This is a genomic window from Pseudomonas sp. Con_6 (assembly GCF_059379395.1).
Map to the genome: position 1 here is coordinate 952,676 of NZ_CM182011.1, position 57,467 is coordinate 1,010,142.

51 protein-coding genes, 2 tRNA genes and 1 other RNA gene (1 of these 54 cut by a window edge) are annotated in these 57,467 nt (G+C 62.4%); 37 read left to right on the forward strand and 17 right to left on the reverse strand.

All coding sequences use genetic code 11. From position 1 onward, the window contains the following. Positions 1-21: 21 nt before the first annotated feature. The 4 genes from AC5QPF_RS04420 to AC5QPF_RS04435 form a co-directional block, all read right to left on the reverse strand. The gene (locus tag AC5QPF_RS04420) at positions 22-1,122 is read right to left on the reverse strand and encodes an ABC transporter permease subunit (RefSeq protein ID WP_494962174.1); all 1,101 of its coding nucleotides are present in this window, start codon (positions 1,120-1,122) and stop codon (positions 22-24) included. 12 nt (positions 1,123-1,134) lie between these two features. After that, positions 1,135-2,670 (reverse strand): ATP-binding cassette domain-containing protein, encoded by a 1,536-nt coding sequence (locus AC5QPF_RS04425; RefSeq protein ID WP_494962175.1) that lies wholly within the window; start codon positions 2,668-2,670, stop codon positions 1,135-1,137. A gap of 224 nt (positions 2,671-2,894) precedes the next feature. Beyond that, positions 2,895-3,221 carry an AzlD domain-containing protein gene (locus AC5QPF_RS04430; protein ID WP_494962176.1) on the reverse strand — a complete coding sequence of 109 codons (327 nt, stop codon included), beginning with the start codon at positions 3,219-3,221 and terminating at the stop codon, positions 2,895-2,897. Further along, entirely contained in the window at positions 3,218-3,952 is a 735-nt protein-coding gene (locus AC5QPF_RS04435) for an AzlC family ABC transporter permease (protein ID WP_494962177.1), read from the reverse strand. The genes AC5QPF_RS04430 and AC5QPF_RS04435 overlap by 4 nt, the downstream gene beginning before the upstream one ends. Before the next feature lie 135 nt (positions 3,953-4,087). On the opposite strand from AC5QPF_RS04435, the gene AC5QPF_RS04440 reads away from it, so the two are divergent. Both AC5QPF_RS04440 and AC5QPF_RS04445 read left to right on the forward strand, forming a co-directional pair. After that, positions 4,088-5,041, forward strand: coding sequence for a LysR substrate-binding domain-containing protein (locus AC5QPF_RS04440; protein WP_494962178.1), 954 nt, complete (start codon positions 4,088-4,090; stop codon positions 5,039-5,041). A gap of 133 nt (positions 5,042-5,174) precedes the next feature. Then, a complete protein-coding gene (locus AC5QPF_RS04445) occupies positions 5,175-7,094 on the forward strand; it encodes a tyrosine-protein phosphatase (protein WP_494962179.1) in 1,920 nt (639 codons plus the stop codon). A 9-nt stretch (positions 7,095-7,103) separates the two neighbouring features. Here the strand turns inward: AC5QPF_RS04445 and AC5QPF_RS04450 are convergent, their stop codons facing one another. Next, positions 7,104-8,081 (reverse strand): helix-turn-helix domain-containing protein, encoded by a 978-nt coding sequence (locus AC5QPF_RS04450; protein ID WP_494962180.1) that lies wholly within the window; start codon positions 8,079-8,081, stop codon positions 7,104-7,106. A 665-nt stretch (positions 8,082-8,746) separates the two neighbouring features. Here AC5QPF_RS04450 and AC5QPF_RS04455 point away from each other — a divergent pair. The 9 genes from AC5QPF_RS04455 (at position 8,747) to AC5QPF_RS04495 (ending at position 17,442) form a co-directional block, all read left to right on the forward strand. After that, positions 8,747-9,082 (forward strand): hypothetical protein, encoded by a 336-nt coding sequence (locus AC5QPF_RS04455; RefSeq protein WP_494962181.1) that lies wholly within the window; start codon positions 8,747-8,749, stop codon positions 9,080-9,082. Positions 9,083-9,589: 507 nt separating this feature from the next. Continuing rightward, entirely contained in the window at positions 9,590-10,828 is a 1,239-nt protein-coding gene (locus AC5QPF_RS04460) for an OprD family outer membrane porin (RefSeq protein WP_494962182.1), read from the forward strand. Between the two features lie 136 nt (positions 10,829-10,964). Beyond that, a complete protein-coding gene (locus AC5QPF_RS04465) occupies positions 10,965-11,771 on the forward strand; it encodes an NAD-dependent epimerase/dehydratase family protein (protein ID WP_494962183.1) in 807 nt (268 codons plus the stop codon). Between the two features lie 24 nt (positions 11,772-11,795). After that, positions 11,796-12,674, forward strand: coding sequence for a glucurono-1,5-lactonase (locus tag AC5QPF_RS04470; RefSeq protein WP_494962184.1), 879 nt, complete (start codon positions 11,796-11,798; stop codon positions 12,672-12,674). 68 nt (positions 12,675-12,742) lie between these two features. Beyond that, on the forward strand, positions 12,743-13,708 hold the full coding sequence (locus tag AC5QPF_RS04475) for a TRAP transporter substrate-binding protein DctP (protein WP_494962185.1): 966 nt from the start codon (positions 12,743-12,745) through the stop codon (positions 13,706-13,708). Between the two features lie 60 nt (positions 13,709-13,768). After that, positions 13,769-14,296 carry a TRAP transporter small permease subunit gene (locus AC5QPF_RS04480; protein WP_494962186.1) on the forward strand — a complete coding sequence of 176 codons (528 nt, stop codon included), beginning with the start codon at positions 13,769-13,771 and terminating at the stop codon, positions 14,294-14,296. Further along, complete coding sequence (locus tag AC5QPF_RS04485; protein ID WP_494962187.1) at positions 14,297-15,577, forward strand: TRAP transporter large permease subunit; 1,281 nt, start codon at positions 14,297-14,299, stop codon at positions 15,575-15,577. Between the two features lie 53 nt (positions 15,578-15,630). Next, positions 15,631-16,554: an EamA family transporter gene (locus AC5QPF_RS04490; protein ID WP_494962188.1), complete on the forward strand. Its 924-nt coding sequence runs from the start codon at positions 15,631-15,633 to the stop codon at positions 16,552-16,554. 24 nt (positions 16,555-16,578) lie between these two features. After that, on the forward strand, positions 16,579-17,442 hold the full coding sequence (locus AC5QPF_RS04495; RefSeq protein WP_494962189.1) for an aldose epimerase family protein: 864 nt from the start codon (positions 16,579-16,581) through the stop codon (positions 17,440-17,442). Positions 17,443-17,615: 173 nt separating this feature from the next. Here the strand turns inward: AC5QPF_RS04495 and AC5QPF_RS04500 are convergent, their stop codons facing one another. The 8 genes from AC5QPF_RS04500 to AC5QPF_RS04535 form a co-directional block, all read right to left on the reverse strand. Further along, positions 17,616-18,917 carry an MFS transporter gene (locus AC5QPF_RS04500; protein ID WP_494962190.1) on the reverse strand — a complete coding sequence of 434 codons (1,302 nt, stop codon included), beginning with the start codon at positions 18,915-18,917 and terminating at the stop codon, positions 17,616-17,618. A 211-nt stretch (positions 18,918-19,128) separates the two neighbouring features. Further along, entirely contained in the window at positions 19,129-19,554 is a 426-nt protein-coding gene (locus AC5QPF_RS04505; protein WP_494962191.1) for a type II toxin-antitoxin system YhaV family toxin, read from the reverse strand. Continuing rightward, entirely contained in the window at positions 19,551-19,877 is a 327-nt protein-coding gene (locus AC5QPF_RS04510; RefSeq protein WP_494962192.1) for a type II toxin-antitoxin system PrlF family antitoxin, read from the reverse strand. Before AC5QPF_RS04510 ends, AC5QPF_RS04505 begins: the two co-directional genes overlap by 4 nt. Positions 19,878-20,003: 126 nt before the next feature. Further along, positions 20,004-20,395, reverse strand: a transfer-messenger RNA (tmRNA) gene (gene ssrA, locus AC5QPF_RS04515). Positions 20,396-20,488: 93 nt separating this feature from the next. After that, the gene (locus AC5QPF_RS04520; protein WP_494962193.1) at positions 20,489-20,767 is read right to left on the reverse strand and encodes a PA2433 domain-containing protein; all 279 of its coding nucleotides are present in this window, start codon (positions 20,765-20,767) and stop codon (positions 20,489-20,491) included. Positions 20,768-20,899: 132 nt separating this feature from the next. Continuing rightward, positions 20,900-23,710: an FAD-linked oxidase C-terminal domain-containing protein gene (locus AC5QPF_RS04525; protein ID WP_494962194.1), complete on the reverse strand. Its 2,811-nt coding sequence runs from the start codon at positions 23,708-23,710 to the stop codon at positions 20,900-20,902. 78 nt (positions 23,711-23,788) lie between these two features. Next, on the reverse strand, positions 23,789-24,934 hold the full coding sequence (gene lldD, locus AC5QPF_RS04530; protein WP_494962195.1) for an FMN-dependent L-lactate dehydrogenase LldD: 1,146 nt from the start codon (positions 24,932-24,934) through the stop codon (positions 23,789-23,791). A gap of 71 nt (positions 24,935-25,005) precedes the next feature. After that, positions 25,006-26,670, reverse strand: coding sequence for a lactate permease LctP family transporter (locus tag AC5QPF_RS04535; RefSeq protein ID WP_494962196.1), 1,665 nt, complete (start codon positions 26,668-26,670; stop codon positions 25,006-25,008). 254 nt (positions 26,671-26,924) lie between these two features. Between AC5QPF_RS04535 and AC5QPF_RS04540 the strand changes: the two genes are divergently transcribed. Beyond that, complete coding sequence (locus tag AC5QPF_RS04540) at positions 26,925-27,692, forward strand: GntR family transcriptional regulator (RefSeq protein ID WP_494962197.1); 768 nt, start codon at positions 26,925-26,927, stop codon at positions 27,690-27,692. A gap of 129 nt (positions 27,693-27,821) precedes the next feature. Here AC5QPF_RS04540 and smpB read toward each other — a convergent pair whose 3' ends face one another. Beyond that, positions 27,822-28,304, reverse strand: coding sequence for an SsrA-binding protein SmpB (gene smpB / locus AC5QPF_RS04545; RefSeq protein ID WP_476744423.1), 483 nt, complete (start codon positions 28,302-28,304; stop codon positions 27,822-27,824). 219 nt (positions 28,305-28,523) lie between these two features. On the opposite strand from smpB, the gene AC5QPF_RS04550 reads away from it, so the two are divergent. Next, a complete protein-coding gene (locus AC5QPF_RS04550) occupies positions 28,524-28,958 on the forward strand; it encodes an SRPBCC family protein (RefSeq protein ID WP_494962198.1) in 435 nt (144 codons plus the stop codon). A gap of 59 nt (positions 28,959-29,017) precedes the next feature. Here AC5QPF_RS04550 and AC5QPF_RS04555 read toward each other — a convergent pair whose 3' ends face one another. Beyond that, positions 29,018-29,542, reverse strand: a complete 525-nt coding sequence (locus AC5QPF_RS04555) for an outer membrane protein assembly factor BamE domain-containing protein (protein ID WP_494962199.1) — start codon at positions 29,540-29,542, stop codon at positions 29,018-29,020. Between the two features lie 97 nt (positions 29,543-29,639). Here AC5QPF_RS04555 and fur point away from each other — a divergent pair, with 97 nt between their 5' ends. Then, positions 29,640-30,044 carry a ferric iron uptake transcriptional regulator gene (fur, locus tag AC5QPF_RS04560; protein ID WP_042125706.1) on the forward strand — a complete coding sequence of 135 codons (405 nt, stop codon included), beginning with the start codon at positions 29,640-29,642 and terminating at the stop codon, positions 30,042-30,044. A gap of 59 nt (positions 30,045-30,103) precedes the next feature. Here fur and recN read toward each other — a convergent pair whose 3' ends face one another. After that, positions 30,104-31,777: a DNA repair protein RecN gene (recN, locus tag AC5QPF_RS04565; RefSeq protein WP_494962200.1), complete on the reverse strand. Its 1,674-nt coding sequence runs from the start codon at positions 31,775-31,777 to the stop codon at positions 30,104-30,106. A 227-nt stretch (positions 31,778-32,004) separates the two neighbouring features. Here recN and grpE point away from each other — a divergent pair, with 227 nt between their 5' ends. The 8 genes from grpE (at position 32,005) to AC5QPF_RS04605 (ending at position 42,357) form a co-directional block, all read left to right on the forward strand. Then, positions 32,005-32,571, forward strand: a complete 567-nt coding sequence (grpE, locus tag AC5QPF_RS04570; protein WP_458975171.1) for a nucleotide exchange factor GrpE — start codon at positions 32,005-32,007, stop codon at positions 32,569-32,571. A gap of 102 nt (positions 32,572-32,673) precedes the next feature. Then, the gene (dnaK, locus tag AC5QPF_RS04575; protein ID WP_494962201.1) at positions 32,674-34,593 is read left to right on the forward strand and encodes a molecular chaperone DnaK; all 1,920 of its coding nucleotides are present in this window, start codon (positions 32,674-32,676) and stop codon (positions 34,591-34,593) included. A 192-nt stretch (positions 34,594-34,785) separates the two neighbouring features. Then, complete coding sequence (gene dnaJ / locus AC5QPF_RS04580; protein ID WP_494962202.1) at positions 34,786-35,910, forward strand: molecular chaperone DnaJ; 1,125 nt, start codon at positions 34,786-34,788, stop codon at positions 35,908-35,910. A gap of 12 nt (positions 35,911-35,922) precedes the next feature. Beyond that, a complete protein-coding gene (gene dapB / locus AC5QPF_RS04585) occupies positions 35,923-36,726 on the forward strand; it encodes a 4-hydroxy-tetrahydrodipicolinate reductase (protein WP_494962203.1) in 804 nt (267 codons plus the stop codon). A 260-nt stretch (positions 36,727-36,986) separates the two neighbouring features. Next, the gene (carA, locus tag AC5QPF_RS04590; protein WP_494962204.1) at positions 36,987-38,123 is read left to right on the forward strand and encodes a glutamine-hydrolyzing carbamoyl-phosphate synthase small subunit; all 1,137 of its coding nucleotides are present in this window, start codon (positions 36,987-36,989) and stop codon (positions 38,121-38,123) included. A gap of 106 nt (positions 38,124-38,229) precedes the next feature. Then, on the forward strand, positions 38,230-41,451 hold the full coding sequence (carB, locus tag AC5QPF_RS04595) for a carbamoyl-phosphate synthase large subunit (protein WP_494962205.1): 3,222 nt from the start codon (positions 38,230-38,232) through the stop codon (positions 41,449-41,451). Then, on the forward strand, positions 41,448-41,930 hold the full coding sequence (gene greA / locus AC5QPF_RS04600; RefSeq protein WP_330073063.1) for a transcription elongation factor GreA: 483 nt from the start codon (positions 41,448-41,450) through the stop codon (positions 41,928-41,930). Before carB ends, greA begins: the two co-directional genes overlap by 4 nt. Next, positions 41,908-42,357, forward strand: coding sequence for an MFS transporter (locus tag AC5QPF_RS04605; RefSeq protein ID WP_494962206.1), 450 nt, complete (start codon positions 41,908-41,910; stop codon positions 42,355-42,357). Before greA ends, AC5QPF_RS04605 begins: the two co-directional genes overlap by 23 nt. A gap of 12 nt (positions 42,358-42,369) precedes the next feature. Here AC5QPF_RS04605 and yhbY read toward each other — a convergent pair whose 3' ends face one another. Further along, positions 42,370-42,678, reverse strand: a complete 309-nt coding sequence (gene yhbY / locus AC5QPF_RS04610) for a ribosome assembly RNA-binding protein YhbY (protein WP_494962207.1) — start codon at positions 42,676-42,678, stop codon at positions 42,370-42,372. Between the two features lie 103 nt (positions 42,679-42,781). Between yhbY and rlmE the strand changes: the two genes are divergently transcribed. From rlmE to pnp, 15 genes are all read left to right on the forward strand, one after another. Continuing rightward, complete coding sequence (gene rlmE / locus AC5QPF_RS04615) at positions 42,782-43,408, forward strand: 23S rRNA (uridine(2552)-2'-O)-methyltransferase RlmE (RefSeq protein WP_494962208.1); 627 nt, start codon at positions 42,782-42,784, stop codon at positions 43,406-43,408. A gap of 212 nt (positions 43,409-43,620) precedes the next feature. After that, positions 43,621-45,528 carry an ATP-dependent zinc metalloprotease FtsH gene (gene ftsH / locus AC5QPF_RS04620; RefSeq protein WP_494962209.1) on the forward strand — a complete coding sequence of 636 codons (1,908 nt, stop codon included), beginning with the start codon at positions 43,621-43,623 and terminating at the stop codon, positions 45,526-45,528. A gap of 8 nt (positions 45,529-45,536) precedes the next feature. Continuing rightward, positions 45,537-46,388 carry a dihydropteroate synthase gene (gene folP / locus AC5QPF_RS04625; RefSeq protein ID WP_494962210.1) on the forward strand — a complete coding sequence of 284 codons (852 nt, stop codon included), beginning with the start codon at positions 45,537-45,539 and terminating at the stop codon, positions 46,386-46,388. Positions 46,389-46,405: 17 nt separating this feature from the next. Next, on the forward strand, positions 46,406-47,746 hold the full coding sequence (gene glmM, locus AC5QPF_RS04630; RefSeq protein ID WP_494962211.1) for a phosphoglucosamine mutase: 1,341 nt from the start codon (positions 46,406-46,408) through the stop codon (positions 47,744-47,746). Positions 47,747-47,812: 66 nt separating this feature from the next. Continuing rightward, positions 47,813-48,568, forward strand: a complete 756-nt coding sequence (gene tpiA, locus AC5QPF_RS04635) for a triose-phosphate isomerase (RefSeq protein ID WP_494962212.1) — start codon at positions 47,813-47,815, stop codon at positions 48,566-48,568. A gap of 3 nt (positions 48,569-48,571) precedes the next feature. Next, positions 48,572-48,958, forward strand: a complete 387-nt coding sequence (secG, locus tag AC5QPF_RS04640) for a preprotein translocase subunit SecG (protein WP_494962213.1) — start codon at positions 48,572-48,574, stop codon at positions 48,956-48,958. A gap of 19 nt (positions 48,959-48,977) precedes the next feature. After that, positions 48,978-49,063 (forward strand) — tRNA-Leu (locus tag AC5QPF_RS04645). A 101-nt stretch (positions 49,064-49,164) separates the two neighbouring features. Further along, a tRNA-Met gene (locus AC5QPF_RS04650) sits at positions 49,165-49,241 on the forward strand. A 131-nt stretch (positions 49,242-49,372) separates the two neighbouring features. After that, entirely contained in the window at positions 49,373-49,831 is a 459-nt protein-coding gene (gene rimP / locus AC5QPF_RS04655) for a ribosome maturation factor RimP (RefSeq protein WP_494964126.1), read from the forward strand. Positions 49,832-49,889: 58 nt separating this feature from the next. After that, a complete protein-coding gene (gene nusA / locus AC5QPF_RS04660; protein WP_330073054.1) occupies positions 49,890-51,371 on the forward strand; it encodes a transcription termination factor NusA in 1,482 nt (493 codons plus the stop codon). A gap of 26 nt (positions 51,372-51,397) precedes the next feature. After that, positions 51,398-53,917 carry a translation initiation factor IF-2 gene (gene infB, locus AC5QPF_RS04665; RefSeq protein WP_494962214.1) on the forward strand — a complete coding sequence of 840 codons (2,520 nt, stop codon included), beginning with the start codon at positions 51,398-51,400 and terminating at the stop codon, positions 53,915-53,917. Between the two features lie 122 nt (positions 53,918-54,039). Then, a complete protein-coding gene (gene rbfA, locus AC5QPF_RS04670) occupies positions 54,040-54,441 on the forward strand; it encodes a 30S ribosome-binding factor RbfA (protein WP_494962215.1) in 402 nt (133 codons plus the stop codon). 3 nt (positions 54,442-54,444) lie between these two features. Beyond that, on the forward strand, positions 54,445-55,362 hold the full coding sequence (truB, locus tag AC5QPF_RS04675) for a tRNA pseudouridine(55) synthase TruB (RefSeq protein ID WP_494962216.1): 918 nt from the start codon (positions 54,445-54,447) through the stop codon (positions 55,360-55,362). Positions 55,363-55,510: 148 nt separating this feature from the next. Further along, on the forward strand, positions 55,511-55,780 hold the full coding sequence (rpsO, locus tag AC5QPF_RS04680; RefSeq protein WP_009404303.1) for a 30S ribosomal protein S15: 270 nt from the start codon (positions 55,511-55,513) through the stop codon (positions 55,778-55,780). Between the two features lie 253 nt (positions 55,781-56,033). Further along, positions 56,034-57,467: the 5' portion of a polyribonucleotide nucleotidyltransferase gene (pnp, locus tag AC5QPF_RS04685; RefSeq protein WP_494962217.1), read on the forward strand. The gene runs 672 nt beyond the window's last position; only the first 1,434 of its 2,106 coding nucleotides appear in the window; the start codon lies at positions 56,034-56,036; the stop codon falls past the right edge of the window.

Genomic DNA, 57,467 nt, shown 5'->3' on the forward strand with positions numbered 1-57,467 from the left:
AAGGGAAGGTCAGTCGCCGCATCAGGCGCTGGCTGTTTCAGGCAGCGCTGCGCGGCGCCGCCAGTTGAGGTTCAGGCGCGGCCGGTAGAGGATCAGCACGTCGCAGGCGAGCAGGTAGAACAGCATCATTCCCTGGAACAGCTGGGTCAGCGACTGCGGCAGGTTGAGGCTCATCTGCGCGTTCTCGCCGCCCAGGTAGAGCAGCGACATCAACAGCCCGGCGGCGAGGATGCCGAACGGGTTCAGGCGGCCGAGAAAGGCCACGGTGATCGCCGCGTAGCCGTAGCCCGGCGACACCTGCGGCACCAACTGGCCGATCGGCCCACTGACCTCGCTGACCCCGGCCAGTCCCGCCAGGCCTCCGCTCAGCAGCAGGGCCAGCCAGACCAGGCGCTTCTCGCGAAAGCCGACAAAGCCGGCAGCGCGCGAGTCGAGGCCAAGCACCTTGATCTGGAAACCGAGGAAGCTCTTGTGCAGCAGCACCCAGACCGTCGCCAGGGCGAGCAGCACGAAGGCCAGGCCAACATGCACGCGGCCGTCCTCGAACAGCGCCGGCAGGCGGCTGGCGTCTCCGAACATCGCCGACTGCGGGAAGCTGAAACCCTCCGGGTCCTTGAGCGGACCGTGGACGAAGTACAGCAGCAGGTTCAGGGCGATGTAGTTGAGCATGATGGTGGTGAGGATCTCGTTGGCGTTGAAGCGCGTGCGCAGCCACGCCGCCAAACCACCCCACAAGGCACCGGCGAGGCTACCGGCAAGCAGCACCCAGACCAGCGCCCAGCGGCTTTCCCAGTCGATGACGGCGAGTGCCACGGCGCTGCCAGCCAGCGCGCCCATCAACAACTGTCCCTCGGCGCCAATGTTCCAGATGCGCGCCTGGTAGGCCACCGCCAGGCCGAGGGCACAGAGCAGGATCGGCAGGGCCTTGAGCAGCAACTCGGAGACGCCATAGAAATCGCTCACTGGCTCGATCAGCAGGGTGTGGAAGGTCTGTAGAGGGTCGTGACCGAGGGCGGCGAACAACAGCGCGCCACTGATCAGCGTCAGCAGGCCGGCGAGCAGCGGCGACAGCAGGAGCATGGCGCGGGACTGCTGGGTACGGGGTTCGAGGGATAACAGCATGATGGCTTCTCGTCAGGCGGCGTCTTGCGCGGTATCGAACTGGCCGGCCATCCAGCGGCCGACCTCCACGGTCTGGGTCTGGGCGGTGGCTTTGAGCGCAGACAGGCGGCCGCTGCACAGGGCGCCGATGCGGTCGCTGATCTGGAAGAGTTCGTCGAGGTCTTCGGAGATCACCAGGATCGCCGCGCCCGCGTCGCGCAGGGCGATCAGCGCGCGGTGGATCGCTGCGGCCGCACCGACGTCGACGCCCCAGGTCGGGTGGGCGGCCACCAGCAGCTTCGGGTTCTGCAGGATCTCGCGGCCGAGGATGAATTTCTGCAGGTTGCCCCCCGACAGACTGCGGGCCCTGGCCTGGGCGTCCGGGGTTTTCACCGCGAAGCGCTGGATGATCCGCTCGGCCAGTGCCAGCACCTCGCCGGAGCGGATCAGGCCACGGCTGACCAGGCCCTGCTGGAAGGCGGTGAGCAGGGCGTTGTCGGCCAGGCTCATGTCCGGTACCGCGCCGTGGCCGAGGCGTTCGGCCGGTACGAAGGCCAGGCCGAGGGCGCGGCGGGCGTCGGGGTAGAGGTGGGCCATGGGCTGGCTGTCGAGGGTGATGCGTTCGCGCTCGCTGGCGGGCAGGCGCGTCTCGCCGCTGAGCAGGGCCAGCAGTTCGTCCTGGCCATTGCCAGCGACTCCGGCGATGCCGACGATCTCGCCGCTGCGCACCTCAAGGCGCAGGTGTTCGAAGGACGTGCCGAACGGGTCCTTGTTACGCCAGCTGAGGTCGTCGACGCGCAGCCGCGGCAGGCCACCGGTGCTCTTCGGGTAGCTGGCCTCCAGCCCCTCGGCGTCGCCGACCATCAGTTGCGCCAGTTGCAGGTCGCTGCACTCGGCAGGCACACAGGCGCCGGAGACCCGGCCGCCGCGCAGCACAGTGGCGCCGTGGCACAGGGCGCGGACTTCGTTGAGCTTGTGGCTGATGAACAGGATCGAGCAGCCCTCGGCGGCCAGGGCGCGGAGGGTGATGAAGAGTTCGTCGACTTCTTGCGGGGTGAGCACCGAGGTCGGCTCGTCGAGGATCAGCAGACGAATGTCCTGCATCAGGCAGCGCACGATCTCCACACGCTGGCGCTCGCCGATGGACAGGCTATGCACCAGGCGCTCTGGTTCCAGGCCCATGCCGTAGCGTTGCGATACCTCACGGATGCGCGGGGCCAGTTGCTTCGGCGTGCCGGCGTCGCGGCCCAGGGCCAGGGCGATGTTCTCGGCCACGGTCAGGGTTTCGAACAGCGAGAAATGCTGGAACACCATGCCGATGCCCAGGGCGCGGGCCTGGGCCGGGTCCGCGACCTGCACCGCGCGGCCTTCCCACAGCACCTGGCCGGAGTCGGGCGCGGTGACGCCGTAGATGATCTTCATCAGGGTGCTCTTGCCGGCGCCGTTCTCGCCGAGCAAGGCATGAATTTCACCGGCGGCGATGCGCAGGTCGACGCGGTCGTTGGCCAGGGTGCCGGGGTAGCGCTTGGTGATGGCGCGTAGCTCCAGGCGCAAAGGGGATTCGGACATGAGGCTGCTCGGGGAGGAATGTGTTGAGCAGCTTGCAAAGCAAAAACATGGCCAAGTGGTCAGATTATTGCGCGAGGGGCCCTGGGAAAGGGGTTGCGGGGTGGTGAGGATTTTTCGCGGAGGGTGGGTTGAGTGATTTTGGGGCGGATGCCGGCGCCAAACTGGTGCGACCTGAAAACGTCGAGGGCCTCATCGCTGGCAAGCCAGCGATGAGGCCAGTGCAGTCAGCTCATGGTCATCTTCAACCCCCACAACGCCCCCATCCCCACCACCAGCGTCAGCACGGTATTGCGGGTCTTCCACGCCACCACCGCAGCGAGGAGGGCCGCCGGGATCTGCGGGTTGCCGATCACGAAATCACCATGTCCCTCCGGATACACCACCGCCGGCAGCACCAGCGCGGCCAGCACGCTGGCCGGCACGTAGGCCAGCGCCCGGCTCACCGCCGGCGGTACCCGCAGGTTGCCGTAAAGCTCGATGAAGGACAGGCGGATGGCGAACGTGCCGAGGCCGATCACCAGGAACAGGCACCACAAGGCCAGGTCGCTCATGGGCGTTCTCCTTCAGCCTGGAAGGCCGTTTCCGAGGGTTTTTTCCGCAGGCTCTCCGCGCTCACCCCGGCAATGACCCCACCGATGGACGCCGTCACCAGACCAAGGTTGTAGGGCAGGTCCACCGCCAGCACGGCAATGCTGCCGCCGACGATGGCCGCGACCAGTGCCGGCATGCTGCGAATGCCCGGTACCAGCAGGGCCAGGAACGACAATGGAATGGCAAAGCCCAGCGACCAGCTCTCCGGAATGCTCCCACCGAGGTAAACACCGGCCGCCACCGAGAGATTCCACGCCAGCCACATCAGCACCGCCGTGCCGGCGTAGTACTGGTAGCCGAAACGCCCCAGCTCCCCGGCGGAAAACTTCAGGGTGCACAGCGCGTAGGACTGGTCAGAAAGCATGTAGGACATCGGCCAGGTCCAGCGTCGCGGCAATTGATGCAGGTGCGGCGCCAGCGAGGCGCTGTACATGACGAAGCGCAGGTTGATGATCAGTGCCGTGGCCACGATCGCCACCGGCAGCACGCCGCTGTGGATAAGTTGCAGGGCCACCATCTGCGCCGAGCCGGAGTAGAACAGCAGGGTCATGCCGATGGCCATGGTCGGGGTCATGCCCATCTTGATCGCCATGACCCCGGTGACCAGGCCGAACGGAACCACCCCCGGGATCAGCGGCAGCAGCGCGCGAGCGCCGTGGATGAACGCTTCCCGCCCCGTTTGAAAGGCCATGTCGACTCCTTCTTGTTGTGTTGTCGCGCAGTGCTGGATGACAGGCGCATCCGTCTTTATCGTGCGATAGAGTGTAGGGCCCGCCCAGAACCCGCAGAATCGACTTTTTTTTCGAGAAACCAGGCAGTTTTTGTTATGGCTAGAAACGCACCGCCCGACCAGTCGCTGATCGCCATGCCGTCGTTCAAGGCCATGCGCTCCTTCGTCGCGGCGGCCAAGTACCGCAATTTCACCCGTGCTGCTGAAGCACTGTGCGTGACCCAGGCGGCCATCAGCCGGCAGATTCGCGACCTGGAGTTGTACCTGGGGACCGAACTGTTCACCCGCACGGGGCGCGAAGTCACCCTGACGGCGGCCGGGGCGACGCTGTTCGATGCGGCGCAGCTGTCCTTGCTGAACATCTCCCAGGCTACCCAGCGGATTCGCCGCGAACAGAGCGACAAGCGCAGCCTGACCCTGTGCTGCTCACCGGCGTTTTCCGGGTTGTGGCTGGCACGGCGGATGAAGGACTTCTTCAGCGCCAACCCCGACATCGATGTGAGCGTCATCACCACCCAGCATTTCCTCGCGATGGAGCCGGGTAGCGAACCGGACATCTACATCACCAAGATCTTCGACCTGCGCCCCGGCTACCGGCGCATCCCGCTGTTCCATGAAGTGGTCTACCCAGTGTGCTCGCCGCGCTACCTGCAGGCCCACCCCGAACTGAATACCCTGGAAGGCGTGCGCAACGGCGCGCTGCTCGATCTCAATCCCTATGGCCGCTCGCAGTTGTCCGAGCAGGTGGACTGGGATGTGTGGTTCGCCATGCAGTCCCATGGCACGCAGGTCCCGTTGGGCGAGCCGGCACAGCGCTTCAGCAGCAACGATTTCGTCCTGCTCATGCAGATGGCCCTTGATGACCAGGGGGTGGCGTTGGGCTGGGAGCATCTGGTCGGCGAGTTGCTGCGGGAAGGGCGTTTGGTGCGGCCGGTGAGCGAGGAACTGGTGTTCGCCGACACGGTGCATTACCTGATCTTCAAGGAAGAAAAGGCCGACGACCCGGCGTTTCGTCGTCTTAAGGACTGGCTGATCGCCCAGTTCAGCTAGTAGCCGCTACGGACAGAAAACGCACACTGTGGACAGATCGCGCCGGGATTTTTCCGTGGTGACTTTTTGTAATATTCGCTAACGCAATCCTGACGATAGTGGCCGCCTCATCCCGCTCAAAGAGGCTTGTGCCGTGCTGCTTCGTGTTCTGTTCTCCCTGTCCGCCCTCAGCCTGTCCATCGCCGCCCATGCCGCCGAGACCTACAGCCTCGACACCCCGCGGTTGACAGGCATCGACAACTTCCGCGATATCGCCGGGACCTCCACCGCCTACACCACGGCCAATGATGGAACGATGCGCTCCGGGGTGTTCTACCGCTCCAATGCGCTGACGCCCAAAGGCACCGACCTGGCGGTGTTGAACAGTCTCGGCATCAGCAACGTCTACGACCTGCGTACCCCGAGCGAGATCGCCGCGACCCCGGACACCCTGCCCACCGGCGCCGAATACCAGAACATCGACATCATCGGCAGCACTACTTCAGGCTCCAACGTCACCAACATCTCTTTCACCAGCGCCGCCCAAGCCGTGGCCATGATGGAAGAGACCAACCGCGCCTTCGTCAGCGACGCCGGCATGCGCAGCCAATTCAGCGTGCTGTTCAACGAGCTGGCCGCCGCCGATGGCGCCGCGCTGTTCCACTGCACCGCGGGCAAGGACCGCACCGGCTGGACTGCCGCCGTGCTGCTGAGCATCGCCGGCGTGGACAGCGCCACCATCATGCAGAACTACCTGGCCACCAACGACTACACAGTTGCACGCGTCGCCGCGACCCTGGCGGCGATGCCGGCGAGCATGGCGGCGATCTACGCGCCGTTGCTCGGGGTACAGGCCAGCTATCTGCAGGCAGGCCTCGACGAAGTCACCGCCGAATACGGCAGCATGGACAACTACCTCAAGGAAGGCCTCGGCCTGTCCCAGGAAACCCTCTACGTGCTGCGCGGCAAGATGGTCTTCTACAACAGCCTGCCGGGCACCGCCGGCCTCGTGGGCAACTCGGCGGCGGGCGCGCAGTTGCTGTCCGAGCTGCAGAACAGCAGCCTGTCCGGCGACTACACCGGCTACAACTACTATCTGCAATCGGCCATCGACGCTGGCAGCCTGGGCGGCGTCGAGGCTACCGTCGGCGGCCAGGTGCATGCCGATGCCGCGAGCTACCTGCTGCGCCAGGGCGCGTTGCTGGACAAGGCCGCCGCGCCGTTCGCCAGCGGCACCGACCTGAAGATCGGCCAGTACCGCCTGTGGACCACTGCGCTGGCCGGCTACCAGGGCAACGACGGCTCGTCCCGCGCCGAGAGCAGCAACGAGCACACCCAGGGCATGATGGTCGGCCTGACCCAGCGCTTCAGCGAACAGCTCAGCGCCCATGCCGGCATCGGCTACAGCCGTGGCAGCATCGGCGCGGCCAGCGGTGACGTGGATATCGACCTGACCTTCATCAAGGTCGGCGCGCGTTTCGCTGTCGACAGCCTCGACCGTGGCCTGTTTGTCGATGCCGGCGTGAGTGGCGGTCGCCTCGACTACGACAGCAAGCGCGAACTTGGCGGCGGCCTGGGCGCGGCCAAGGGCGACACCGACGGCACCCTGACCGGCGCCAGCCTGGCTTTGGGCTATCGTCTGCCGATGTCTGGCCTGATCCTGGAACCGAGCCTGGGCCTGCGGGTCAGCCATATCGACCTCGATGACTTCCAGGAAAAAGGCAGCGAGCTGGCCCTCGATGTGGACGGCATCAAGCAGACCCGTCGCAGCGCGGTCGCCAACCTCAAGGCGTCCTTCGCCTCGATGGGGCTGGGTGCGGGCTGGCAACTGACGCCGGCGCTCGAAGTGGGTTACGAGCATGCGCTGGGTGACAACAAGGTCGACAGCCAGGGGCATCTGCTGGGGCTGGATATCGAACAGCGTGCCGCGTTCGATGGCCGCGACCAGTTCAGTGGGGCGTTCAGCCTGAACGCCGGCCTGGGCGATTTCAGCGTGGGTGCGGAAGTCGGCGTGATTGGCGGGGGCGACAGCCATGGCGTCAGCGGCAACCTGAAGGCCAGCTACGCATTCTGATCGCGTTGTTCAGCCCTGCCGGCGCAGATCGGCAGGGCTGATGCCATAGGCGTTCTGGAAGTACTGACAGAACCGTCCGACATTGCTGAAGCCCAGGGCCAGGGCAATTTCGCTGATGGATTGCGACGTGCCCTGCTTGAGCACGTCGTAGGCCCGTTGCAGGCGCACCTGGCGCTGATAGGCGATGATGGAGGTTCCCACGAAGCGGCGGAAGCCATCCTGCAAGGCGCGCAGGCTGATATGGGTCAGCTCGGCCAGTTCGCTGCCGCTGACCAGGGCATCAGGGTGCTCATGCAGGTATTCCACGGCCAGCTTCACATGGCGCGGCGCGATGAGTTTTTCCGGGCGTTTGAGTTCGTCGCTGTAGGTGTGCGGCCAGATATCCAGCACCGAATCCACGAGCATTTCCTGGACACGGCTGGGCATCAGCGAGCTGGTGTTCATCAACTGGTCGAATTCGCTGCCGGTGGCCATGCCGACAATGGCCTTGATGCCCTGGAAGGCGTCGGTACCCAGGTCCACCACCGGGCGGAAGCGCACCGGGTGGACGATCGGCTTGCCCAGCAGGGTCGACAGGCGCCGGGTGAACAGCGAGCGGCGGATCGACATGCCGTACTGGGAATGGCCGTTCATGAAGCCCACGGATTTCACCGAAGTCTTTTCCACGGCCAGGGCGATCCGTGGCGTTCCCACGGTTTCGCTGGCCTGGTTGAACACGATGTGGCCGGCGGTGGGGAAGACGAAGGTGATCTCGTCGTCGGCGTCGGGCAGGCCGGTGAGGAAGTCGCCGCGAAAGCTCAGGTTGCGAAAGCTCACGCCATCGTAGCGGCCGTAGACGCCGGCGATGGCGACCTGGCGATCCGGGCGGGGCATACCGGCGTAGAGGTCGCCGAACATCCGCGTGAACAGGGTGCCGAATTCGTCGGTGCTCATGTTCTCGGAGCGGATCATGAAGGAATGGCGGGCGCTGTCGGGGGCCAGATTCATTGTTGGTCTTCGGGGGATTCTGGGGGATGAACAGGGTAGGGCAGGGTGGTTACAGGCTGATGATGGGCTTCGCTGTCGCAGACCGTAAGTGCGCCGCTGTCGGCGTGGGAGCGGATTCATCCGCGATCGGCGGCGAAGCCGCCGTAAAACCTGAGTCCCAAGTTTTCCTGACACACCGCGGACTCAGGTTTTATGGCCGCTTCGTGCCCAATCGCGGATGAATCCGCTCCCACGCCGTCCCCTGCTAATCAGTGCCTTGTGTGGGGTCCATGAGCGCTGGCGATGAGGCCAGCAGCCGCACCATCAATTCGATGCCTGTCCTGCCATAAACAGCTACGAAACTTCATCCATTTCCGGCTTCTATGTAGGCAATTTCCCAAGCATACTCCCGCGGCCTTTCAGTCGTTGCGTGCTGGGGAATCGCTGCCTAGTCTTGCCTCCGTCGTCGAGGTTTGACGACCGGCTTTGACAGGCCGTGCAAGGTTCCCATCAGCATCCAATTTCACCAGCCACAGCTCTTTGCTGCGGTTCCGTGTTATGGCGGCTGTACGTGGGGCGCATTCGTGCGCGCCGGGATACCTTGCCTCGGTCTGTCAACCCATGTACAGCTGCCACCCGTTCGTTTGACAGCGACTCGTGACAGCCCCAACGGCAAGGTTAACGTCATGAAGAAGATCGTTCCCGATCCACCCGTTCCAACCCATCGCGCTCTGACCGTCCACACCCCGTTCGCCGCATGCGACGGCCACCATCCTCCACTCTTCGCCGTCTGCGCTGGTGCCGACGTGGAAGAAGCCATGGCCCATCTCGTGGTCCTCCTGCGTTCCGCTTTCGAACTCAATCTCCAGGCTTGCGACGTCGTCAAGGACAAGCACCTGGCCGGCATGCTCTGGGCTACCCAGCACACCCTGGAAGCAGGGCAGGCACTGGCCGAGTCGATGCTTAGGGGAATTGCCGAGAAGCTGGCCGACGGCGGAACAACACAAGACTCATTGAGCTAGCAGGGACCTGTGGGAGCGGGTTCACCCGCGATTATGGTAGTGAGTTCAGCACCGCAATCGCGGGTAAACCCGCTCCCACAGGGTCCGTGTCCCGCTTTCGACCGCTTGTCGTAGTACCTCCCAGCTCAACTCATCCAGCCTTCGAACTAGAGCCCTTCCTGACCGAATCCCGCAAATTGCGGCCAATTCATTGGTCATCCCACGACTCACCCCGTTGACAGCCCAACCTCCCCTTGCTAATAATTCGCCATGTTGTACGACAACACACAACAAAAACTACAAATAGTGAATCTGCCCATGTCGACATCACCCGCACTCCGCTCGCGCCTGTTCATTTCTCCCGCCAGCCCCTTCGGCTCGCCGGCTATGTCTTCGGGCGCCTGACGCCCCGACCCCAAGCATTCATTCCTGGCCCTCAACGGGCCTGATGACAGACCTCCGTTCCTGTCGCGGCGCGCCTGCGCCTGCCAACGGGCGGATTGCCACACCCTCGGGAGCACAACAACAATGAAAATCCGCCACACCCTTCCGTTCGCCCTGGTCGGCACCGGCCTGCTCGCCAGCCTGCCTGGCACCGGCTCCGCCGCCGGTTTCATCGAGGATTCGAAGGCCACCCTCGGCCTGCGCAACTTCTATATCAACCGCAACTTCACCAACCCCGCCAACCCGCAGAGCAAGGCCGAGGAGTGGACCCAGAGCTTCATCCTCGATGCCCGCTCCGGCTTTACCGAAGGCACGGTCGGGTTTGGTGCCGATGTGCTGGGCCTGTGGTCGGTGAAGCTGGATGGCGGTGGCGGCACCTACGGTACGGCGCTGTTGCCACGCCATGACGACGGTCGTCCTGCCGATGAGTACGGGCGCCTGGCGGTGGCGGGGAAGATGCGCATTTCCAAGACCGAACTGAAGGTCGGTGAGTGGATGCCGGTGTTGCCGATCCTGCGCTCGGACGATGGTCGCTCGCTGCCGCAGACCTTCCGCGGCGGCCAGGTCACCTCCAACGAGATTGCCGGGCTGACCCTCTACGGCGGCCAGTTCCGCGGCAACAGCCCGCGCAACGACGCGAGCATGGACGACATGACCTACGGTGGCGGGGTCTCGGATCGCTTCAATTTCGTCGGCGGTGAATACAAGTTCAACCAGGACCGCACGCTGTTCGGCCTGTGGAACGCGGTGCTCAAGGACGTCTACGAACAGCAATACCTGCAGGTCAGCCACCTGCAGCCGCTGGGCGACTGGACCTTCGGCGCCAACCTCGGCTACTTCCATGGCGACGACGATGGCGCCGCCCGCGCCGGCAAGCTCGACAACAAGACCTACTCAGGCATGTTCTCCGCCAAGTACGGCAGCAGCACCTTCTACCTGGGCCTGCAGCGTGTCGACGGCAACACTTGGATGCGGGTCAACGGCACCAGCGGCGGCACCCTGGCCAACGACAGCTACAACTCCAGCTTCGATCTCTCCGAGGAGCGCTCCTGGCAGGTGCGTCATGACTTCAACTTCGCTGGCGTCGGCATTCCCGGGCTGACCCTGATGAACCGCTACATCAGCGGCAAGGACGTGCACACCGGGGCCATCACCGACGGCAAGGAATGGGCACGCGAGTCCGAGCTGGCCTACGTGATCCAGAGCGGTACATTCAAGAACCTGAGTATCCGCTGGCGCAATTCCAGCATCCGTCGCGACTACAGCAACAACGAGTTCGACGAGAACCGCCTGATCTTCAACTACCCGCTGTCGCTGCTGTAACACCGCGCCGACGGCGGGGTCGCGCATCGGCCTTGCCGTCGGGTGGGTTTTACGTTGACAAGCGCGGGAAACGCTGTCGATAATCGGTCTAGTCGTACGACAACCTACAACAACCAATAACAAGACAGAGCCGGCCATGACCACCACTCCGTTCAATCGCCTGCTGCTCACCGGAGCCGCAGGCGGCCTGGGCAAGATCCTCCGCGAACGCCTGCAAGGCTTCACCGAGGTTCTGCGCCTGTCCGATATCAGTCCCATGGCCCCAGCAGCCGGCCCTCACGAAGAAGTCGTGACCTGCGACCTTGCCGACAAGGCGGCGGTGCATGCCCTGGTGGAAGGCGTCGACGCGATCCTCCACTTCGGCGGCGTGTCCACCGAGCATTCCTTCGAGGACATCCTCGGCCCCAACATCTGCGGCGTGTTCCATATCTACGAGGCCGCACGCAAGCACGGGGTCAAGCGCATCATCTTCGCCAGCTCCAACCACACCATCGGTTTCTACCGCCAGGACGAGCGCATCGACGCCCGTTCGCCGCGCCGTCCCGACAGCTACTACGGCCTGTCCAAGTGCTACGGCGAGGACGTGGCCAGCTTCTACTTCGACCGCTACGGCATCGAGACCGTCAGCATCCGCATCGGCTCGTCCTTCGACCAGCCACAGAACCCGCGGATGCTCTGCACCTGGCTGAGCTACGACGACCTGACCCAACTGATCCAGCGCGGCCTGACCACGTCGGACGTCGGGCACACCATCGTCTACGGCGCCTCCGACAACCGCACCGTGTGGTGGGACAACCGCTACGCCGAGCACCTGGGCTACGTGCCCAAGGACACCTCCGAGGTCTTCCGCGCCCAGGTGGAGGCCCAGCCGGCACCGGCCGCCGATGATCCTTCCATGGTCTACCAGGGCGGCGCCTTCGTCGCGGCTGGTCCCTTCAACTGATCCCGCGCGCCAGGAGGCAAGCCCATGAATTGCGAACTGATCGTCGACGCCCGCAACGGTACCGGCGAAAGCCCGGTGTGGCACGCCGGCGAGCAGGCCCTGTACTGGGCTGACATCCCGGCGCGCCAACTGCATCGCTGGCGTGCGGCCGATGGCAGGCATCAGGTCTGGCAGGGCGACGAGATGCTTGCCTGCATCGCCCGCTCCGGCGACGGCTGGGTAGCCGGCATGGAGAGCGGGATCTTCCAGGTAACCGCCACGGCCGATGGACGTCTCGACAGCCGCCTGCTCAGCCCGGTGACCCATGCCCGTGACGGCATGCGCTTCAACGATGGCCGCTGCGACCGCCAGGGACGCTTCTGGGCCGGCACCATGCTGATGGACATGCAGCAGGGCGTCCCGGTCGGCGCGCTGTACCGGCACGACGGCGAAGGCTGCCTGCACCGGCAGCTCGACGGCATGCTGGTGCCCAACGGCCTGGCCTTCAGCCCGGACGGCAGGCGCATGTACCTCTCCGACTCGCACCCGAGCGTGCAGACCATCTGGGTCTTCGACTACGACATCGACACCGCCACGCCCCACAACCAGCGGGTGTTCGTCGATATGCACGGGCATCCCGGTCGTCCTGACGGCGCCGCCATCGACGAGGACGGTTGCTACTGGATCTGCGGCAACGATGCCGGGTTGATCCACCGTTTCACCCCTGACGGGCGCCTCGACCGCTCGCTGGAAGTGCCAGTGAAGAAGCCGGCGATGTGCGCCTTCGGTGGCGCCGGCCTCGACACCCTGTTCGTCACCTCGATCCGCCCGGCAGGTGATCTTTCCGATCAGCCTCTGGCCGGCGGCGTGTTCGCCCTGAACCCCGGCGTCAAAGGCCTGGAGGAACCCGCTTCGCGCACCTGAACGCCTCACCGCTGGACAACGCAGTCATACGAGCCAAACCGAATAACAACAAAACACGGAGCTTCATCATGACCTTCAAACGCAAGCTGCTTCTCGCTGCGCTTCCTTTCGTCTTCTCCGCATCCGCTTTCGCTGTGGATATCAAGTTCGCCGACGTCCACCCGGCCGGTTACCCGACAGTGGTCGCCGAGCAGAACATGGGCAAGAAGCTGGAACAGGCCAGTAATGGCGAAATCACCTTCAAGATGTTCGCCGGCGGCGTGCTGGGGTCCGAGAAGGAAGTCATCGAACAGGCGCAGATCGGTGCCGTGCAGATGGCCCGGGTCAGCCTGGGCATCGTCGGGCCGGTGGTGCCGGATGTGAACGTGTTCAACATGCCGTTCGTGTTCCGCGACCATGAACACATGCGCAAGGTCATCGACGGCGAGATCGGTCAGGAGATCCTCGACAAGATCACCAATTCAGAATTCAACCTGGTCGCCCTGGCCTGGATGGATGGCGGCACCCGCAGCCTCTACACCAAGAAGCCGGTGCGCTCGCTGGAAGACCTCAAGGGCATGAAGATCCGCGTGCAGGGCAACCCGCTGTTCATCGACATGATGAACGCCATGGGTGGCAACGGCATCGCCATGGACACCGGCGAGATCTTCAGTGCCCTGCAGACCGGGGTAATCGACGGTGCCGAAAACAACCCGCCGACCCTGCTGGAACACAACCACTTCCAGAACGCCAAGTACTTCACCCTCACCAGTCACCTGATCCTGCCGGAGCCGGTGGTGATGTCGAAGACCACCTGGAACAAGCTGACCCCTGACCAGCAGGCGCTGGTGAAGAAGGTCGCCCGCGAGGCGCAGTTCGAAGAGCGTGCACTGTGGGACGCCAAGTCCGCCGCCAGCGAGGAAAAGCTCAAGGCAGCCGGTGTCGAGTTCATCGTGGTCGACAAGAAGCCGTTCTATGACGCCACTGCCTCGGTACGCGAAAAATACGGCGCGCAATACGCCGATCTGATGAAGCGCATCGACGCCGTTCAGTAACCCCTTCCACATCGACCCTGGTCGCGCAGCCCGTGTTGCGCGACCGCTTTGGTGATGCCTATGAAATCGTTCTTTCTGCGCCTGAACGACACGCTGTACCGCAGTTGCATCTGGGTGGCGGGCCTGTCGGTCCTGGCCATGACCCTGATCATCCCTTGGGGCATCTTCGCCCGTTACATCCTCGGCACCGGCTCCAGCTGGCCGGAGCCGGTGGCGATCCTGCTGATGGTGGTGTTCACCTTCGTCGGTGCCGCCGCCAGCTATCGCGCCGGCGCGCACATGGCGGTGTCGATGGCCACCGATCGCCTGCCACCGGCCTTGCGTGGCGTGGTCGCCATGCTGGTGCAGGTGCTGATGGTCCTCGTGTCGCTGTTCATGATCTGGTACGGCGCCAAGCTGTGCATCACCACATGGAACCAGTTTCTTGCCTCGCTGCCGGGCGTGCGCGTGGGCATGACCTACGCACCGATCCCCGTCGGCGGCCTGCTGACCCTGAGCTTCGTGCTGGAAAAACTCATGCTGGGCGACCAGAGCCACCGCAAGGTGGTGCGTTTCGACCTGGTGGAAGAAAACGAAGGAGCTGCATAAATGGATGCCTTCATTCTCCTGGGCAGCTTCATCCTGCTCATCGTCATCGGCATGCCGGTGGCCTACGCCTTGGGCCTGGCCGCGCTGATCGGCGCCTGGTGGATCGACATCCCGCTGCAGGCGATGATGATCCAGGTCGCCAGCGGGGTGAACAAGTTCTCCCTGCTGGCCATTCCGTTCTTCGTCCTGGCCGGCGCGATCATGGCCGAGGGCGGCATGTCCCGGCGCCTGGTGGCGTTCGCCGGGGTGCTGGTGGGCTTCGTGCGGGGCGGGCTGTCGCTGGTCAACATCATGGCCTCGACCTTCTTCGGTGCGATCTCCGGGTCGTCGGTGGCGGATACCGCGTCGGTGGGTTCGGTGCTGATTCCCGAGATGGAGCGCAAGGGCTATCCGCGGGAGTTCTCCACGGCGGTGACCGTCAGTGGCTCGGTGCAGGCGCTGCTGACCCCGCCCAGCCATAACTCGGTGCTCTACTCGCTGGCGGCGGGCGGTACGGTTTCCATCGCCTCGCTATTCATGGCCGGGGTCATGCCCGGGTTGCTGCTCAGCGCGGTGATGATGGGCCTGTGCCTGCTCTTCGCCAAGAAGCGCAACTACCCCAAGGGCGAAGTGATCCCGCTGCGCCAGGCACTGAAGATCGCCGGTGAGGCGCTCTGGGGCCTGATGGCCATGGTCATCATCCTTGGCGGCATCCTCTCGGGCGTGTTCACCGCGACCGAATCGGCAGCGGTGGCGGTGGTCTGGTCGTTCTTCGTGACCATGTTCATCTACCGCGACTACAAGTGGCGCGACCTGCCCAAGCTGATGCACCGCACGGTGCGGACCATCTCCATCGTGATGATCCTGATCGGCTTTGCGGCGAGCTTCGGCTATGTCATGACCCTGATGCAGATCCCGTCGAAGATCACCACGGCGTTCCTGACCCTGTCGGATAACCGCTATGTGATCCTGATGTGCATCAACTTCATGCTGTTGCTGCTGGGCACGGTGATGGACATGGCGCCGCTGATCCTGATCCTGACGCCGATCCTGCTGCCGGTGATCAACGGCATCGGCGTCGACCCGGTGCACTTCGGCATGATCATGCTGGTGAACCTGGGTATCGGTCTGATCACGCCACCGGTGGGGGCGGTGCTGTTCGTGGGATCGGCCATCGGCAAGGTGTCCATCGAGTCCACGGTGAAGGCGCTGCTGCCGTTCTACCTGGCGCTGTTCCTGGTGCTGATGGCGGTGACCTACATTCCTGCAATTTCTCTCTGGCTGCCTAGCGTGGTTCTGTAAGAACCAGGGGGCCGCAACGCGGCCCCAAAACGCTAACCGAACGGACTCTGCAAATGGCTGTTCCCTCCGCTGCACCCGCGCTGTTCCCGCGCAAACTGGCGATCGCGCTTCTCGCGCTGCTGGCCTGTTCCTTCGCCGGCAACCATATCGCCGCGCGCTTCGCTTTCGATGACGGCACCGGCGTATTGCTCGCGATCCTGTGTCGTTCCGGAATCACCTTGCTGGTACTCGCCGGCTTGCTGGCCTGGCAGCGCCAACCGCTGGCCGTTCCGGCCGGTGCTCTGCGCTGGCAACTGTTGCTCGGCCTGCTGATCGCCACCCAGAGCCTGTGCCTGTATTCGGCCGTGGCACGGATTCCGGTGGCGCTCGCCTTGCTGGTGGGCAACACCTTTCCGATGTTGCTGGCGCTGCTGAGCTGGGCCCTGGGCGGACCCCGTCCCACTGGCCGCACCGTACTGTTCATGGGCCTGATTCTCTGCGGACTGGTGCTGGCCCTGGACGTCCCGGCACGCCTGGCCGACAGCGGCGCGGCCAACCCGCACTGGACCCTCGGCGTCAGCCTGGCCTTCTGCGCCGCCTGCGCCTTCGCCTGCGCGCTGTGGATCACCGATCACAAGCTGGCCGCCCTGCGCGGGCCGGTGCGCAGCCTGCTGACCCTGGTCATCGTCTTCTCCAGCATGCTGGTCGCCGGCATGAGCGGGGTGATGCCGGCCGGCTTGTCGGCGCCCGGCAGTGGCACCGGCTGGCTGGCGCTGGCGAGCCTGGTTGTGCTCTACGGCGTGGCCTTCACCTTGCTGTTCGTCTGTGTGCCAAGGCTGAACATGGCGCAGAACGCACCGGTGATGAATATCGAACCCATCGCCACCCTGCTGCTGGGCTGGGCCTTGCTCGACCAGCAACTGAGTGGCCTGCAACTGCTTGGCGGCGCGGTGGTGGTGGCGGGCATCGTCCTGCTCACCTGGCGCAAGAGCGGCTGAGACCTTTATCCACAGGAGCCTTCGATGGCCTTATCCGAGTTGTATCTGCAGGATCGCCTGACCCGACTGAGCATCGCCCCCGAACTGGGCGGCAGCCTGGTCAACTGGGAGGTGCGGGCGACCGGGGAGGCGCTGCTGCGCCCTGCCGACGAAGAGGCCAAGGCGGCGGGGACGCCGCGGCGGCTGGGCTGCTACCCGCTGCTGCCCTGGTCCAACCGCATCGCCGGGGGCGGCTTCGAGCGTCCCGATGGCTGGCAGGCGCTTGCACCGAATACCGATCATGATCCCTATCCGATTCACGGCAGTGCCTGGCAACAGGCCTGGCAGGTCGATCATCACAGCGAGCGGCGGGTGCGCCTGACCCTCGACAGCGAATGGCCGTTCGCCTACCAGGCGACTCTGGATGTGCATCTGCACGAAGGCTGCCTGAACCTGGACCTGCATGTGACTCATCTGGACGAGAAGGCCAACTGGTACGGGTTGGGGCTGCATCCGTATTTTCCGCGTCATCCGCAGACCCGTTTGCGGGCGGCGGCGCGTCGGGTGTGGTTGGCAGAGGAGGGCGGCTTGCCGTCGTACGAGGCAGAAATTCCCGAGGACTGGGCGTTCCCGGCGCTTGCGGCGTTGCCGGAGCGGCAGGTGGATCATGCGTTCAGTGGCTGGACGGGTGATTGCGTGATCGAGCAGCCGGGTTATCGGCTGGAGTGCCAGGCCACCGGGGCCGACTACATGCTGTTGTTCTGCCCGCAGGACAAGCCGTTCTTCTGCGTGGAGCCGGTGAGCCATCCGGTCAATGCCCATCATCTGCCGGGACGGCCGGGCTTGCGCCTGTTGCAGCAGGGAGAGGAGGCGAGCCTCGGGTTCAGGCTGCAATACCAGCCAGCCTGACGCTTCTGCAGAACAAAACATAACTCATTGGATTAGCGAGGACTGTGTGGGAGCTGGCTTGCCAGCGATTACGGTAGTGGACTCACCATCGCAATCGCTGGCAAGCCAGCTCCCACAGGGGCCGCGTTGAGCAATAAAAAGGGCCGCGATTGCGGCCCTTGTCTTTTGTGGGATCAGGCGATGGCCTGGTTGCTTCCGGCGGTAGTCGTCGGGAGGGGGGCAGGTGCCGCAGTCACTTCCTTCGCCACCTTCCACACCAGCACCGCAGCCACCACGTCGAACGCCGCCAGCACCACGAACAGCGGGCTGTAGCCGATCTGCGTGACGAGGATACCGAAGGCCAGGGTGAACACGGTCGCCCCGAGATACCCGCACATGCCGCCCATGCCGGTGGCGGTGGCGACCTGGTCGCGGGTGAACGAGTCGGAGGTGATCGAATACAGCGCGCCGGACAGGGTCTGGTGGGCGAAGCCGCCGATGCACAGAAGCAGGATCGCGGTGTACGGGCTTTCTACCAGGCCGATGCAGGCCGGGCCGATCATGCAGCTGGCGCCGAACAGCAGGACCAGCTTGCGCGAGGTGAACAGCGACACCTTGAAGTGACGATGGAAGAACGGGCTCAGGTAGCCGCCGAGCACGCAGCCGATGTCGGCGGCCAGGAACGGCAGCCAGGCGAACATCGCCACTTCCTTGATGTTCATGTGCCGTTCGGTCATCAGGTACAGCGGGATCCAGGCGTTGAAGGTCTGCCAGGCCGGCTCGGAAAGGATGCGCGCCGAGGCGATCGCGTAGAAGTTGCGGGTCTTGAAGATCTTCTTCCAGGCGCCTTTCTCGCGTTTTTCCTGTTTGAAGTGGGCTTCCTGGCCGGACAGGATGTGCTCGCGTTCCTCGTCGCTCAGGCGTTTCTGGTCGCGCGGTTGCTTGTACAGCCACATCCACAGCAAGGTCCAGACGATACCCGCAACCCCGACCAGGACAAACGCCAGTTGCCAGCCGCTGTGCAGGATCGCCCACACCACCAGGGGCGGAGCGAGCAGGGCGCCGAACGACGAACCGATGTTGAACCAGCCGATCGCGACCGAGCGTTCCTTGGCCGGGAACCATTCGGTGGTGGCCTTGACCCCGGCAGGCAGGCCGGCGGCTTCGGTCATCCCCAACAGCCCGCGCATGAACGCCAGGCTTTGCCAACCCGTCGCCATGGCGGCGCCCGCGCAGGCGGCCGACCAGGCCAGGGCGAACACGGCGAAGCCCATCTTGGTGCCGATGAAGTCGATCAGCCAGCCGGCGATGGGCTGCATCAGCGCATAGCAGAACTGCCAGGCGGCGACGATCTTGGCGTATTGCTCGGTGGTGATGGAAAGGTCGGTCATCAGGGTGGGGGCAGCCACCGAGAGGGTGTTGCGGGCGAGGTAGTTGACGACAAGCCCAGCCGTGACAAGGCTGACCATCCACCAACGGATGCCTTTTATTTTCATGGATCACCTGGAGTTATTTTTAGAGGTGCGAATGCTTGTCCCGGCGCTGGCAGAGCGATTTGAGACAAATTGTTTCAAGGCAAGGATGGCATGTTGTGTGTCGTCGTACAACATTATTTCGGTATGAGCGTGCTGGGGTTATTACCGAAACGGCATGTCTTGAGGGTTTTAGCTGGATTTGAGGTACGTCGGATGGCGGCGGGAATGGGTTTTATGCTTTGTTGTACGATCTCGTTCGGCGTTTGCCGCTGTTCGGCGCGCCGGTTTCCGCAAAGGCTGCGGGGTAGGCGTCGTCGCTGCTCTCGTCTTTCACCCAGGCCAAAACAATTACCTTGCTCGGCCCGTGATACCGGAAAAACAACCGATGCTGCTGGAAGAGATTGGCTCGAAACCAGTGCTTGTGGTCTTCGCCTTGGCGGTACTCAGGCTTTCCCGGGTCTTGGGGAATGATGTCGAACGCCAGTCGGGTGATGGCAGCAAGGCGCTTGGTGGCGTTCTTCTGAAGGTAGGTTGTGGGGTTTTTCTGCCTCAGCGACTCGACCTGTCGCATCAGGCTTTCAAGCTGATCGAGGAAGAGCGGGTGGGCGAAAACAGTCCATCCATGAGCAACGAGTCGAGGTGAGGGCTCCGCCGTCATTCGTCTTCCTCGGCCAAGGGGGAATCGAGGTCGATCTCCACGTCACTCACCAAGGCCTGAAGACGTGCCACGAATTCAGTGTCGAGGGCTTTGAGGTTCTGAGGGTGACGTGCGATATCGCTCGCCAGGAAATTCAGGAACTCGCCGATCACGGGATCATCCTCCTGGGGCTCGACCCGGGTGAGCATCACCTCACCGTTCGGGCGGATGGTGTAGTGAATCTTGTCCCGCTTGTTCAGGCGCAACGCACGACGCACGGTTTCCGGAACAGTCGTTTGATAACGGTCCGTGAGGGTGGATTCGACTTCGAGTGTGCTGATCATGCCCTGCTCCGGCTGATGCTGAGGATGGGCGGATGGTAATGCGACTGCATTGTCTGAGCAACAAGAGGCTGACGTATGGCAGGCAGGCACAAAAAAGCCCGCACAAGGCGGGCTTCTCTGAGTATTTGGTGGAACCGGGGGGATTTGAACCCCCGTCCGCCAGTACTCCGCTGTCGGTACTACATGCTTAGCCGTGTCTATTGAGTTAATCCGCAGCCGCCCGACGGGCAGGGTGCTTTGGACGAGTTGTGTAAGTTTTAGCCGCTTCGTCCACAACGTACTGCACGGCGATCCTGTTCTGTATGACAATCATTTCGGGTTTACAGGCATCCCCTGATGATTGCTGGAGCCGAAGCTACCAGAAGGGCGGGCTCGGCTGCTTACGCAGCGAGAGCGTAACCCTCGAAGGTTTCGTCATTGGCAACTATAGAAAGTTGCAACAGTGGATTTACGAGTTCTGTTACCAACTCGGCATGCACCTAGAGTTTCGTGACCGGCGTCGAATCCTAATCGGCCCCATTTTCAACGCTAAGCTGGCGCTTTCTCAAGCGCGTAGGGCGGAGTATACGCCATCATCCGGGCGACGTATACCATCGCCCGGACGCTCTGGCTCACTCGCTGCCACCACCCTTGGTGGTGTTCTGCAGGTCTTGCAGGGCCTTGGTGGTGAGGGCAATGCAGTCCTTGTCGTTGCCGGCGGTTTTCGCGGCCCGCGCATCGTCGGCCTGCTCCTTGACCGATTTGACCAGGTCTTCGGAAGTGGCGCCGAGGCTGGCCAGCTGATCGTCGATCTTCTGCAGGTTGGCGGTGCACAGGTCATCCGCCGCGAACACAGGGGAGGCAAGCAATGTGGCGGCCATGAACAGTCCGGTAATCGCAGTACGCTTCATGTGAATCTCCTTGGCTGAAAGAGTGGCCCGGGGAAACGTCGGGCCTGATGGGTGGACTGCGCCATTCGCCAGGGAGTTCAGAGGAATATCGTGACCGGTTGGCTTGTTTCCCAACCGGTCGTCGGACGCGTCTCAGATCGCCCGCGCACGGGTTACCCGGTCCACCAGGTAGACCAGCCCGTGGTAGTCGATCCCTGCATGGGTCGACAGGCCGATCTCGCAGGTACGACTGGTGGAAATCCCTTCCTCGCAATACTGCACCGCGTCCTTCAGGCTACGCAGCGAGTGGGCGTTGAGTTCCGGCGTGGTGAAGCCCTTGTCGCCTGCGAAGCCGCAGCAATGGATGCCCTCCGGGATCACCACCTGCTTGCTGCACAGGCGCGCCAGGTCGATCAGCGCCTGGCTTTCGCCCAGGTGCTGGGTGCTGCAGGTCACGTGCACGGCAATCGGCGCTTCCTGCGGGGTGAACTCCAGCTTGTCCAGCAGATGGGTGCGGATGAAGCGCACCGGGTCGTAGAGGTCGAGCCGGGTTTCCGCCAGGTCCTGGACCAGGCGCAGGGTGCACGGACTGGTGTCGCAGTAGATCGGATCGAGGCCGCCGCGGCTGGCGTGAAGCAGGGCGCCGATCAGTTCCTGGCGCTTGTGCTCGGCCTGCTCGGCGTAGCCCTTGGAGGCGAATGGCTGGCCGCAGCAGAGGCTGTCCTGGTTCTCCGGGAAGACCACCTGGTAGCCGGCCTTCTCCAGCAGCCCACGGGTCTTGTCCAGCAGCGAGGTCTGCTCGCGGTCACCCGCCGCAGGGCCCATGACCCGCGACACGCAGGCGGCCAGGTAGACCACCCGTGGCCGGGCGTCGTTGGCGGCGATGCTGGCGACCGGGTTCTTCAGCGGTTGCGGCATGGCGGGCGTCCACTGCGGCAAGCGACCGTTGCTGACCTTGCTCAGCGACCGGCTGATCTGTCCCAGGCGCGGCGCGCCAAGCAGCCGGCGCGCACCGTTGGCGACGCGCAGGGTCAGGCGTGCACCACTCAGCGCGGTATGGAAATTCTCTGCCAGCCAGTCTGCGGTCTTGCCGTGGTGGGCAGCCCGGCCGCGCAGCTTCTTCACCAGCTCGCCGGTGTTGATGCCCACCGGGCAGCGTTGCGCGCACAGCCCGGTGGCGGCGCAGGTGTCGATGCCCTGGTATTGATAGTCGCGTTCCAGGGCCGAGGTGTCTTCGCCGGCGCGTTTCCTCGCCTGGATATCGCGCCACATGACGATGCGCTGGCGCGGGCTCAGGGTCAGTCCCTTGGACGGGCACACCGGCTCGCAGAAACCGCACTCGATGCACTTGTCGACGATCTCGTCGGCGGCCGGCAGCGGTTTCAGGTTTTTCAGATGGATATCCGGGTCTTCGCTGAGCACCACGTCCGGGTTGAGGATGCCGTTGGGGTCGAGCAGGCGCTTGAGTTTCCACATCAGCTCGTAGGCATCCCGGCCCCATTCCAGCTCGACGAAGGGCGCCATGTTGCGCCCGGTGCCGTGCTCGGCCTTCAGCGAGCCGCCGAACTCCACCGCCACCAGTTGCGCCACGTCGTCCATGAAGGCCTGGTAGCGAGCGACTTCCGCGGCGCTGTTGAAGCCCTGGGTGAAGACGAAGTGCAGGTTGCCTTCCAGCGCATGGCCGAAAATGATCGCCTCGTCATAGCGGTGTTTGTCGAACAGCTGGATCAGGCGATTGACGCCCTCGGCCAGTTGCTCGACCGGGAAGGTGACGTCTTCGATGATCACCGTGGTCCCGGTCTGACGCACTGCGCCGACGGCGGGGAAGGTGTCCTTGCGAATTTTCCACAGCAGGTTGTAGACCGCCGGGTCCTCGCTGAAATCGACCTTCTGCTCCAGCGGAAACTCGGCGATGGACGCCATGATCTGCGCCAGCTGTTCGTGCAGCAGCGTCTGGCTGGCGGCGCGGGATTCGATAAGCAGGGCGCAGGCATTGGCCGACAGGCCTTTCACCCATTCCGGCATGCCCGGCTTGTCCTGCACCGAGCGCAGGCTGCGGCGGTCCAGCAGCTCGACGGCGGACACCGGTTGCTGCTTGAGCACGGTCACCGCGCGGCAGCAGCTTTCCACCGTGGTGAAGACGATCAGCGCCGAGGCCTTGTGCGGGTGGTCGGGAACGGTGTCGTAGGTCACTGCGCTGATAAAGCCGAGGGTGCCTTCGGAGCCGACCAGCAGGTGCTGCAGGATATCGAGCGGTTGGTCGTAGTCCACCAGTGCATTCAGCGACAGGCCGGTGGTGTTCTTCAGCCGGTACTTGTGCCGGATGCGCTCGGCCAGCGCGGTGTTGGCGCGGGTTTCGCGGCCGAGGCGGGCGAGCTCCTGCAGCAGGTCGGCGTGGCTGCTTTGGAAGGCGGCCACGCTGGCCGGATCCTCGCTGTCCAGGCGCGTGCCATCGGCCAGTACCAGGCGCAGACCGGCGAGGGTGTGATAGGTGTTCTGCGCGGTGCCGCAGCACATGCCGCTGGCGTTGTTGGCGACGATGCCGCCGATCTTGCAGGCGTTGATCGAGGCCGGGTCGGGCCCGATCTTGCGTCCGAACGGCGCCAGCCAGGCGTTGGCCTGGGCACCGATGACGCCGGGCTGCAGGCGGATCTGCTCGCCCTGGCCGCGGATTTCGCGGCCGTTCCAGTTGTCGCCGAGGACGATCAGCACCGAGTCGCTGATGGCCTGGCCGGACAGGCTGGTGCCGGCGGCGCGGAAGGTCACCGGGACGCGCTCGCGCTGGGCGAGCTGGATCAGGCCGACCACTTCGTCTTCGGATTCGACCCGCACCACCAGCTTGGGAATCAGCCGGTAGAAGCTGGCGTCGGTGCCGAAGGCGAGGGTCGAGGTGGCGTCGTCGAAGCGGCGGTCGGCGGGGATCAGGCGCTCGGCATCGCGCAGGAACGCGGCGGGCAGGCTCATGCAGTCTCCTCGCGGGGCCACGGCGTCTGGCGCGCCGCGTGCCCCGGTCAATCAGGCGGTAGGGTGAGGCGGGCGCGCTCAGGCGCCCAGTTCGCGGACCAGCGAGTCGCGGGTGATCTCGCTGATCGACTTGGCGCCGGTGAGCACCATGGCCACGCGCATTTCCTTCTCGAACAGCTCCAGCAGGTTCTTCACCCCGGCTTCGCCGTGGGTGGCCAGGGCGTAGAGGAAGGCGCGGCCGATCAGCACGGTGTCGGCGCCGAGGGCGATCATGCGCACCACGTCGAGGCCGCTGCGGATACCGGAGTCGGCGAGGATCTTCAGGTCGCCCTTCACCGCGTCGGCGATGGCGGGCAAGGCGCGAGCGCTGGAGAGCACGCCGTCGAGCTGGCGGCCGCCGTGGTTGGAGACGACGATGCCGTCGGCGCCGAATTTCACGGCGTCCTTCGCATCTTCGGGGTCGAGGATGCCCTTGATGACCATCGGGCCATCCCAGAAATCACGAATCCATTCCAGGTCTTTCCAGGAAATGGATGGGTCGAAGTTGGCCCCCAGCCAGCCGATGTAGTCGGCCAGGCCCGTAGGGTTGCCACGGTATTTGGAAATGTTGCCGAGGTCGTGGGGGCGGCCCAGCAGGCCGACATCCAGTGCCCATTGGGGGTGGGTCATGGCTTGCCAGACACGACGCAGCGGCGCGTTCGGGCCGCTCATGCCGGAGTGGGCATCGCGGTAGCGGGCACCCGGGACGGGCATGTCGACGGTGAACACCAGTGTGGTGACGCCGGCGGCCTTGGCCCGTTCCAGGGCGTTGCGCATGAAGCCGCGGTCCTTCAGGACGTAGAGCTGGAACCACATCGGCCGGTCGATGGCCGGCGCGACTTCCTCGATCGGGCACACCGACACCGTGGACATGGTGAAGGGGATGCCTTTCGCCGCCGCCGCACGTGCGGCCTGCACTTCGCCGCGCCGGGCGTACATGCCGGTGAGGCCGACCGGGGCCAGGGCCACGGGCATGCTCAGCTTCTCGTTGAACAACTGCGTTTCGAGACTCAGCTCGGACATGTTCTTCAGCACGCGCTGGCGCAGGGCGATGCCGGCCAGGTCTTCGACGTTGTGACGAAGGGTGTGCTCGGCGTAGGCGCCACCGTCGGCGTAGTGGAACAGGAACGGCGGCAGCTTGCGTTGGGCCGCGGCGCGATAGTCGGTGGAGGCAGAAATGATCATGAGATCTCGCAACTATTTGTGTGAGAAGGCAACTGCCGGGCGCTTGGGAAAAGCGCCCGGCCCCTGTCACTTTAGTGAACCAGCATGCCGGTCAGCCAATACGCCTGGATCAGGGTGATCAGGCCGACGATGGTGGCGAAGAACAGGCTGTGCTTGAGGGTGAAGCGGAACAGGTCCGATTCCTTGCCCACCAGGCCGGTGGCGGCGCAGGCCACGGCGATGGATTGTGGCGAGATCATCTTGCCGGTCACGCCGCCGCTGGTGTTGGCCGCGACCAGCAGGGTGTCGTTGACCCCGATCTGGTGTGCGGTGGTGGCCTGCAGCGAGCTGAACAGGGCGTTGGACGAGGTGTCCGAACCGGTCAGGAACACGCCCAGCCAGCCGAGGAACGGCGAGAAGAACGGGAACGCGGCGCCGGTGCCGGCCAGGACCAGGGCCATGGTCGAGGACATGCCCGAGTAGTTGGTGACGAAGGCGAAGGCCAGGACCATGCCGATGGACAGGATCGGCCAGCGCAGCTCGTAGAAGGTCTCCTTCAAAGTGGTCAGACCAGTTTTGAAGTTGATCTTCAGGACCACCATCGAGATCAGCGCGGACAGGAAGATCGCGGTGCCGGTGGCGGAAATCGGGTCGAGCTTGAACACCGCCGGGATCGGCGTCGGGTTGGCGACGATCGGTGCGGTCTTGATCACCAGTTGGTCCAGGTGCGGGATGGCGAAGTTGAACACCCAGTTGTACATGGCGCCGCCGCTGGCGAAGGCAGCCTTGAACGGTTTCAGGGTCCAGATGGTGACCAGCACGGTGAGGATCAGGAACGGCGACCAGGCCTTGAAGATCTCACCCAGGCTGTACGGGGTCGGCTGGCTGCCGCCCTTGACCACGGCTGCGCCGACGCTGGCGGTGGCGGTGGTGAAGGAGTTCTTCGGCTGCCAGACCTTGAGGAACAGGGTCAGGGCGATCAGCGCGGCCAGGGCCGAGGTGATGTCCGGAAGTTCAGGACCGATGAAATTCGAGGTGAAGTACTGGGTGACGGCGAAGCTCAGGCCGGCGACCAGAGCGGCAGGCCAGGTCTCCTTCACGCCTTTCAGGCCGTCCATCATGAACACCAGCCAGAACGGCACGAACAGCGACAGCAGCGGCAGTTGGCGGCCGGTCATGGCGCCGATGTGGAAGGCGTCGATACCGGTGACCTGGCCGGCCACGATGATCGGGATGCCCAGGGCGCCGAAGGCCACCGGCGCGGTGTTGGCGATCAGGCACAGGCCGGCGGCGTACAGCGGATTGAAGCCGAGGCCGACGAGCAGGGCTGCGGTAATGGCAACCGGCGCACCGAAACCGGCCGCGCCTTCCAGGAAGGCGCCGAAGCAGAAGCCGATCAGCAGGACCTGCAGACGCTGGTCGTCAGTGATCGACAGCACCGAGCTGCGGATCACTTCGAACTGGCCGCTCTTGACCGTCAGTTTGTAGAGGAACACCGCAGCGACGATGATCCAGGCGATGGGCCACAGACCATAGGCAAAACCGTAGCCGGCAGCGGCGAACGCCATGTCGGCAGGCATCTGGAAAGCGAAGATCGCCACCAGGATCGACAGGGCCAGGGTGATGCTGCCCGCGATGTGTCCCTTGAGTCGGAACACGGCCAGCGCCAGGAAGAAGAAGACGATTGGAATGACCGCCGCCAGGGCGGACAGGCCAAGACTACCAAGCGGACTATAGAGTTGTTGCCAGGTTTGCATGTGGGATGGCCCCTAATTGTTGTTGGTCAGGCACTGGCATTGGTTAATTGGTAATACCAATTTACAATGTCGAGGCGCTAGGTTAAAAGCCTCCCTGTGGGTGTGTCAATTTGTCCCCGCAAAACTTTCGTCGAAGGGCGTGGGAAGGTGCTGACTGAGTGGTAAGGAAACTTGCCAACTGATGGGTGTAGCGAAGGGCTGGATGCGCCAGAATAGGCGCCCCCGAACTGACTCGGGATTGTGGAGAGCACGTGATGGTTTTCGATCAGGTCCGCCAGCGCCGTTTGTCCGACGATATCGTCGAGCGGCTGGAAGGGATGATTCTTGAGGGCACCTTGACCGCCGGCGAGCGGTTGCCGGCGGAGAGGGCGCTGGCTGAGCAGTTCGGGGTTTCCCGGCCGTCACTGCGCGAGGCGATACAGAAACTGGTGGCCAAGGGCATGCTGGTCAGTCGCCAGGGTGGAGGCAACTATGTGGCCGAGGCGTTGGGCACGACCTTCAGCGATCCTTTGCTGCACCTGCTCGAAAGCAATCCGGAAGCTCAGCGCGACCTGTTGGAGTTTCGCCATACCCTGGAGGCGTCATGCGCCTATTACGCGGCGATGCGCGCAACCGATGTCGATCGGGAGCGGCTCAAGGCGGCGTTCGATACCTTGCAGGACTGCTATACCCGCAATGACGAAGTGAGCCGGGCCGAGGAGGGCGCGGCTGATGCGCGGTTCCACCTGGCGATTGCCGAGGCCAGTCATAACGCGGTGTTGCTGCATACCATCCGTGGGCTGTTCGATCTGCTCAAGCGCAATGTGGTGACCAATATCGGCGGCATGTACAAGCAGCGTTCGGAGACGCGCGACATGCTGATCAGTCAGCACCGCGATCTTTATCTGGCGATCGTCGAAGGACGTGCGCAGGATGCGCGTGAGGTGTCGAGCCGGCACATTCTGTATGTGCAGGAGGTGCTGGAAGAGGTGCGGCAGGAAGTGCAGCGGGTGGCGCGGGCGGAGCGGCGCAAGGGGCGTTGATTCTGCTTCGTCAGTGACGGCCCCATCGCTGGCAAGCCAGCTCCCACAGGGACCACAGTGCTCTTGAAAGCAATGGAGATCCTTGTGGAAGCTGGCTTGCCAGCGATTAGGCCCTGGGGGGCAGGAGAACTAGTCTTCCCGCCCTTTGTTACGCACCGCGCGCTGCAGTTCGCGATCGGAATCACGCTCGCGCTGGGTATCGCGCTTGTCGTATTCCTTTTTGCCCTTGCCCAAAGCAATCTCGCACTTGATCAAGTGCTTGCTCCAGTACATGGACAGCGCGACGCAGGTGTAGCCCTTCTGCTGCACGCCAACGAACAGACGCTCCAGCTCGCGACGGTTCAGCAGCAGCTTGCGGGTGCGGGTCGGGTCGGCGATGACGTGGGTACTGGCGGTCGTCAGCGGAGTGATGTGGCTGCCCATCAGCCAGGCTTCACCGTCCTTGAGCAGCACGTAGCTGTCCACCAGGTGAGCCTTGCCAGCGCGCAGGCTTTTTACTTCCCAACCGGACAGGACCAGTCCGGCCTCGAATTTGTGTTCGATGAAGTAATCGTGTCGCGCTTTCTTGTTCTGCGCGATGGTCCCTGTCGGATGTTTCTTTTGTTTGGCCATAGGGGCGGCATTATAGGCAGTCGTTGCGTCGTCGGCTACGGGGTCCTGTGTGCTTGAGCCATTGGGATGAATCCCGGACAATGCGCGGATTTTTCACGGTGAATCTGTTGTCGCTTGCTATGTGGCAATAGGCTGGTTGCTAGGCGTCCTATTCTTTGTTCTAGTGTCGCCGCTTCATTTTTTCGCTCGTTTTCACTCGATTTTGGACATGACGCCTGGATGACTACCCATATTCAACGGTCGGCCCTGCTGCCTTATCCCGCTCAGGCACTCTACGATCTGGTCAATGATGTAAAGCGCTATCCAGAGTTCCTGCCTTGGTGTTCGGGCAGCACGGTGCTTGAAGAAAGCGAGAGCCACATGCGTGCCAAGGTCGAGGTGGCGAAGGGCGGTATCAGTCAGCATTTCGTTACGTGCAATGTGCTGGTGCCGGGACGGTCGATCGAGATGAACCTTGAGGAAGGCCCGTTCAGCCAGTTGCATGGCTTGTGGGTATTCAAGCCGCTGGGGGATAAGGCTTGCAAGATCAGCCTTGACCTGTCCTTCGAGTATTCCGGTGCTCTGGTGAAGGCGACCCTGGGGCCATTGTTCAACCAGGCCGCCAATACCTTGGTCGATGCGTTCTGCCAGCGTGCCAAGCAGCTCAACGGCTGACGCCGAGCGGACACAAAAAAGCCCGAACATGTTCGGGCTTTTTATTGCGCGGTCCGAAATTACTCGGTGCGTAGCGGTTCCTGGACTGGGACCGGCATGACTTCGATGGTGTCGACGTCGCGCTGGATCTTTTCTTCCAGCGAGCCTGGGCGGGCAGGTTTTTCCTGTTTTGCCGGCTGGGATTGTTTCTGTTCCGGCTGGCTGACGGTGGTGTTGCTTTCGTTGCCAAGAATTTCCTGGTCGCGGCTCACGCCCGGCATGAAGTCGCCGGACAGGCTGGCCAATTGGTCGTTCTCGTTGAAGAAGATGCTGATGCGCTCTTGCTGACGCTCACCGCCACCGGGCTGCAGGCTGTACAGATAGTCCCAGCGATTGGTGTGGAAGGTGTCCTGGATCAGCGGGTTACCCATGATAAACCTTACTTGCCGACGGGTCATTCCGGGGCGCAATTGGTCTATCATGTCCTGCGTTACGACATTGCCCTGCTGGATGTCGATTTTGTAAACCCCGGGAAACGAGCAACCGGCGAGTGCGAGCAGTCCCACGAGGGTGAGGCTGGTTAGCAAGAGCTTGGTGTTTTGCATCGGTGGGCGACTTCCACTATCTTGGCTGGACAACGTAAACCCCGATCATACCCGTATTCAGAGAAGCTGCGAAGCAGCATCGGCGAGAAAGCTGACCATGGTTGAAAATAGCGAACTGCGCAAAGCCGGTCTCAAGGTGACCCTGCCTCGAGTCAAGATCCTACAGATGCTCGACTCCACCGAGCAGCGCCATATGAGCGCTGAAGATGTCTACAAGGCATTGATGGAAGCTGGAGAAGACGTCGGCCTGGCCACGGTCTATCGTGTCCTGACCCAGTTCGAGGCGGCGGGCCTGGTCGTGCGTCACAACTTCGACGGCGGTCACGCTGTATTTGAGTTGGCGGACGGCGGCCACCACGATCATATGGTCAATGTGGATTCCGGTGAGGTGATCGAGTTCTTCGATCCTGAAATCGAGAAGCGTCAGAAGGAAATCGTCGCCCAGCACGGTTATGAGCTGGTTGACCATAATCTGGTGCTGTACGTCCGCAAGAAGAAGTAACAACTTGCGATAGAAACAAAGAAGGCGACCCTCGGGTCGCCTTCTTTGTTTTGGGGTGATCAACCCTTGCTGGTTACCACCATCTTTTTCGCATGGGCGATGGATTCCTTGGTCAGGTCGATGCCGCCGAGCATCCGCGCCACTTCCTCGACCCGCTCGCGCTTGCCCAGGCTGGCGACTGCCGTGTGGGTTGCGTCGCTGTTGCGCACCTTGTGCACGAATAGATGATGGTGGCCCTGCGCCGCAACCTGCGGCAGGTGGGTCACGGTCAGCACTTGGCCGCGCTCGCCGAGTCGGCGCAGCAACTGACCGACGATTTCTGCGGTCGGGCCGCCGATACCCACGTCTACTTCATCGAAGACCAGGGTCGGGATGCGCGAGGTCTGTGCGGTGATCACCTGGATCGCCAGGCTGATCCGCGACAGCTCACCACCCGAGGCGACTTTTGCCAGGCCCTTCATTGGCTGGCCCGGATTGGCGCTGACCAGCAACTCGACTTGCTCCAGGCCGTGGGGGTGAAGGTCCTTGTCGTTGCCGGGACGCAGCTCGATGCAGAAGCGTCCGCCCGGCATGCCCAGGCGCTGGATTTCCTGCTCCACGGCGGCGGCGAGCTGGCCGGCTGCGGTCTGGCGTAGAGCGCTGAGCTCGCCGGCTTTCTCTTGATAATGGCGGGCGTAGGCCTTGAGTTCTTCTTCCAGGCGGTCGATGGATTCGTCGTTGGCGTTCAGGCTTTCCAGTTCTTCGCCCAGGCGCTGTTGCAGGGAAATCAGCTCGCTGGGGTGGATGCGGTGCTTGCGCGCCAGGGTGTACAGGGTGTCGAGGCGCTCTTCGAGTTGCTGCAGGCGCATCGGGTCGGCATCGAAATTGTCGAGGAAGCGGTTGAGCTCACCCACGGCCTCTTCGACCTGGATCTGCGCGCTGGCGATCAGGTTCACGGCTTCGCCCAGGGCTCGTGGTGCGTTCTGCACTGCGGTCAGGCGATTGAGGCTGGCAGTCAGGGCGCTGAGCACATTGCCCGAGTCGCTCTCGCTGCAATGCTCGATGACCTGGCGGCAGATACCGAAAAGTGCCTCGGCATTGGTCAGATTCTTGTGTTCCTGCTCCAATTGCTCCAGCTCGTTCTCGCCCAGCCCGAGGTTGTCCAGTTCTTCCAGTTGGTAGCTGAGCAACTGGTGGCGGGCGCGTTGCTCGTCGCCGGAGTTGCACAGGCGGTCCAGCTCGACCCGGGTCTGTCGCCAGCGCTGCGCAGCAAGCTGTACCTGGCGTGCGAGATCGGTGGCGCCGGCGTATTCGTCGAGCAGGCGGCGGTGGGTGTCGGTCTTCAGCAGCGATTGGTGCTCGTGCTGGCTATGGATATCGATCAGCAGTTCGCCTACCGCCTTGAGGTCGCCGAGTGGGCAGGGCGTGCCGTTGATGTAGCCGCGACTGCGGCCTTCAGTGGTGATCACCCGACGCAGGATGCACGGGCCGTCGTTGTCCAGGTCGCGCTCGGCGAGCCAGGTGCGAGCCTCGGGGATGTCGCCCAGGTCGAAGGTGGCGAGGATGTCCGCCTTGTCCGCGCCGGGCCGCACCACGCCGCTGTCGGCGCGATCGCCCAGGGTCAGGCCGAGGGCGTCGAGCATGATCGACTTGCCGGCCCCGGTTTCGCCGGTGATCACGCTCATGCCGCGGGCTAGTTCGAGGTCGAGGTGTTCGACGATGGCGTAGTTGTGGATGGACAGGTGCACCAGCATGCGGGCGGCTCCCAGAAAAAGGTCTGGTTATTTATACAGTGTTTTTGTTTTTTCTGACAATGCCCGCCCTTAGTCCGATTCGCTCGACGGCGACTGCTTTTGATCGCGGACAGTTATGTCGCCCGCACATTGCTGTTCAATCCCCCTTGAAGCCGCTGTTTGCGCCCCCATATAGGCCGGCAGATGCGCGAGTCGAGCTCGCTGACGACATTGAGAGGAGAGAATTCATGGCTGATGAGCAGAAGCTGGACGAACAGAATCCAAACGCTGAAACCACCGCCAACGCGGGTACCGAGGAACTGGTAGCGCGCGTGCAACTGCTCGAAGAGCAGGTGGCCGCCGCCCAGGATCAGGCCCTGCGCACCGCCGCCGACCTGCAGAACGTGCGCCGCCGCGCCGAGCAGGACGTGGAAAAGGCGCACAAATTCGCCCTGGAGAAGTTCGCTGGCGATCTTCTCCCGGTCATCGACAGCCTGGAGCGCGGCCTGGAACTGTCCAGCGCGGACGATGAAAGCATCCGTCCGATGCGCGAAGGCATCGAGCTGACCCTGAAGATGTTCCAGGACACCCTCAAGCGCTTCAACCTCGAAGCCATCGATCCGCACGGCGAACCGTTCAACGCCGAACTGCACCAGGCGATGGCCATGCAGGAAAGTGCCGAGGTCGAGCCGAACAGCGTGCTCAAGGTGTTCCAGAAGGGTTACCAGCTTAACGGACGCCTGCTGCGCCCGGCCATGGTCGTGGTCAGCAAGTCCCCGGCGCCTGTTTCGCCTTCGATCGACGAGAAGGCTTGAAATTAGCCGGCTGACCCCCATCTAGGTGTCAAGCGTTTAAGTGCTACCGCAGTTGGCAACCACCGCTGCGGCAACCAAATCCAAAGTTTCGGGAGAGTTAACATGGGCAAAATCATCGGTATCGACCTGGGGACCACCAACTCCTGCGTCTCCATTCTGGAAAACGGCAACGTCAAGGTGATCGAGAACGCCGAAGGCGCTCGTACCACTCCATCGATCATCGCCTACGCCAACGATGGCGAGATCCTGGTTGGCCAGTCGGCCAAGCGCCAGGCCGTCACCAACCCGCACAACACCCTGTACGCGGTAAAGCGTCTGATCGGCCGTCGCTTCGAAGAAGACGTCGTGCAGAAAGACATCCAGATGGTTCCGTACAAGATCGTCAAGGCTGACAACAGCGACGCCTGGGTCGAAGTCAACGGTCAGAAGATGGCTCCGCCGCAAATCAGCGCCGAAGTCCTGAAGAAAATGAAGAAAACCGCCGAAGACTACCTCGGCGAAGCAGTGACCGAAGCGGTCATCACCGTGCCTGCTTACTTCAACGACAGCCAGCGTCAGGCGACCAAGGACGCCGGTCGTATCGCCGGTCTGGACGTCAAGCGCATCATCAACGAGCCAACCGCTGCTGCACTGGCCTATGGCATGGACAAGGCCAAGGGCGACCACACCGTGATCGTCTATGACCTGGGTGGTGGTACCTTCGACGTCTCCGTGATCGAGATCGCCGAAGTCGATGGCGAGCACCAGTTCGAAGTACTGGCCACCAACGGTGACACCTTCCTCGGTGGTGAGGACTTCGACATTCGCCTGATCGACTACCTCGTCGACGAGTTCAAGAAAGAAACCGGCATGAACCTGAAGGGCGACCCTCTGGCCATGCAGCGCCTGAAAGAAGCCGCTGAAAAGGCCAAGATCGAGCTGTCCTCCAGCCAGCAGACCGACGTCAACCTGCCGTATATCACTGCTGACGCAACCGGGCCGAAGCACCTGAACGTGAAGATTTCCCGCGCCAAGCTGGAGTCGCTGGTCGAAGACCTGGTTCAGCGCACCATCGAGCCTTGCCGCATCGCCATGAAGGACGCCGGCATCGACGTCAGCAAGATTGACGACGTGATCCTGGTCGGTGGTCAGACCCGCATGCCGCTGGTTCAGAAAACCGTTGCCGACTTCTTCGGCAAGGAAGCGCGCAAGGACGTCAACCCGGACGAAGCTGTGGCCATGGGTGCTGCCATCCAGGGTGCTGTTCTGGCCGGTGACGTGAAAGACGTTCTGCTGCTGGACGTCAGTCCGCTGACCCTGGGTATCGAAACCATGGGTGGCGTGATGACCGCGCTGATCGAGAAGAACACCACCATCCCGACCAAGAAGTCGCAGGTGTTCTCGACTGCCGACGACAACCAGAGCGCCGTGACCATCCACGTGCTGCAGGGCGAGCGCAAGCAAGCCGCGCAGAACAAGTCCCTGGGCAAGTTCGACCTGGCCGAGATTCCACCAGCACCACGTGGCGTCCCACAGATCGAGGTTACCTTCGACATCGACGCCAACGGCATCCTGCACGTCGGCGCGAAGGACAAGGCTACCGGCAAGCAGCAGTCCATCGTGATCAAGGCCAACTCCGGCCTGTCCGAGGAAGAAATCCAGCAGATGGTCCGCGACGCTGAAGTCAACGCCGAGGAAGACCGCAAGTTCGAAGAACTGGCCGCTGCCCGCAATCAGGGTGACGCGCTGGTCCACTCGACCCGCAAGATGGTCGCCGACGCTGGTGACAAGGTGACTGCTGACGAGAAGACTGCTATCGAAGCTGCAGTTGCCGCACTGGAAACTGCGGTCAAGGGCGACGACAAGGCTGCCATCGAAGCGAAGATCGAAGAGCTGTCGAAAGTCTCCGCTCCGGTTGCCCAGAAAATGTACGCCGAGCAGGCAGAGAAGCCGGAAGCGGGCGCCCAGGCGCAGCAGGCTGACGATGCCAAGCACGACGACGTCGTCGACGCGGAGTTCGAAGAAGTCAAAGACAACAAGTAATTGTTGCTCGTTGTCGGCCGGTTGACTGATGTTTGACGTTGACTGGTAGGATGTCGCCGCGCGGGGGCTTGCTCCCGCGTTGGCGTGTCTGGAATACCCGAATTTTTTCCAGTGCTGGCCCTGGTGCCGGTACTGACGGCACAGCGCGGATGCGCAGAGGTTTGCCGAACGTCCTCAAGAGTGCAAAGAACCATGGCGAAGCGTGACTATTACGAGGTTCTGGGAGTCGAGCGGGGCGCGAGCGAGGCCGATCTGAAGAAGGCCTATCGCCGTCTGGCGATGAAGCATCACCCGGACCGTAATCCCGACAACAAAGAATCGGAAGAGCTGTTCAAGGAAGCCAACGAGGCTTACGAAGTGCTCTCCGATACCAGCAAGCGCGCGGCGTACGACCAGTATGGTCATGCCGGCGTCGACCCGAGCATGGGTGGTGGCGGTGCCGGGTTCGGCGGCGCCAACTTCTCCGACATCTTCGGTGACGTGTTCAGCGATTTCTTCGGTGGCGGTCGTGGCGGTTCCCGCGGCGGCGCCCAGCGTGGCAGCGATCTGCGCTATACCCTTGAGCTGAACCTGGAAGAAGCGGTGCGCGGTACCACGGTTAACATCCGTGTGCCGACGCTGGTCAACTGCAAGCCGTGCGATGGCTCGGGTGCGAAGAAAGGCTCGTCGCCGACCACTTGCCCGACCTGCGGCGGCATCGGCCAGGTGCGCATGCAGCAAGGCTTCTTCTCGGTGCAGCAGACCTGCCCGCGTTGCCAGGGCCAGGGCAAGATCATCACCGACCCGTGCGAGTCCTGCCATGGCGAAGGCCGCATCGAAGAGTACAAGACCCTGTCGGTGAAAGTGCCGGCTGGCGTCGATACCGGCGACCGCATCCGCCTTTCCGGCGAAGGCGAAGCCGGCACCCAGGGTGGTCCGACTGGCGACCTGTATGTAGTGATCAACGTGCGCGAGCACCCGATCTTCCAGCGTGACGGCAAGCACCTGTACTGCGAAGTTCCGATCAGCTACGCCGACGCGGCGCTGGGTGGCGAGCTGGAAGTGCCGACCCTCGATGGTCGCGTGAAGCTGAAGATTCCGGAAGGCACCCAGACCGGCAAGCAGTTCCGCCTGCGCGGCAAGGGCGTGGCTCCGGTGCGCGGCGGCGGTGCTGGTGACCTGATGTGCCGGGTGGCGGTGGAAACACCGGTCAACCTGAGTCGTCGCCAGCGTGAACTGCTTGAAGAACTGCGTGCCTCCCTGGAAGGCGACAGTTCCCATTCGCCCCAAGCCAGTGGCTGGTTCGAGGGTGTGAAACGCTTCTTCGGCGATCTGTAAAAGGAACGGGACATGCGACGTATTGCGGTAATGGGCGCGGCAGGGCGCATGGGCAAGACGCTGGTAGAGGCGATCCAGCAGGCTCCGGGCGCAGGCCTGACGGCGGCGGTGGACCGTCCTGACAGCACCCTGGTGGGTGCAGACGCTGGCGAGCTAGCCGCGCTGGGACGGATCGGCGTGCCTATCTCGGACGACCTGGCCAAGGTGGTGGAAGAGTTCGACGTACTGATCGACTTCACTCACCCGTCGGTGACCCTGAAGAATCTGGCGTTCTGCCGCAAGGCTGGCAAGGCCATGGTTATCGGTACCACCGGTTTCTCTCCCGAAGAGAAGCAGTTGCTGGTGGAGGCGGGCAAGGAAATCCCGATCGTCTTCGCTGCCAACTTCAGCGTTGGCGTCAATCTCTGTCTGAAGCTGCTGGATACCGCTGCCCGCGTGCTGGGTGACGACGTGGACATCGAAATCATCGAGGCCCACCACCGGCACAAGGTCGATGCGCCGTCCGGTACCGCGCTGCGCATGGGTGAAGTGGTGGCCTCGGCGCTGGGTCGTGATCTGCGCGAAGTGGCCGTCTATGGTCGCGAGGGCCAGACCGGCGCCCGCGATCGCCAGACCATCGGTTTCGCCACCGTGCGCGCCGGTGACGTGGTCGGCGACCACACCGTGCTGTTTGCCGCAGAGGGCGAGCGGGTCGAGATCACCCACAAGGCGTCGAGCCGCATGACCTTCGCCAAGGGTGCGGTGCGTGCTGCAATGTGGCTGGATGGTCGCGAAGCGGGCCTGTACGATATGCAGGACGTGCTCGAACTGCATTGATCCATCCGTGAAAAGGGCCGGTCGTTTCGATCGGCCCTTTTTGCAATCCCGCCCCAAGATGCGCCCTGTCGCATTCCTGCGTCTTTCAGACACATCAGTGGTAGACCAAAAAAGCGTTTTTCTGTAAGCTACAGCTTTAGTGTGTCCACTAAAAGCGCGCAGATAATTCGACGAAGAAAGCGGGGTGACGTGTCTATACGTCATTCCGCTTTTTTGCAACCTGCGATCGCCCCTTCAGGCTTGATTTACGGGAGGTCTTCTTGACTAAGCCAGCCATACTCGCCCTTGCCGATGGCAGCATTTTTCGCGGTGAAGCCATTGGAGCCGACGGTCAGACCGTTGGTGAGGTGGTGTTCAACACCGCAATGACCGGCTATCAGGAAATCCTGACTGACCCTTCGTACTCGCAACAGATCGTTACCCTGACGTACCCACACATCGGCAACACCGGCACCACCCCGGAAGACGCCGAATCCGACCGCGTCTGGTCGGCCGGCCTGGTCATCCGCGACCTGCCGCTGATTGCCAGCAACTGGCGTAACACCCTGTCCCTGAGCGACTACCTGAAAGCCAACAACGTTGTGGCGATCGCCGGTATCGATACTCGCCGCCTGACCCGCATCCTGCGTGAGAAGGGCGCCCAGAACGGTTGCATCCTGGCTGGTGACAATATCAGCGAAGAAGCCGCCATCGCCGCAGCCCGCGGTTTCCCGGGTCTGAAGGGCATGGACCTGGCCAAGGTGGTCAGCACCAAGACCTCCTACGAGTGGCGTTCCAGCGTCTGGGAGCTGAAAACCGACAGCCACCCGACCATCGAAGCCGCCGACCTGCCGTACCACGTCGTCGCCTACGACTATGGCGTCAAGCTGAACATCCTGCGCATGCTGGTCGCCCGCGGCTGCCGCCTGACCGTGGTGCCGGCGCAGACCCCGGCCAGCGAAGTCCTCGCCCTCAATCCTGACGGCGTGTTTCTGTCCAACGGCCCTGGTGATCCGGAGCCTTGCGACTACGCGATCCAGGCGATCAAGGACATCCTCGAAACCGACATCCCGGTCTTCGGCATCTGCCTCGGTCACCAACTGCTGGCCCTGGCCTCCGGCGCCAAGACCGTGAAGATGGGCCACGGCCATCACGGTGCCAACCACCCGGTCCAGGACCTGGACACCGGCGTGGTGATGATCACCAGCCAGAACCACGGTTTCGCCGTCGACGAAGCGACTTTGCCGAGCAACGTCCGCGCCATCCACAAGTCGCTGTTCGACGGTACCCTGCAGGGTATCGAGCGCACCGACAAGAGCGCGTTCAGCTTCCAGGGCCACCCTGAAGCCAGCCCTGGCCCGACTGACGTCGCGCCACTGTTCGATCGTTTCATCGATGCCATGGCCAAGCGCCGCTAAGTATCCCTGCGAGAAGGCCCTGAGCCGGCATGGTCCGGTTCAGGCGCGCCTGACCAAGATTGTTCAAGACGGCTTGCCGACTGACCTGCGGATTTGAGTGACAACCATGCCAAAACGTACAGACATTAAAAGCATCCTGATTCTCGGCGCTGGCCCGATCGTGATCGGCCAGGCCTGCGAATTCGACTACTCCGGCGCCCAGGCCTGCAAGGCCCTGCGCGAGGAAGGTTTCCGCGTCATCCTGGTGAACTCCAACCCGGCCACCATCATGACCGACCCGGCCATGGCCGACGCCACCTACATCGAGCCGATCAAGTGGCAGTCGGTGGCCAAGATCATCGAGAAAGAGCGTCCTGACGCGTTGCTGCCGACCATGGGCGGCCAGACCGCACTGAACTGCGCCCTGGACCTGGAGCGCGAAGGCGTCCTGGAAAAGTTCGGCGTGGAGATGATCGGTGCCAACGCCGACACCATCGACAAGGCCGAAGACCGCTCGCGCTTCGACAAGGCGATGAAGGCCATCGGCCTGGAATGCCCGCGCTCCGGTATCGCCCACAGCATGGAAGAGGCGAATGCGGTCCTCGAGAAGCTGGGCTTCCCGTGCATCATCCGTCCGTCCTTCACCATGGGCGGCACCGGCGGCGGCATTGCCTACAACCGTGAAGAGTTCGAAGAAATCTGCGCTCGTGGCCTGGACCTGTCGCCGACCAAGGAGTTGCTGATCGACGAGTCGCTGATCGGCTGGAAAGAGTACGAGATGGAAGTGGTCCGCGACAAAAAGGACAACTGCATCATCGTCTGCTCTATCGAGAACTTCGACCCGATGGGCGTGCACACCGGTGACTCGATCACCGTCGCACCGGCGCAGACCCTGACCGACAAGGAATACCAGATCATGCGCAACGCCTCCCTGGCGGTGCTGCGCGAGATCGGTGTCGAGACCGGTGGTTCCAACGTCCAGTTCGGCATCTGCCCGGATACCGGTCGCATGGTCGTGATCGAGATGAACCCGCGGGTATCCCGTTCCTCCGCCCTGGCTTCGAAAGCCACCGGTTTCCCGATCGCCAAGATCGCCGCCAAGCTGGCTGTCGGCTACACCCTCGACGAACTGCAGAACGACATCACCGGCGGCCGCACCCCGGCGTCCTTCGAGCCGTCGATCGACTACGTCGTCACCAAGTTGCCACGCTTTGCCTTCGAGAAATTCCCGAAAGCCGACGCCCGCCTGACCACCCAGATGAAATCCGTGGGTGAAGTCATGGCCATCGGCCGGACCTTCCAGGAATCCCTGCAGAAAGCCCTGCGCGGCCTGGAGGTCGGCGTGTGCGGCCTCGACCCGAAAGTCGACCTGGCCAACCCGGAAACCCCGAGCATTCTCAAGCGCGAGCTGACCGTGCCGGGCGCCGAGCGTATCTGGTACGTGGCTGACGCCTTCCGCGCCGGCATGACCCGCGACGAAATCTTCGCCCTGACCAGCATCGACCACTGGTTCCTGATCCAGATCGAAGACCTGATCAAGGAAGAAGAGAAGGTCAAGACCCTGGGCCTGGCTGCCATCGACAAGCAACTGATGCTGAGCCTGAAGCGCAAGGGCTTCTCCGACCAGCGTCTGGCCAAGCTGCTGGGCATCACCGACAAGAACCTGCGCCGTCACCGCCACAAGCTGGAGGTGTTCCCGGTGTACAAGCGCGTCGACACCTGCGCCGCCGAGTTCGCCACCGACACCGCCTACCTGTACTCGACCTATGAGGAAGAGTGTGAGGCCAATCCGTCGGATCGCGAGAAGATCATGATCCTGGGCGGTGGTCCTAACCGTATCGGCCAGGGCATCGAGTTCGACTACTGCTGCGTACACGCGGCACTGGCTCTGCGGGATGACGGTTACGAGACCATCATGGTCAACTGCAACCCGGAAACCGTCTCCACCGACTACGACACCTCCGACCGCCTGTACTTCGAGCCGCTGACCCTGGAAGACGTGCTGGAGGTGGTGCGCGTCGAGAAGCCGAAGGGCGTCATCGTCCACTACGGCGGCCAGACTCCGCTGAAACTGGCTCGCGCCCTGGAAGAAGCCGGCGTACCGATCATCGGTACCAGCCCTGACGCCATCGACCGTGCCGAAGACCGCGAGCGCTTCCAGCAGATGGTCCAGCGCCTGAACCTGCTGCAGCCGCCAAACGCCACTGTGCGCAGCGAAGACGAAGCGATTCGTGCTGCTGGTGATATCGGTTACCCGCTGGTTGTGCGTCCGTCCTACGTGCTGGGCGGTCGTGCCATGGAAATCGTCTACGAACTGGACGAGTTGAAGCGCTACCTGCGCGAAGCTGTCCAGGTCTCCAACGACAGTCCCGTACTGCTCGACCACTTCCTCAACTGCGCCATCGAGATGGACGTGGATGCGGTCTGCGACGGCACTGATGTGGTGATCGGCGCGATCATGCAGCACATCGAGCAGGCCGGCGTTCACTCCGGTGACTCGGCATGCTCGCTGCCTCCGTACTCGCTGCCTGCCCACGTGCAGGACGAAGTCCGCGAGCAAGTCAAGAAGATGGCCCTGGAGCTGGGTGTGGTCGGCCTGATGAACGTACAGTTGGCCCTGCAGGGCGACAAGATCTACGTGATCGAGGTCAACCCGCGCGCCTCGCGTACCGTTCCATTCGTGTCCAAGTGCATCGGCACTTCGCTGGCGATGATCGCGGCCCGTGTCATGGCCGGCAAGAGCCTCAAGGAGCTGGGCTTCACCAAGGAAATCATTCCTAACTTCTACAGCGTCAAGGAAGCGGTGTTCCCGTTCGCCAAGTTCCCGGGGGTTGACCCGATCCTCGGCCCTGAGATGAAATCCACCGGTGAAGTCATGGGTGTCGGCGACAGCTTCGGTGAAGCCTTCGCCAAGGCCCAGATGGGCGCCAGCGAGCGCCTGCCGACTGGCGGCACCGCATTCATCAGCGTGCGCGACGACGACAAGCCACAAGTGGCTGGCGTTGCCCGCGACCTGATCGCCCTGGGCTTCGAAGTAGTGGCAACCGCCGGTACCGCGAAGATCATCGAAGCGGCCGGCCTGAAAGTGCGTCGCGTGAACAAGGTGACCGAAGGTCGTCCGCACGTGGTCGACATGATCAAGAACGACGAAGTGTCGCTGATCATCAACACCACCGAAGGTCGCCAGTCGATCGCCGACTCCTACTCGATTCGCCGCAATGCGTTGCAGCACAAGATCTACTGCACCACCACCATTGCGGCCGGTGAAGCGATCTGCGAAGCGCTGAAGTTCGGTCCGGAAAAGACCGTTCGCCGCTTGCAGGATCTCCATGCAGGACTCAAAGCATGAGCATTACCAAGTACCCGATGACCGTCCAGGGCGCTCGTGCCCTGGAAGACGAGCTGACCTTCCTCAGCAAGACCGAGCGCCCGCGCCTGAGCCAGGCGATCGGTGAGGCTCGCGAGCTGGGCGATCTCAAGGAAAACGCCGAGTACCATGCTGCCCGCGAGGAGCAGGGCATGGTCGAGGCGCGGATCCGCGATATCGAAGGCCGTCTGCAGAACTCGGTGGTGATCGATGTCACCACCATCGCCCACACAGGCAAGGTGATCTTCGGCACCACGGTCGAGCTGGAAAATACCGAGACCGGCGATCAGGTGACCTACCAGATCGTTGGTGAGGACGAGGCTGACATCAAGAAGGGCAAGCTTTCGGCGAGCGCACCAATCGCCCGCGCCATCATTGGCAAGGAAGAAGGTGACGTGGTTGTCGTGAAGACCCCGAGCGGCACGGTCGAGTACGAGATTGTCGAAGTCAAACACATCTGACGCGGGCCTGCGGGCCCACTCCATCGAAGCAATCCTCTGGCAACTGGCCCAGGTTTTCTGGGTCGGAGGCCTGTGGGTGTTTCATGTCGGGCTGGTTCCGGCACTGAAGGTCAGTGGGCTGGCGCCCTTGCTAGTGCAGGACATCTCCGCGCAGATCGACCGTTGGTTGATCGGCGTGGCGGCGTTGGGCCTGATGACCCAGTTGGGGGTGTTGGCACGACTGCGTGGGGTGTCCGCCTGGTGGCGGATGTTCAGCGGACAGTTGCTGCTGGTCGGCTTCGCCGCGTGCTTCAGCTACTACACCTTGCGCTACGGCGTTTCCGTCGGGGAGCGCTGGCAGGTGTTCTGCTTCGTCGTGCTGGGGCTCAGTGGCATCGTGCTGGTGGCCCAGCCCGTCCCGGCCAGGGCGCGCAGATCGCGCCGCTGACCGGAGCCACGGTTACTTGTAGCGGTGGATATTGGACAACTGCTTGTTCGGCTGTGGGTTGCGGCGGTACAGCAGGACCATCTTACCGATGATCTGTACCTGTTCGGCGCGACCGACCTTGGCCAGTTCGTCCATGACGGCGCGACGCTCTTCCCGGTCTTCAAGCTTGACCTGCACCTTGATCAGTTCATGATCAACCAATGCGCGTTCCAGCTCGGCGAGGACACCTTCGGTCAAGCCATTGCCCGCCACGATCAGGACCGGTTTCAGGTCGTGACCAATGGATTTGTACTGTTTCTTCTGCTCGTTATTGAGCGGCATAATCTGACCCTTTCGTCTGGATTCTGTAAAAATGGCGGCCATTTTACCCGAGGGCCCGTGGCTCCGCCCAGTCAATCACGACGCTTAATCATCGAGGTGCCCAGTGGCGCAGCGTTCCAAGAGCAGCCATAACTGGCTGAGAGAGCATTTCAACGATCCTTTCGTCAAACAGGCACAGAAGGATGGCTATCGCTCGCGCGCGAGCTACAAACTGCTGGAGATCCAGGAAAAGGACCGGCTGATCCGCCCGGGCATGAGCGTGATCGACCTCGGCGCGGCGCCGGGAGGCTGGTCGCAGGTGACCAGTCGTCTGATCGGTGGGCAGGGTCGCCTGATCGCCTCTGACATCCTCGAAATGGACAGCATTCCCGACGTGACCTTCATCCAGGGGGATTTTACCCAGGATGCGGTACTCGCGCAGATTCTCGAAGCCGTCGGTAATTCGCAGGTAGACCTTGTGATTTCCGATATGGCCCCCAACATGAGTGGTACGCCTGCCGTGGATATGCCCCGGGCGATGTTTCTCTGCGAGCTGGCACTCGATCTGGCCGGTCGGGTCCTGCGCCCGGGTGGTGATTTTCTGATCAAGATATTCCAGGGCGAGGGCTTTGATACCTATCTGAAGGACGTTCGTCAGAAATTCGAAAAGGTGCAGATGCGCAAGCCTTCGTCGTCCCGCGACCGTTCCCGTGAGCAGTACCTGTTGGCCAGGGGATATCGCGGCGAATAAAGGCGTCAACGCGGTAGCTTAAGGGGGCGTCGATAGTATTTTCCAATCGGCGGCCCTGCCTGATCTGGCTGAACATCGTGTAGTCTAGATTCACAAAGGGTTACAGACGGTGCCAACAGCCGTTGTAGGTAATGTAGTAAGTTAAGCCGCTGATTATCATGCGAGGCACGGTTGCGCCTAAACCTGCTTCAGAGGGTAGCGAATTGAACGATATGGCAAAGAATTTGATCCTGTGGTTGATCATCGCGGCCGTCCTGGTGACGGTGATGAACAACTTCTCCAGCCCGAATGAGCCGCAGACCCTCAACTATTCCGACTTCATCCAGCAAGTCAAGGATGGCAAGGTCGAGCGAGTCGCGGTCGATGGCTACGTCATTACCGGTAAGCGCAACGACGGCGACACTTTCAAGACCATCCGCCCGGCGATCCAGGACAACGGCCTGATCGGCGACCTGGTCGACAACCACGTCGTCATCGAAGGCAAGCAGCCTGAGCAGCAGAGCATCTGGACCCAGTTGCTGGTTGCCAGCTTCCCGATCCTGGTGATCATCGCGGTGTTCATGTTCTTCATGCGCCAGATGCAGGGCGGTGCCGGCGGCAAGGGAGGGCCGATGAGCTTCGGCAAGAGCAAGGCGCGCCTGCTCTCCGAAGATCAGGTCAAGACCACGCTGGCCGACGTGGCCGGCTGCGACGAAGCCAAGGAAGAAGTTGGCGAGCTGGTCGAGTTCCTGCGCGATCCGGGCAAGTTCCAGCGTCTGGGTGGTCGCATCCCGCGCGGCGTGCTGATGGTTGGTCCGCCCGGTACCGGTAAAACCTTGCTGGCCAAGGCTATTGCCGGTGAAGCCAAGGTGCCGTTCTTCACCATTTCCGGTTCCGACTTCGTGGAAATGTTCGTCGGTGTCGGCGCCAGCCGTGTCCGTGACATGTTCGAACAGGCCAAGAAACACGCACCGTGCATCATCTTCATCGACGAGATCGACGCCGTGGGTCGCCATCGTGGCGCCGGCATGGGTGGCGGTCACGACGAGCGCGAGCAGACCCTCAACCAGTTGCTGGTGGAGATGGACGGCTTCGAAATGAACGACGGCATCATCGTCATCGCTGCGACCAACCGTCCCGACGTGCTCGACCCGGCGCTGTTGCGTCCCGGTCGCTTCGACCGCCAGGTGGTGGTCGGCCTGCCGGACATCCGCGGTCGCGAGCAGATCCTCAAGGTGCACATGCGCAAGGTGCCGATCGGCGAGAATGTCAATCCGGCGGTCATTGCCCGTGGTACCCCTGGCTTCTCCGGTGCTGACCTGGCCAACCTGGTTAACGAGGCGTCCCTCTTCGCAGCACGTGGCGGCAAGCGCGTGGTCGAGATGAAGGAGTTCGAGCTGGCCAAGGACAAGATCATGATGGGCGCCGAGCGCAAGACCATGGTCATGTCGGAGAAAGAGAAACAGAACACCGCGTACCATGAGGCGGGTCACGCCATCGTCGGTCGCGTGGTTCCTGAGCACGACCCGGTGTACAAGGTCTCGATCATCCCGCGCGGTCGCGCTTTGGGCGTGACCATGTTCCTGCCGGAAGAAGACCGCTACAGCCTGTCCAAGCGCGCTCTGATCAGCCAGATCTGCTCGCTGTACGGCGGCCGTATCGCCGAGGAAATGACCCTGGGCTTCGATGGGGTAACCACCGGTGCCTCCAACGACATCATGCGTGCCAGCCAGATCGCGCGGAACATGGTGACCAAGTGGGGGCTTTCGGAAAAACTCGGTCCGCTGATGTATGCCGAAGAAGAAGGCGAAGTGTTCCTTGGTCGCGGCTCGGGCGGGCAGCACACCAATGTCTCCGGTGAAACCGCGAAGCTGATCGACTCCGAAGTGCGCAGCATCATCGACCAGTGCTATGCCACCGCCAAGCAGATCCTCACGGATAACCGTGACAAGCTCGACGCCATGGCCGATGCGCTGATGAAGTACGAAACCATTGACGCCGACCAGATCGACGACATCATGGCAGGCCGTACTCCGCGTGAGCCGCGCGACTGGGATAACGACTCCGGTACCTCGGGCACCACTGCGTCCCAGGGTGACCGTCCCGAGTCCCCGATCGGTGGTCCGGCTGCGCAACACTAAGGGCTGACATGACCTCACAGCAATACCCGACCCGGTTGCCTTGCGGCAACCGGGTTCTTGACCTTTCCCGCGCCCATGTCATGGGCATTCTCAATATCACCCCGGATTCCTTCTCTGATGGCGGTCGATTCACCCAGCGTGATTCGGCCTTGCGTCATGCCGAGCAGATGGTTGCTGCGGGGGCGACGCTGATCGATGTCGGGGGCGAGTCCACTCGGCCCGGCGCCAGGGTCGTCACCGCGCTGGAAGAGCTTGAGCGCGTTGCGCCTATCGTCGAAGCATTGAATCGCGAACTGGACGTGGTCATCTCGGTGGATACCTCGACGCCTGCGGTGATTCGCGAGTCGGCACGCCTCGGAGCGGGTTTGATCAATGACGTGCGTTCGCTGTCACGCGACGGTGCTCTGGATGCGGCGGCGGCCACAGGTTTGCCGGTGTGTCTGATGCACATGCGCGGCGAGCCCGGGAACATGCAGGATGATCCGCACTACGAGGATGTCACCCGCGAGGTCGGGAGCTATCTTGAAGGGCGCATGGCTGCCTGTGCGGCAGTCGGAATCGAAGCTGAACGCATCATCCTTGATCCAGGTTTCGGCTTCGCCAAGACCTTGGAGCATAATCTCAGCCTGTTCAAGCATATGGAAAACTTGCGGCGCCTGGGGCGGCCACTGCTGGTGGGCGTCTCGCGCAAGAGCATGATCGGCCTGACCCTCAATCGGCCAGTAAATGAGCGGTTGTACGGCAGCCTGGCGCTGGCTGCCCTGGCGATGACCAAAGGGGCGAGCATTCTGCGCGTTCATGATGTCGCTGAAACCGTCGATGTCGTACGGATGATCGCCGCGGTACAAGCCGCCGAATAAAGAGTGACGGAGCATTTATGAGCAGAAAATATTTTGGTACCGACGGCATTCGTGGCCGTGTCGGCGAATTCCCGATCACGCCGGATTTCATGCTCAAGCTTGGCTGGGCGGCGGGGATGGCCTTCCGCAAGCAGGGGCGGTGTCGTGTACTGGTCGGCAAGGACACTCGTATTTCCGGGTATATGTTCGAGTCTGCGCTGGAAGCCGGGCTTGCCGCTGCGGGCGCTGACGTGATGCTGCTTGGGCCGATGCCGACACCGGCCATTGCCTACCTGACCCGCACCTTCCATGCAGAAGCAGGAATCGTGATCAGTGCATCGCACAATCCCCATCACGACAACGGCATCAAGTTCTTCTCTGGCGAGGGTACCAAGCTGCCCGATGATATTGAGCTGATGATCGAGGAGTTGCTCGACCAGCCGATGACTGTGGTCGAGTCCAGCGAGTTGGGCAAGGTGTCGCGCATCAATGACGCGGCAGGCCGCTACATCGAGTTCTGCAAGAGCAGCGTGCCGAGCAGCACCAGTTTCGCGGGGCTCAAGCTGGCGATCGACTGCGCCCATGGCGCGACCTACAAGGTAGCACCGAGCGTGTTCCGCGAACTGGGTGCCGATGTGACGGTGCTGTCGGCTCAGCCGGATGGCCTGAACATCAACGAAAACTGCGGTTCCACCCATATCGAGTCGTTGCAGGCCGCGGTCCTGGTCGGTCATGCCGACCTGGGTATCGCCTTCGACGGCGACGGCGACCGCGTGCTGATGGTCGACCATACTGGCGCCATCGTCGATGGGGACGAGTTGCTGTTCATCATCGCTCGCGACCTCCATGAGCGCGGCAAGCTGCAGGGCGGCGTTGTTGGCACCCTGATGAGCAACCTCGGCCTGGAGCTGGCGCTGAAGGATCTGGATATTCCGTTCGTTCGAGCCAAGGTCGGTGACCGCTACGTGATGGCGGAGTTGCTGGAGCGCGACTGGATCATTGGTGGCGAGAACTCCGGACACGTCGTCTGCTGCAGTCATACCACGACTGGTGACGCGATCATCGCCGCGCTGCAGGTGCTGATGGCCCTCAAGCGTCGCGGCGAAACGCTCGCTCAGGCGCGTCAGGCTGTGCGCAAATGCCCGCAGGTATTGATCAATGTGCGCTTCGGCGCCAGCAAGGTCGATCCGCTTGAGCATCCCTCCGTGCAGGCCGAGTGCGAGCGCATCACCGAGGAAATGGCTGGTCGAGGCCGGGTATTGCTGCGCAAGTCCGGAACAGAGCCGCTGGTGCGTGTCATGGTCGAAGGGGATGACGAAAGTCAGGTTCGCGGCCATGCCGAAACCCTGGCAAAACTGGTAAGTGAAATTTGCGTCTGATTTGCGCTTGCCAGTGATGGATTGGTTGGGTAACATCTGCGCCCACTTTGACCGACGAGGTAAAGCATGCGTCGCCCTATGGTAGCTGGTAACTGGAAAATGCACGGTACCCGCGCCGGCGTCGCTGAGCTGATCAAGGGCTTGAGCAATCAGGTTCTGCCGAGCGGTGTTGATGTCGCGGTGTTCCCGCCCAGTCTGTTCATCAACCAGGTGATCGAAGGTCTTGAAGGCACATCGATCGCAGTCGGTGCACAGAACTCCGCAGTAGAGCCTCAGCAAGGGGCTCTGACCGGAGAAGTTGCGCCGAGTCAGTTGGTTGATGCCGGTTGTGAGCTGGTGCTGATCGGGCACTCGGAGCGACGTCAGATTCTGGGTGAGCAGGACTCGACCCTGATCAAGAAATTCGCGGCTGCACAGTCCTGTGGCCTGAGGCCGGTGTTCTGTGTGGGGGAAACCCTCGAAGAGCGCGAAGCGAATAAAACGCTCGAAGTTGTTGGGCGTCAGCTGGACAGTGTCATCGACCAGTTGGGTATTTCTGCTTTTGCAGATGCGATTATTGCTTATGAGCCTGTATGGGCCATCGGCACAGGCCTTACGGCTACACCGCAGCAGGCGCAGGATGTGCATAAAGCCATTCGCGAGCAGCTGGCGGCGAAGGACCCAGAAGTTGCGCTGAATGCGCGGCTTCTATACGGCGGCAGCGTGAAGGCGGCCAATGCGGCCGAGCTGTTCGGCATGCCGGATATCGATGGGGGGCTGATTGGTGGTGCCTCCCTGAACGCAGACGAATTCGGTGCAATTTGTCGCGCCGCAGGAAACTGAAAAATGCTGGAAACAGTTATTGTCGTTCTTCATCTGTTGGGCGCACTGGGTTTGGTAGTGCTGGTTCTGCTGCAACAGGGTAAAGGTGCGGAAGCGGGTGCATCTTTCGGCGCAGGTGCTTCAAATACTGTGTTCGGAAGCCAAGGTTCTGCTACCTTTCTGAGTAAGTTTACTGCTATACTAGCTGCCTCTTTCTTCTTAACTGCTCTTGGGTTAGGATACTTTGCTAAGGAGAAAGCTCACCAGCTGACTCAAGCAGGTTTGCCGGATCCGGCGGTAATGGAAGTGCAGCAAACCAAACCGGCAACAGATGATGTACCGGTGCTCCAGGAGCAAAAGAACCCAGCCGGCAACAATGGCGATGTTCCTCAGGCTCCAGAGCAGAAGTAACGGGTTTCAAAGTAGTTTTGCCGAGGTGGTGGAATTGGTAGACACGCAACCTTGAGGTGGTTGTGCCCATAGGGTGTAGGGGTTCGAGTCCCCTTCTCGGTACCATTTGAAGCATGAGAGCCCGCAATAGCGGGCTTTCTTGCAGGTGGAGGTTGTTTGATTGACCCTTCAAAGGGTTCGGTCGTATACTTTCGCCCCAGCTTTGTCGCGGGGTGGAGCAGTCTGGTAGCTCGTCGGGCTCATAACCCGAAGGTCGTTGGTTCAAATCCAGCCCCCGCAACCAGTTTTAGCGGAGCCCCTATTCAGGGGCTTTTTGTTAGCTAAACAGTTCTCAGCGCCGATGTTCAACGGCGCATTTCATGGATGGGCGCTTTGCCCATTTTTTATTTGCACAGCATGCACGAGGGGGTTCAGGTGTCGAGCAAGCTAGAACAGTTGCAGGCCTTGTTGGCCCCGGTGGTCGAAGCGCTTGGCTATCAATGCTGGGGGATCGAGTTCATCTCTCAGGGCAAGCATTCGGTACTGCGTATCTATATCGACAAAGAGGACGGCATCCTGGTGGACGATTGCGAAGTCGTCAGTCGCCAGGTCAGTGGCATTCTGGATGTTGAAGATCCCATCAGCACCGAATACACCCTTGAAGTCTCCTCTCCTGGCATGGATCGCCCGCTGTTCACGATTGAACAGTTCGCTTCGCATGCCGGTGAACAAGTGAAGATCAAGCTGCGTACGCCCTTCGAAGGTCGTCGTAACTTTCAAGGCCTGCTCCGTGGTGTAGAGGAGCAGGATGTCGTGGTCCAGGTGGACAATCACGAGTTCCTGTTGCCGATCGACTCGATCGACAAGGCCAACATTATTCCCAGTTTTGACTGAGACATGCCGGAGTCGCGGTTGACGCGGTTCCAATGGCTTGCGAAAGGCGAGGCGTACGATGAGCAAAGAAGTACTGCTGGTTGTTGAGTCGGTATCCAATGAAAAGGGCGTACCGGCTGGCGTGATTTTCGAAGCGCTGGAAGTGGCCCTGGCTACTGCAACCAAGAAACGTTTTGAAGACGAAGTGGACCTGCGTGTGGAAATCAACCGCCACACCGGTAGCTACGAGACCTTCCGTCGCTGGACTGTGGTCGAAGACGAAGACCTGGACGACCCGGCGATCGAGTTGGCAGTAGACCAAGCCCAGGCCAAGAAGCCGGGCGCGGTCGCTGGCGAGATCATCGAAGAGAAGATCGAGTCCATCGAGTTCGGTCGTATCGCTGCGCAGACCGCCAAGCAGGTCATCGTGCAGAAAGTTCGCGAAGCCGAGCGTGCGCAAGTGGTCGATGCCTACCGCGAGCGCCTGGGCGAGATCATCTCCGGTACCGTGAAAAAGGTTACCCGCGACAACGTCATCGTCGACCTGGGCAACAACGCCGAGGCGCTGCTGGCCCGTGAAGACATCATTTCCCGCGAGACCTTCCGCGTCGGCGTGCGTGTCCGCGCGCTGCTCAAGGAAATCCGCACCGAGAACCGCGGCCCGCAACTGATCCTGTCGCGTACCGCGCCACAGATGTTGATCGAGCTGTTCCGCATCGAAGTGCCGGAAATCGCCGAAGGCCTCATCGAAGTGATGGCCGCGTCCCGTGATCCGGGCTCGCGCGCCAAGATCGCCGTCCGCTCCAAGGACAAGCGCATCGACCCGCAAGGCGCCTGCATCGGCATGCGCGGCTCGCGTGTCCAGGCAGTGTCCGGTGAACTGGGTGGCGAGCGCGTCGACATCGTGCTGTGGGACGACAACCCGGCACAGTTCGTCATCAACGCCATGTCGCCTGCCGAAGTGGCGGCGATTATCGTTGACGAAGACGCCCACGCGATGGACATCGCCGTGGCCGCCGACAACCTGGCCCAGGCCATTGGCCGTGGGGGCCAGAACGTGCGCCTGGCGAGTCAGTTGACCGGCTGGACCCTGAATGTGATGACCGAATCGGACATCCAGGCCAAGCAGCAAGCCGAAACCGGCGACATCCTGCGCAACTTCATCGAAGAGCTGGAAGTCGACGAAGAGCTGGCCCAGGTGTTGGTCGACGAGGGCTTCACCAGCCTCGAAGAAATTGCCTACGTACCGCTGGAAGAAATGCTCAACATCGATGGCTTCGACGAGGAAATCGTCAATGAGCTTCGCGCTCGTGCCAAGGACCGCCTGTTGACCAAAGCCATCGCTACCGAGGAAAAACTGGCAGACGCCCACCCGGCCGAAGACCTGCTCTCCCTCGAGGGCATGGACAAGGACCTGGCAGCGGAACTGGCGGTGCGCGGCGTGGTTAACCGCGAAGACCTGGCCGAGCAGTCGATTGACGACCTGCTCGACATCGACGGCATCGACGAAGAACGTGCCGGCAAGTTGATCATGGCCGCCCGAGCCCATTGGTTCGAGTAAGCAGGCTGGCCTGAGGAGAGAAGTGCATGACGCAAGTCACGGTGAAAGAATTGGCCCAAGAGGTCGCTGCACCGGTAGAGCGCCTGCTGCAGCAGATGCGTGAGGCAGGTCTGCCGCACACCGACGCCGGTCAGCTGGTGAGCGATAGTGAAAAGCAGGCTCTGCTGACCCATTTGAAGAGCAGCCACAAGGCGAAAGTGGAAGAACCGCGCAAGATCACCTTGCAGCGCAAGACCACCAGCACCCTGCGTGTTGCCGGCAGCAAGAGCATCAGCGTAGAAGTACGCAAGAAGAAGGTTTTCGTACAACGCAGCCCTGAAGAGATCCAGGCTGAGCAGAAGCGTGAGCTGGAAGAGCGCCGCGCCGTTGAGAACGCTGCCCGCGAGAAGAGCGAAGCCGAAGCGCGTCAGCGTGCCGAGGAAGAAGCGCGTCGTCAGGCTGCTGTCGAGAAGGCCGCTGCTGCCTCGGCTCCGGCTGCCCAGACCGCCGCTCCGGCGCAAGCCCCGGCTGCCGTCGAGCCAGCACCGGCTCCGGCCCCTGCTACTGAACGCAAGAAGGACGACGCCCGTCGCAACGATCGTGCACGTGACGACGACCGTCGCGGTGGCGAGCGTCGCAACGAAGCGCCGCGCGTTTCGGTCAAGGTCAAGGAGAAGGAAAAGGCCCCGACTCCACGTGCTGCGCCACGCACCACCGACGAAGAAAGCGATGGTTTCCGTCGTGGCGGTCGTGGTGGCAAGGGCAAGCCGAAGAAGCGCAATGCCCATGGTTTCCAGAACCCGACCGGTCCGGTTATCCGCGACGTGACCATCGGCGAGACCATCACCGTTTCCGAATTGGCGCAACAGATGTCGGTCAAGGCCGCTGAAGTCGTCAAGTTCATGTTCAAGCTGGGCACTCCGGTGACCATCAACCAGGTGCTCGACCAGGAGACCGCTCAACTGGTCGCCGAAGAGCTGGGTCACAAGGTCACCCTGATCAGCGACACCGCCCTGGAAGACTCCCTGGCCGAATCGCTGAAGTTCGAAGGCGAGAGCGTTTCCCGTGCACCGGTCGTGACCGTCATGGGCCACGTTGACCACGGCAAGACCTCGCTGCTCGACTACATCCGTCGTGCCAAGGTTGCCGCTGGCGAAGCCGGTGGTATCACCCAGCACATCGGTGCCTACCACGTGGAAACCGACCGCGGCATGGTCACCTTCCTCGATACCCCGGGTCACGCCGCGTTTACCGCAATGCGTGCCCGTGGTGCCAAGGCTACCGACATCGTGATCCTGGTAGTCGCGGCGGACGACGGCGTGATGCCGCAGACCGTCGAAGCTGTCCAGCACGCCAAGGCTGCCGGCGTACCACTGGTGGTTGCGGTGAACAAGATCGACAAGCCGGGTGCCGACCTCGATCGCATCCGTAATGAACTGTCGGTCCACGGCGTGACCTCCGAGGACTGGGGTGGCGACACTCCATTCGTCAAGGTTTCGGCCAAGATGGGTACTGGTGTCGACGAACTGCTCGAAGCGGTCTTGCTCCAAGCCGAGATCCTCGAACTCAAGGCCATGCCGACCGCTCCAGGTCGTGGCGTTGTCGTCGAATCGCGTCTCGACAAGGGCCGCGGCCCGGTCGCTACCGTGCTGGTTCAGGACGGTACCCTGCGTCAGGGCGACATGGTCCTCTGCGGTTCGAACTACGGCCGCGTTCGCGCCATGCTCGACGAAAACGGCAAGCCTGTTAAGGAAGCCGGCCCGTCGATCCCGGTCGAGATCCTCGGCCTGGATGGTACTCCGGATGCCGGTGACGAACTGAGCGTTGTGGCTGACGAGAAGAAAGCCCGTGAAGTCGCCCTGTTCCGTCAAGGCAAGTTCCGTGAGGTCAAACTGGCTCGCGCACATGCTGGCAAGCTGGAAAACATCTTCGAAAGCATGGGCCAGGAAGAGAAGAAGACCCTCAACATCGTCCTCAAGGCCGACGTTCGTGGTTCTCTCGAGGCTCTGCAAGGCTCCCTCGGTGGCCTGGGCAACGACGAAGTACAGGTTCGCGTGGTCGCCGGCGGTGTCGGTGGTATCACCGAGAGCGACGCCAACCTGGCGCTGGCTTCGAATGCGGTCCTGTTCGGCTTCAACGTGCGTGCCGATGCCGGTGCACGGAAGATCGTCGAGCAGGAAGGTCTGGATATGCGTTACTACAACGTGATCTACGACATCATCGAAGACGTCAAGAAAGCCCTGACCGGCATGCTCGGCAGCGATGTTCGCGAGAACATCCTGGGTATCGCCGAAGTGCGTGACGTGTTCCGTTCGCCGAAGTTCGGCGCCATCGCCGGGTGCATGGTCGTGGAAGGTACGGTCTACCGTAACCGCCCGATCCGCGTACTGCGCGAAGACGTGGTGATCTTCGAAGGCGAGCTGGAATCGCTGCGTCGCTTCAAGGACGATGCCTCCGAAGTCCGTAACGGCATGGAGTGCGGTATTGGCGTGAAGAGCTACAACGACGTCAAGATCGGCGACAAGATCGAGGTCTTCGAGAAAGTCCAGGTGGCTCGTACGCTCTGATGCGCGAGCTTGGAAGCGCCAGGTCGGTGGCTGTGACGCCCCGCTGGATGCTCTGAACGCAACGCCCGGTCCGGCTTCATGCCTGGCCGGGCGTTTGCCGCTTTAGTTACAGGTAGCAAGACATGGCAAAAGAATATAGCCGTACCCAACGCATCGGCGATCAGATGCAGCGCGAGCTGGCCCAGTTGATCCGTCGTGAAGTGAAAGATCCCCGTGTCGGCCTGGTGACCATCACCGCCGTCGACGTCAGCCGCGACGTTGGCCATGCCAAGGTGTTCATCACCGTCATGGGTCAGGAAGGTGGCGACGAGATCCAGCAAACCCTCAAGGTCCTGAACTCTGCCGCTGGTTTCCTGCGCATGCAGCTCGGCCGCGAAATGAAGCTGCGCAGCGTGCCGCAACTGCATTTCCACTACGACGAGAGCGTCAGCCGCGGTGCCCACCTGTCGGCACTGATCGAACGCGCCGTTGCCGAGGACAGCCTGCACCAGAGCGCCGACGCTCCGGACAGCGACAAGGAGTAAGCGGTGGCCCAGGTCAAACGCATCCGCCGTAACGTCAGCGGCATCATTCTGCTCGACAAGCCACTGGGATTCACCTCCAACGCTGCGCTGCAGAAGGTCCGCTGGCTGCTCAACGCCGAGAAGGCCGGGCACACCGGCAGCCTCGACCCGCTGGCCAGCGGCGTGCTGCCGCTGTGCTTCGGCGAGGCCACCAAGTTCTCGCAGTACCTGCTCGATTCCGACAAGGGCTACGAGACCGTCATGCAGCTGGGCCAGACCACCAGCACCGCAGACGCCGAAGGTGAAATTCTGCGTACCCGCGAGGTGACCGTTGGTCGCGCCGAGATTGAAGCGGTTCTGCCACGATTCCGTGGTGAAATCAGCCAGATACCGCCGATGTACTCGGCCCTCAAGCGTGATGGCCAGCCGCTTTACAAGCTCGCCCGTGCAGGGGAAGTAGTGGAGCGAGAAGCGCGTTCTGTTACTATTCACCGCTTGGAACTGCTGGAGTGCGAAGGCACCCGGGTTCGCCTGTCGGTAGGCTGCAGCAAAGGCACCTATATCCGTACCTTGGTCGAGGACATCGGCGAGGCTCTGGGTTGTGGCGCCTACGTTGCCGAACTGCGCCGGACCCAGGCCGGCCCGTTCGAACTGGCCCAGACCGTGACCGTCGAGGAACTCGAACAGGTCCACGCCGAAGGTGGCAACGAAGCGGTCGACCGTTTCCTGATGCCGTCCGACAGCGGTCTGCAGGACTGGCCGCTGCTACAGTTCTCCGAGCACAGTGCTTTCTACTGGCTGCATGGCCAGCCGGTACGTTCGCCGGACGCGCCGAAATTCGGCATGGTCCGCGTACAGGATCACACCGGTCGCTTCATTGGTATCGGTGAAGTGAGCGAAGACGGGCGCATCGCGCCGCGTCGACTGATTCGGTCGGAATGATCGAACCCGTCAGTGCAGGGCCTTGGCCCGGTAGTGATGGACACGAGGGTGGCTGTCAACAGGCACGGTCACATCTCATTTTCTTAATACAGGGCTTGTCCCTGGCCTGTTGGAAACCTTCGGGTTTCCGTTTATTGGAGAAAGCCAGATGGCACTCAGCGTTGAAGAAAAAGCTCAGATCGTTGCCGACTATCAGCAAGCCGCCGGCGACACCGGTAGCCCGGAAGTGCAGGTTGCTCTGCTGACCGCCAACATCAACAAGCTGCAAGGCCACTTCAAGGCCAACGGCAAGGACCACCACTCCCGTCGTGGTCTGATCCGCATGGTTAACCAGCGCCGCAAGCTGCTGGACTACCTGAAAGGCAAAGACACCACCCGTTACAGCGCCCTGATCGGTCGTCTGGGTCTGCGTCGCTAATAGCGGCTCGACCAGTGGTGTGCGCGGCGTGCTGCGGTTGTCAGTCGGGGGCTTCGGTTCCTCGGCGGGCGAACGCACCCCGCGTATCCGAGAGGTTGGTTGTCTGTTCTGCCGGAGCGCTTTGCGCGATGGCAGGGCAGACTCCCAACCTCTAGTTTTATCTGGACGGTCAATGGGGCCGATTCCCCGTTCTGCCCAAGAATTCGCAAGAAACCAGTTCCCCCAAGTGCAACTGAAGAGAAGGTAGGAAACCGTGAACCCGGTAATCAAGAAATTCCAGTTCGGTCAATCGACCGTAACCCTCGAAACGGGCCGTATCGCCCGTCAGGCGTCCGGTGCCGTACTGGTCACCGTCGACAACGATGTCACCGTGCTGGTCACCGTCGTCGGTGCCAAGCAGGCAGATCCGGGCAAGGGCTTCTTCCCGCTGTCCGTCCACTACCAGGAAAAGACCTACGCTGCCGGCAAGATCCCTGGTGGCTTCTTCAAGCGTGAAGGCCGTCCTTCCGAGAAAGAGACCCTGACCTCGCGACTGATCGACCGTCCGATCCGTCCGCTGTTCCCTGAAGGCTTCATGAACGAAGTGCAGGTCGTCTGCACCGTCGTTTCCACCAGCAAGAAGACCGATCCGGACATCGCTGCGATGATCGGTACCTCGGCTGCCCTGGCTGTTTCCGGCATTCCGTTCGAAGGCCCGATCGGCGCCGCCCGCGTTGCCTTCCACGAAAGCACCGGCTACCTGCTGAACCCGACCTACGAGCAACTGGCTGCCTCCAGCCTGGACATGGTTGTTGCCGGTACCTCCGACGCCGTGCTGATGGTTGAATCCGAAGCCAAGGAACTGACCGAAGACCAGATGCTGGGCGCCGTGCTGTTCGCCCACGACGAGTTCCAGGCCGTGATCCAGGCCGTCAAGGAATTCGCCGCCGAAGCCGCCAAGCCGACCTGGGACTGGAAACCAGCGGTTGCCAACACCGAGCTGCTGAACGCCGTTCGCGCCGAGTTCGGCGAAGCCGTTTCCCAGGGCTACACCATCACCGTCAAGGCCGACCGTTACGCTCGCCTGGGCGAACTGCGCGACCAGGCGGTTGCCAAGTTCTCCGGCGAAGAAGGCCAGCCGAGCGCTGGTGAAGTGAAGGACATCTTCGGCGAGATCGAATACCGCACCGTTCGCGAAAACATCGTCAACGGCAAGCCACGTATCGACGGCCGCGACACCAAGACCGTTCGTCCACTGAACATCGAAGTCGGTGTTCTGCCGAAGACCCACGGTTCGGCACTGTTCACCCGTGGCGAGACCCAGGCGCTGGTCGTGGCGACCCTCGGTACTGCCCGTGACGCACAGCTGCTGGATACCCTGGAAGGCGAGAAGAAAGACCCCTTCATGCTGCACTACAACTTCCCTCCGTTCTCGGTGGGCGAGTGTGGTCGCATGGGCGGTGCTGGTCGTCGCGAAATCGGTCACGGTCGTCTGGCTCGTCGTTCGGTCCAGGCCATGCTGCCGGCAGCTGACGTATTCCCTTACACCATCCGCGTGGTATCGGAAATCACCGAATCCAACGGCTCCAGCTCCATGGCTTCGGTCTGCGGTGCTTCCCTGGCCCTGATGGACGCCGGTGTACCGATGAAGGCGCCGGTTGCCGGTATCGCCATGGGTCTGGTCAAGGAAGGCGAGAAGTTCGCCATC

Bases quoted from the DNA above. Each gene is read 5' to 3' on its own strand.
- AC5QPF_RS04480 (WP_494962186.1), top strand. From the start codon at position 13,769: ATGAAATCGTTCTTTCTGCGCCTGAACGACACGCTGTACCGCAGTTGC.
- AC5QPF_RS04540 (WP_494962197.1), top strand. From the start codon at position 26,925: ATGGTTTTCGATCAGGTCCGCCAGCGCCGTTTGTCCGACGATATCGTC.
- AC5QPF_RS04550 (WP_494962198.1), top strand. From the start codon at position 28,524: ATGACTACCCATATTCAACGGTCGGCCCTGCTGCCTTATCCCGCTCAG.
- yhbY (WP_494962207.1), bottom strand. From the start codon at position 42,678: ATGCCGCTCAATAACGAGCAGAAGAAACAGTACAAATCCATTGGTCAC.
- dnaK (WP_494962201.1), top strand. From the start codon at position 32,674: ATGGGCAAAATCATCGGTATCGACCTGGGGACCACCAACTCCTGCGTC.
- AC5QPF_RS04430 (WP_494962176.1), bottom strand. From the start codon at position 3,221: ATGAGCGACCTGGCCTTGTGGTGCCTGTTCCTGGTGATCGGCCTCGGC.
- greA (WP_330073063.1), top strand. From the start codon at position 41,448: ATGAGCATTACCAAGTACCCGATGACCGTCCAGGGCGCTCGTGCCCTG.
- glmM (WP_494962211.1), top strand. From the start codon at position 46,406: ATGAGCAGAAAATATTTTGGTACCGACGGCATTCGTGGCCGTGTCGGC.
- AC5QPF_RS04455 (WP_494962181.1), top strand. From the start codon at position 8,747: ATGAAGAAGATCGTTCCCGATCCACCCGTTCCAACCCATCGCGCTCTG.
- AC5QPF_RS04525 (WP_494962194.1), bottom strand. From the start codon at position 23,710: ATGAGCCTGCCCGCCGCGTTCCTGCGCGATGCCGAGCGCCTGATCCCC.
- lldD (WP_494962195.1), bottom strand. From the start codon at position 24,934: ATGATCATTTCTGCCTCCACCGACTATCGCGCCGCGGCCCAACGCAAG.
- secG (WP_494962213.1), top strand. From the start codon at position 48,572: ATGCTGGAAACAGTTATTGTCGTTCTTCATCTGTTGGGCGCACTGGGT.
- AC5QPF_RS04485 (WP_494962187.1), top strand. From the start codon at position 14,297: ATGGATGCCTTCATTCTCCTGGGCAGCTTCATCCTGCTCATCGTCATC.
- AC5QPF_RS04465 (WP_494962183.1), top strand. From the start codon at position 10,965: ATGACCACCACTCCGTTCAATCGCCTGCTGCTCACCGGAGCCGCAGGC.
- rbfA (WP_494962215.1), top strand. From the start codon at position 54,040: ATGGCAAAAGAATATAGCCGTACCCAACGCATCGGCGATCAGATGCAG.
- AC5QPF_RS04555 (WP_494962199.1), bottom strand. From the start codon at position 29,542: ATGCAAAACACCAAGCTCTTGCTAACCAGCCTCACCCTCGTGGGACTG.
- ftsH (WP_494962209.1), top strand. From the start codon at position 43,621: ATGGCAAAGAATTTGATCCTGTGGTTGATCATCGCGGCCGTCCTGGTG.
- AC5QPF_RS04475 (WP_494962185.1), top strand. From the start codon at position 12,743: ATGACCTTCAAACGCAAGCTGCTTCTCGCTGCGCTTCCTTTCGTCTTC.
- AC5QPF_RS04520 (WP_494962193.1), bottom strand. From the start codon at position 20,767: ATGAAGCGTACTGCGATTACCGGACTGTTCATGGCCGCCACATTGCTT.
- AC5QPF_RS04420 (WP_494962174.1), bottom strand. From the start codon at position 1,122: ATGCTGTTATCCCTCGAACCCCGTACCCAGCAGTCCCGCGCCATGCTC.
- AC5QPF_RS04460 (WP_494962182.1), top strand. From the start codon at position 9,590: ATGAAAATCCGCCACACCCTTCCGTTCGCCCTGGTCGGCACCGGCCTG.
- folP (WP_494962210.1), top strand. From the start codon at position 45,537: ATGACCTCACAGCAATACCCGACCCGGTTGCCTTGCGGCAACCGGGTT.
- AC5QPF_RS04500 (WP_494962190.1), bottom strand. From the start codon at position 18,917: ATGAAAATAAAAGGCATCCGTTGGTGGATGGTCAGCCTTGTCACGGCT.
- carB (WP_494962205.1), top strand. From the start codon at position 38,230: ATGCCAAAACGTACAGACATTAAAAGCATCCTGATTCTCGGCGCTGGC.
- AC5QPF_RS04535 (WP_494962196.1), bottom strand. From the start codon at position 26,670: ATGCAAACCTGGCAACAACTCTATAGTCCGCTTGGTAGTCTTGGCCTG.
- infB (WP_494962214.1), top strand. From the start codon at position 51,398: ATGACGCAAGTCACGGTGAAAGAATTGGCCCAAGAGGTCGCTGCACCG.
- fur (WP_042125706.1), top strand. From the start codon at position 29,640: ATGGTTGAAAATAGCGAACTGCGCAAAGCCGGTCTCAAGGTGACCCTG.
- AC5QPF_RS04450 (WP_494962180.1), bottom strand. From the start codon at position 8,081: ATGAATCTGGCCCCCGACAGCGCCCGCCATTCCTTCATGATCCGCTCC.
- dapB (WP_494962203.1), top strand. From the start codon at position 35,923: ATGCGACGTATTGCGGTAATGGGCGCGGCAGGGCGCATGGGCAAGACG.
- AC5QPF_RS04495 (WP_494962189.1), top strand. From the start codon at position 16,579: ATGGCCTTATCCGAGTTGTATCTGCAGGATCGCCTGACCCGACTGAGC.
- AC5QPF_RS04510 (WP_494962192.1), bottom strand. From the start codon at position 19,877: ATGATCAGCACACTCGAAGTCGAATCCACCCTCACGGACCGTTATCAA.
- AC5QPF_RS04490 (WP_494962188.1), top strand. From the start codon at position 15,631: ATGGCTGTTCCCTCCGCTGCACCCGCGCTGTTCCCGCGCAAACTGGCG.
- AC5QPF_RS04440 (WP_494962178.1), top strand. From the start codon at position 4,088: ATGGCTAGAAACGCACCGCCCGACCAGTCGCTGATCGCCATGCCGTCG.
- tpiA (WP_494962212.1), top strand. From the start codon at position 47,813: ATGCGTCGCCCTATGGTAGCTGGTAACTGGAAAATGCACGGTACCCGC.
- dnaJ (WP_494962202.1), top strand. From the start codon at position 34,786: ATGGCGAAGCGTGACTATTACGAGGTTCTGGGAGTCGAGCGGGGCGCG.
- AC5QPF_RS04435 (WP_494962177.1), bottom strand. From the start codon at position 3,952: ATGGCCTTTCAAACGGGGCGGGAAGCGTTCATCCACGGCGCTCGCGCG.
- nusA (WP_330073054.1), top strand. From the start codon at position 49,890: ATGAGCAAAGAAGTACTGCTGGTTGTTGAGTCGGTATCCAATGAAAAG.
- AC5QPF_RS04425 (WP_494962175.1), bottom strand. From the start codon at position 2,670: ATGTCCGAATCCCCTTTGCGCCTGGAGCTACGCGCCATCACCAAGCGC.
- rpsO (WP_009404303.1), top strand. From the start codon at position 55,511: ATGGCACTCAGCGTTGAAGAAAAAGCTCAGATCGTTGCCGACTATCAG.
- grpE (WP_458975171.1), top strand. From the start codon at position 32,005: ATGGCTGATGAGCAGAAGCTGGACGAACAGAATCCAAACGCTGAAACC.
- smpB (WP_476744423.1), bottom strand. From the start codon at position 28,304: ATGGCCAAACAAAAGAAACATCCGACAGGGACCATCGCGCAGAACAAG.
- AC5QPF_RS04470 (WP_494962184.1), top strand. From the start codon at position 11,796: ATGAATTGCGAACTGATCGTCGACGCCCGCAACGGTACCGGCGAAAGC.
- recN (WP_494962200.1), bottom strand. From the start codon at position 31,777: ATGCTGGTGCACCTGTCCATCCACAACTACGCCATCGTCGAACACCTC.
- AC5QPF_RS04505 (WP_494962191.1), bottom strand. From the start codon at position 19,554: ATGACGGCGGAGCCCTCACCTCGACTCGTTGCTCATGGATGGACTGTT.